This is a genomic window from Streptomyces sp. NBRC 110035, assembly GCF_000829695.1.
GTDB lineage: Bacteria > Actinomycetota > Actinomycetes > Streptomycetales > Streptomycetaceae > Streptomyces.
The window spans coordinates 325,175-381,393 of the sequence record NZ_BBNN01000017.1 but is presented as its reverse complement, the minus strand read 5'-3'; the positions used below and the strand labels follow the sequence as shown (position 1 = coordinate 381,393).

The following is a 56,219-nucleotide window of genomic DNA, read 5'->3' as shown; positions in this document are numbered from 1 at the left end:
CCGAGCTGCTGCGAGTCGGTCGCCCGGACGTAGATCGTGGTGACCTCGTCCTCGGCGTCGGCGAGGGTCTGGGCCTGCTTCAGCGGGAGGTAGAGGTCGGCGGCGGCGTCTCCGCTCTCGGCGGTGGCGATACCGATGATCTTGAACTTGGTGCTCTTGACGGTGACGGTGTCACCGGTCTCGAGCTCCTTCTCCTTGGCGTGGGCGGAGTCGACGACGGCCACCTTCGCGTCGGTCTCGCTCGCTTTGAAGGTCCGGCCGTCGGTGATCCCGGAGGAGGTCAGCGGGCCGAGCTCCGACTCGGTGACGTCGGTGCCGTAGACGGAGTAGCTGTTGACCTCGAAGTCGGCGCCGCCGCCCTGCACCCGGCCGCCGCCCTCCGACGGCGCGGCCCCGCCGGGGGCGCCCTCCCGGCCGCTCCCGCCGCTCCCGCCGCTCCCGTCGTCCTGCTGGACCTGGCCGCGGGTGAACTCGCCGCTGACCTTGACGACCTGGAGGCTCAGCCCGCCCACGGCGTCGGCGACACCGCTCTGCTCGCCTACCTTGTCCACGGTGGAGCCGGCCAGGCTCTGGAAGCCCTGCACCATGACGCGGTCGGTGCTCTGCTCCTCGCCGGAGTCCTCGTCCTGGGCGTCGAAGCTGAAGCTCGGCCGCTCCGGGCGCTCCGGGCGCTCCGCGCCCTCTTCGGGCACCTCCACGGCCTTGGTGACCGTCATGTCCGTGCCCAGTCCGTACAGCGACTGCAGGACCTTCTCCTGCGCCTTGCCCATCCCGGAGGACACGGAGCTGACGACGATGACCAGCGCGATACCGAGCGCGAGGCCGGAGGCGACGACGAGGGCCGCTTTTCTGCGGCGGCGCAGTTCGCGCCTCAGATAGGTGAAGAACATAGAGGGCAAGCTAGGGACGGCCCGTGATGAAGTGTTGAGCCCGGGATAAGAGCCGCATGAGAAGACAGCCCGGCCACGCGAACGAAGCGATGCCGCCGCCCGCCCTTTCGGGCGGACGGCGGCATCGGTCGGGCATCGGGCGGGTCGGGCAGTGGGTGCCGGGTGGGGCCGGCGGCCGGGTCAGACCGCCGAGCCCGCCTTCCACTGGGCCCAGTCCATGTTCCAGCCGTTGAGGCCGTTGTCCGGGGCGATCGTCTTGTCACCGGTGTTCTGCACGACGACGACGTCACCGACGATCGAGTTGTCGTAGAACCAGGAGCCCGGGGTGTTCGGGTCGTCCGCGCCCTTGACGTCGGCCAGGCCGACGCAGCCGTGGCTGGTGTTGACGCTGCCGAAGATGGACTTGGCGCCCCAGTAGTTGCCGTGGATGAAGGTGCCCGACGTGCTCAGGCGCATGGCGTGCGGCACGTCCTTGATGTCGTACTCGCCCTCGCCGTCGTCGTCGGTGAAGCCGACGGTCGCGCCGTTCATCCGGGTCTCCTTGAACTTCTCGGAGATCACCATCTTGCCTTCGTACGTCTTGTTCTCGGGCGACCCGGCGGAGATCGGGATCGTCCGGACGGTCTTGCCGTTCTGCGTGACCTTCATCTGCTTGGTGTCGGCGTCGACGATCGAGACCTGGTTGCGGCCGATCTTGAAGTTCACCGTCTTCTGCTGGACGCCGTAGACGCCCTCGGCACCCTCGACGCCGTCGAGCGCCAGCTTCAGGGTGACGGTGGAGTTCTCCTGCCAGTAGTCCTCGGGACGGCAGTCCATGCGGTTGGCGTTGAACCAGTGGCAGGCGACCTCCTGACCGCTGGTGGTGGAGACGGTGATGCCCTTCTGGACCTCGGCCTTGTTGCTGATCGCCTTGTCGAAGTTGATCGACACCGGCATGCCGACGCCCACGGTCGAGCCGTCGTCCGGGGTGAAGGTGCCGATGAAGCTGTTGGTCGGCGAGACCGTGGTGAACGACGCGTTCTCGTGGGCGGCGCGGCCCTCGGAGTCCTCGGCGGTGGCAGCCAGCTTGTAGGTGGTGGCGCGCTCCAGCTGGCCGCTGGGCTTCCAGCTCTTCTTGTCCGCGGATATCTCACCCTCGACGACGGTGCCGTCGGTGGTCGTCATCTTGACCTCGGTGAGCGTGCCCTTGGTCACGGCGACCGCGGCGGAGTTGTTGATGGAGGCGTTGTTGGAGCCGTCCTTCGGCGTGATCTCGATCTGGGCCTCGGAGGTCTTCTTGGCCGCCGCCTCGTCGACCTGGGCCTGCGACGTGCCCTTGCCGCTGTCCCCACCGGAGCCCGTGTCCTCACCGCCGCCGCCGGAACACGCCGAGAGCACCATCACTCCGCCGAGCAGAGCGGACGCAGCCGTCAGACCCCTGCGCCGCTTACCGTCCGTCATCACACGCTTCTCCATCGTCGCCGCTTGCCCGAACCGCACGGGCCCCGCACCCGAAGCCGAGAGTCCCCGTCGAACACTTCAACGCTACGACCGGCAGGTCCCGTTCCACACGGGCCGCGAATGTGGGGCTCACCACGTCCGTCACGGCCGGGCGGGGATGATCGGCCCGTGCGTCACCAGAGACGTCGGCCCCCGGGCAACGGTTGCCGCCCGGGGTCACGATTTCCCCAAACCGGGCCGGCCAGTCACGCCGGCCGCGGCAATTCACTTCATTCGCGCCCTACTTATAACATTTAAGCCCCATTCAAAACTTTGCACCTTTTTACTGTTTCGCGGACCATGCTCACATTGAGCTATTTGTCGCGTTCGCCTGGACCGCCCCCCGCTGCGCCGGCGCCTGACGCCTCGTCGGTTCCGTCACCGTCGAATCCGTCACCGTCGAATCCGTCATCACCGAACCCGTCATCACCGAACCCGTCGCCGTCGAACCCGTCCCCGTCGAGGTCCCACTGGGGCGAGTCCGGGTCGTAGTCGATCTCCTCGCTGCTCCACGAGGCCTGCTGGAGTTCCACGCCCGGCACGTCACCGACCAGCCCGAACGGGTCGACGAGATGCGCGAGCGCCTCGGCCGTGTCCCCGGTCACCGCACCCCGGGCCGGCTCCTGCTCCTCGGCCGACAGGTCGCCGTCGTCCGCGATCCTGGCCAGCGCCGCCCTGGCCACGGCGTCCTCGTCGCCGACCTCGAGAACAAGGTCGACCCGAAGCCGTACAAACCGTGATGTCTCTGGAGTGCTCATGCCCGGAGCGTACGGCTCCGGCTCCCGTGACTTTCCTGTGACCCGAGACTTTCACTACCATCAGCCCACACGGCCAATTCGCCAGCGCCACAAGGGGATCGATATTCCGTGTCATCCGCGCTCCGTCCGTTGCTGACCGCCACCGCCGCGGGCACTCTGCTGTGCGCCCTGTGGTTCGTCCCGTCCGCCAACGCGACCTCCGACGCCCCGGCGAGAGGAACCGTCCCGGCAAGCCCGTCTCCGCAGGTCACAGAGCAGGCAAGGGTCGCTTCCAGCATCTCGGCCGACACCTCGACCGCGTCGTACGACGGCACCGTCGGGGAGGTCCGGCTCGCCGACACCGGCAGCTTCAACAGCACGCCCTACATCGCCGGCGGCACCGCCTGCCTCACCCTCGGCGCGGGCTTCGTCGTCTACTCGGTCCGCCGGGAACGGCTCGACTTTTGACCTGCTCGACCTTCCCTTGGGCCGACTTTGACCGCGGCCTTCCCTGCGCCGCGGTTGCCGTCACCGCAGCGGGCCGGTGACCTGTTCCACAGCCGCCAGCAGCCGCCCGTCGCGTACGAACGCCTCCGCCGCGGCGAGGTCGGGCGCGAGATGGCGGTCCGGGCCGGGACCGCCCACACCGGCCCGTCGCGCGGCCTCGACCGCGGCCCGGGTGGCGGGCGCCGGAGTGAGACCCTCGCGCAACTCCACCGCCCGCGCGGCGGCGTACAGTTCGACGGCGATGACCCTGGTGAGGTTGTCGACCGAGGTACGCAGCTTGCGGGCGGCCGACCAGCCCATCGAGACGTGGTCCTCCTGCATCGCGGAGGACGGGATCGAGTCCGCGGACGCCGGGACGGCCAGCCGCTTGAGCTCGCTCACGAGCGCGGCCTGCGTGTACTGAGCGATCATCAGACCGGAGTCGACGCCCGGGTCGTCGGCGAGGAACGGCGGCAGCCCGTGGCTGCGGTTCTTGTCCAGCAGCCGGTCGGTACGGCGCTCGGCGATGGAGCCGAGGTCGGCGACGGCGATGGCGAGGAAGTCCAGCACGTAGGCCACCGGGGCACCGTGGAAGTTGCCGTTGGACTCCACCCGCCCGCCTCCGGGCCCGAGCGCCCCCGGACCGGTGCCGCCGGGCAGGACCACCGGATTGTCGATGGCGGCGGCGAGTTCGCGCTCGGCGACCAGCCGGGCGTGCGCGATCGTGTCCCGCCCGGCACCCGCGACCTGCGGGGCGCAGCGCACCGAGTAGGCGTCCTGGACCCGCGGGGCGTCGTCCTGATGATGCCCCGTCAGGCCCGAACCGGCCAGCACGGCCAGCATGTTGGCGGCGCTGGCGGCCTGGCCGGGGTGCGGGCGGACGGCATGCAGTTCGGGGGCGAGGACCTTGTCGGTGCCGAGCAGCGCCTCCAGGCTCATCGCGGCCGTGACGTCCGCGGACCGGTACAGGGTGTCGAGGTCGGCGAGGGCCATGACCAGCATGCCCAGCATGCCGTCGGTGCCGTTGAGGAGGGCGAGCCCCTCCTTCTCCCGCAGTTCGACGGGCCGGATCCCGTGCTCGGCGAGCAGGTCGCCGGCGGGGCGCAGGGTCCCGTCGGGCCCTTCGGCCTCCCCTTCACCCATCAGGGCCAGGGCGCAGTGGGACAGCGGGGCCAGGTCGCCCGAGCAGCCGAGGGAACCGTACTCGTGCACCACGGGGGTGATCCCGGCGTTCAGCACGTCGGCGATCGCCTGCGCGACCTCGGGGCGTACGCCGGTGTGCCCGGAGCAGAGGGTCTTCAGCCGCAGGAACATCAGGGCGCGGACGACCTCGCGCTCGACGCGGGGCCCCATGCCGGCGGCGTGCGAGCGGACGATGTTGCGCTGCAGCCGGTCCCGCAGCTCGGGGCCGATGTGCCGGGTCGCCAGGGCGCCGAAGCCGGTGCTCACCCCGTACACGGGGTCCGGCTCGGCGGCCAGGGCGTCCACGATCTCGCGGGAGGCGGCGAGGGCGGCCAGTGCCTCGCCGGAGAGCTCGATGCGGGCACCGCCGCGCGCCACGGCGAGCACGTCGGACGCGGTCACGCCGAACGCCCGCCCGTCACCCACCACCACCCTTCCGAGGCCGCGCTTCGCGCCTTCCCCGTCCACCACAGTGTGCATATCCATATTCAGGAGCGTACGCAGTGAATTCGTTGGCGTCACCACCGGGACCGGTGGTCACCCCTTACCGTCGTGCGCCCGCCCTCCGCCCTACGGCGAGTGCCGCCCCCGGAACCTGCGCCGCTCGCCGTCCGGCTCCCGTACCGGCTCGTCCGCCAGGCGTACGACCGGGTCACCCGGGCCCTCGCGCCCGGCGACGACGGGACGGCGTGCCCGCTCGGCCTTCGCGCGGTACTGCGCCGCGTCGGCCAGCCGGAAGAGCCGCCGGGCGGAGTGCACGGGGCCGATGGCGTCCCCGGTGGAGGCCACCCCGCAGGCCACCCCGTCCCCGATCCCCAACTCCACGGCGCGACGGCACACTTCGTCGGCCACCTTGACCGCCTCGTCGGCGGGCGGCCCCACCGCCAGCAGGCAGAACTCGTCCCCGCCGAGCCGCGCCGCGAGGGCGCCGGGAAGCATGGCCCCGCACAGGGACAGCACGGTCCCGAACCGCTCGAGCAGCCGGTCGCCGACGGCATGCCCCAGGGTGTCGTTGACCCGCTTGAGCCCGTTCAGGTCGCACACGACGAGGCTGACGACGGCACCGTCCCGGCGGTGCCGTTCGACCGCCTCGTCGAGCCGCACGTCCACGGCCCGGCGGTTGGCCAGCCCGGTGAGCGCGTCCGTGTACGCCAGCCGCCGCGCCTCCTCCAGCCGCTCGGTCTGCGCGATCCCGGCGGCGACGACAGCGGCCAGCACCGTCGCGAAGTCGGCGTCGCCCCAGCCGAAGACGGGCGCGCCGACCGGCCGGGCCACGTACAGCTCACCCCACGCCCGCCCGTGCAGCACGATCGGGGCGACCACGCAGCAGCCGCGTCCGCGCCGACGCAGGGCCGCCACCCGCTGGTGGGTACAGCCGGGCCGCCCCTCCGTCGGCCCCCGAGCGGTCTCCACCCAGGCGTCCGGCTCACCGCCACCGGCCGCCCACCGCTCGTGCAGGAACTCGGTGATCTCGGCGAACTGGTGCACGGGATAGGCCTCGCCGTCCGGGAACTCCTCCTCGCCCTCGGCCAGCTCGCCGACGTTGACCAGGACCCGCAGCCGCCCCAGCTCGCGCTCCCACACCGACAGCGCGGCAAAACTCCCGCCGAGCGCGCGGCGGGCCCCGTGGGCCGCGGCCCGCCAGACCTCCCGCGAGCTGTGCGCGGCGGCCATGCCCTGTGCCAGCTCCACCACCGCCGCCAGCCGGCTGTCCTCACCCATCCCTCCAGGCTAGGGACGATCGGGACGAATGGGCATATTTAGGGAGCGAACGGGGAGTGCGGCCATGCTCCCCGGGCGGCCGGATCCGCGCTACTCCCCCGGCCAGTCCGGCGTGCGCTTCTCGTTGAAGGCGGCGACGCCCTCCGCGCGGTCGCCCGAGAACGCGACCGACCGCCAGGCGGCGTCCTCCACCTCGAGGCCGGCCGGCAGATCCAGTCCCTGCCCGAGCCTCAGCGCCCGCTTGGCCGCCCGCAGCCCCACCGGCGAGTTGGCGGCGATCCCGGCGGCCAGGGCCAGTGCCTCCTCCCGGTCCCGCCCCGCCTCCACGAGTACGTCGACGAGCCCCAGCTCCCGCGCCTCGGCGGCCTCCACCCGGCGCGCCGTGAAGATCAGTTCGGCGGCCCGCGCGGCGCCCACCCGCCGGGGCAGCAACTGCGTACCGCCACCGCCCGGGATCACCCCGACGGACACCTCGGGCAGCCCCACCACGGCCGTCCCGTCGGCGACGATCACATCGCAGGACAGGGCCAGTTCGAATCCGCCGCCCAGCGCGAACCCGTGCACCGCCGCCACCGTGGGCACCGGCAGCTCCAGCACACCGGTGTACGCGCCGCGCGCCACCGGCCGCTGGCGCACCAGATCGGCGTCGCTGAAGGAATTGCGTTCCTTCAGATCGGCCCCGACACAGAAGGCCCGCTCGTGCGACGAGGTCAGCACCACCACCCGTACGGCCGAGTCCTCCCCCAGCGCCGCGCAGGCCCCGGCGAGGGACCGGGCCATCTCGGTCGAGACGGCGTTCATGGCCTTGGGCCGGTCGAGGACGAGCTCCGCGACACGCCCCTGCCCGTGCCGCCGCACCAGCACGAACTCCCCGAACCGTTCCTCGCTCATGACACCCTCCGGTTAACGCGGGTTAACATCCGTCGTCCCGATCATCGCAGCCGGTCGCCCTCCGGCAAAAGGGCGCGCGTCCCGTTCCTTCCTCGCCCCCCGTCCACCCGTTCGAGTGACATCCCGCCCACTCGGGCCCCGCCCCGTACGGGAAGACCTGGCGTGCGAGGCCCCGCGACGCGTGGGGGCGCGTACGCAGGAGGGGAGGAATCATCATGCCGACGAACACGCCGACCGGATCGCCCGGACCGCCCGTCTCGGCGGAGCCCGGTCCGCCGGAACAAAGGCGGCCGGCGCTCACGGCCTCTGGGGATCGTCCCGGCGCGTGAGCAGCCACGGCTCGACCACACCCAGGCCACGTACCGGCCGCTGCCACATCGGCTGCAGCCCGAAGCGGTACGTCGGCGGTTGCTCGCCCGCCTTCTCCGCCTCGGCCGCCGCCTCGGACGCGGGCGCGTCACCGGTGCGGATCAGTTCCTCGGCGAAGGCGGTGTCGACGAGCACGGCGTCCCGAGGAGCTATCGAGGTGAGCCGGGAGGCGAGGTTCACCGTCGTACCGAAGACATCGCCCATCCGGGTGGTGACGGTGCCGAACGCCATGCCGACCCGCAGTTCCGGCATCGTCTCGTCGTTCGCCATGGTCTCGATCAGCCGCAGGGCGATCTCCGCGGCCGTTCCCGCGTCGTCGGCGGCGTAGAGCACCTCGTCGCCGAGGGTCTTGATGAGCCGCCCGCCGCGCGCGGCCACCAGGTCGGCGGCGGTCGTCTCGAAGGCCTCGACGAGTTCGCCGAGCTCCTCCTCCTCCATGCGCCGGGTCAGCCGCGTGAACCCGACGAGGTCGGCGAACGCGACGGCGAGCCGCCGGTCCACCATCTCCTCGTCGTCGGCGGCCTGGAGCACCCGCCCGGCCGAGGCGGCGAGCTGCCGCCGCCAGACGTAGACGAGGAACTCCTCCAGCTCGGGCAGGAGCAGCTCGATGATGGGGTACGTGACCTCGGTGCGCGTCATGCCCAGCTCGGGCGGCTCGGTCAGCCCTTCCAGGAAGGAGTCGATCTGCCACTCGGCCAGTCGCGCGGTGGTCTGTCCCGTGGACCGCGCCACCTGCACGGCCATGGCCTCGCTCAGCAGCCCCGCCTCGACCAGGCCGGCCAGCCGGCGCAGCGCCAGGACGTCGGCCTCCGTGAACGCCTTGGCCTGACCGACGTCGGCGAACCCCATGGCCCGCCAGAACCGTGTGGCCAGCTCCACCGTGACACTGGCGCTGCGGGCCGCCTGAAAGGGGGTGTAACGGCGCTCGGCACCCAGAATGAGCTGCTCGAGGCGCAGAGCGAGCGGGTCCTCGCCGTTGTCGGGAGGACGGGAGCCGTCCCCCCGCTCGCGCGAGGCCGAGGGTGGCGGAGGCTCCGCGCGGCCCTGCGCTTCCGTTCCGGAGCCCGAGTCGTCGACGGTCACGCGTTGCTGCCCTTCCGATCTGCCACGGCCATGTCTCGACCGGCCTCAACTCTACGGCAGGTGTGCGCCAGCTCACTCCGTCCGGTGGTGCCCGCAGGTGGCACGACCGGCGCACCCGGCATCGGAGTACCCACCGTACGCACCCGTACCCGCACCCGTGCCCGCGTGCGCCCCTCGCCCGTCCCCGCACCCGCACCCGCGTGCGCCCCTCACCCGCCCCCGGCCTGCGGGGCCGGCGGGACCTGCAGGACCGACGAAGCACTACGGGCCGCGGGACCTGCAGGACGACGTGTCCTACGGGACGACGGGGCGTACGTGCACGATGTCGCCCGCTCCCACCGGTTCCTGCACCCCCTCCTCCGTGGCCAGCACCAGGCGCCCGTCCCCGTCGACGGCGACCGCCTCGCCCAGCAGTACCCGGTCCCCCGGCAGCTCGGCACGCACCACCCGCCCGAGGGTCGCGCACCCCGCCGCGTACGTCTCCTGCAGGCCGCTCGCGGACGGGTCGCCCCCCGCCTCCCGCCAGCGCCCGTACCACTCCTCGAGCGACCGCAGCACGCCCCGCAGCAGCGGGTCCCGGTCCGTGGTCACCGCGCCGGCCAGCGCCAGCGACCCGGCGGTGGGCACCGGCAGCTCGTCGGTGCGCAGGCTGACGTTGATCCCGACGCCGATCACCACCCCGTCGTCCCCGGCCCGCTCCGCGAGGATCCCGGCGGCCTTGCGCTCCTCGCCGCCGACGGTGACGAGGAGGTCGTTGGGCCACTTCAGGGCCGTGTCGACGCCGGCGGTCCGGGACAGTCCGGTGGCCACCGCGACGCCGGTGAGCAGCGGCAGCCAGCCCCAGCGGGCCACCGGCACCTCGGTGGGCCGCAGCAGTACGGAGAAAAAAAGACCGGAGCGGGCCGGCGCCGTCCACTGCCGGTCCAGGCGGCCCCGTGCGGCGGTCTGCTCCTCGGCGACGAGCACGGACCCCTCGTCGGCCGTCCCCTCGCCGGCGCGGGCCACGAGGTCGGAGTTGGTGGAGCCGGTGCGCTGCACCACGTCGAGCTGCCGCCACAGCCCGCCGTCGCGCACCAGGCCTCTGCGCAGGCCGGCGGCGTTCAACGGCGGGCGGTCGAGATCGGACCAGCGTCCCGCCCCGCCTTTCGGCCCGGGCGGGAGGTCCGGGCCACTCGCGCCTTCGTCATCCGGTGACTTCGTCATGCGGCCACCCTAGGTACGACCTCCCGCGCACCGCAGCGGGGACGGGCCGGGAGACCGGATCACGGGACCCGGGTGACCGGGGCGGAACCAGGGGGCCGGAGCAGGGCGGATCCCAGCCCGTTCCCCACTCTGTGAAGGGGGAAGCAGTGTGGGAAAGACCGCACTGCCGATCCCGGGGGCCCCCACTACGCTACGGATGAGTAACCGTCCCCCCTTTTGAGCAGGCAGGGAGCCGTATCCCGATGTCCGAGCCGGAAGTGCAGCAGCCCGACATTCATACGACCGCGGGCAAGCTCGCGGATCTGCGGCGTCGCATTCACGAGGCGACGCACGCCGGTTCGGAACGTGCCGTGGAGAAGCAGCACGCCAAGGGCAAGCTGACGGCCCGGGAGCGGATCGGTCTGCTGCTCGACGAGGGGTCGTTCGTCGAACTGGACGAGTTCGCCCGGCACCGTTCCACCAGCTTCGGGCTGGACGCCAACCGCCCCTACGGCGACGGTGTGGTGACCGGGTACGGCACCGTCGACGGCCGCCCGGTCGCCGTGTTCTCGCAGGACTTCACGGTCTTCGGCGGGGCGCTGGGCGAGGTGTACGGGCAGAAGATCGTCAAGGTCATGGACTTCGCCCTGAAGACCGGCTGCCCGGTCGTCGGGATCAACGACTCCGGCGGCGCCCGGATCCAGGAGGGCGTGGCCTCGCTGGGCGCCTACGGCGAGATCTTCCGCCGCAACACCCACGCCTCCGGGGTGATCCCGCAGATCAGCCTGGTCGTCGGCCCGTGCGCGGGCGGCGCGGTCTACTCCCCGGCGATCACCGACTTCACGGTCATGGTCGACCGGACCTCGCACATGTTCATCACCGGCCCGGACGTCATCAAGACGGTCACCGGCGAGGACGTCGGCTTCGAGGAGCTGGGCGGCGCCCGCACCCACAACTCCGCCTCGGGCGTGGCCCACCACATGGCCGGGGACGAGAAGGACGCCATCGAGTACGTCAAGCAGCTGCTGTCGTACCTGCCGTCGAACAACCTCGCCGAGCCCCCGGCGTACCCGGAGGAGGCGGACCTCACCGTCACCGACGAGGACCGCGAGCTGGACACGGTCGTCCCGGACAGCGCGAACCAGCCGTACGACATGCACACGGTGCTCGAGCACGTCCTGGACGACGGGGAGTTCTTCGAGACGCAGGCGCTGTTCGCGCCGAACATCATCACCGGGTACGGGCGGGTGGAGGGCCGTCCGGTCGGCGTCGTCGCCAACCAGCCGATGCAGTTCGCCGGGTGCCTGGACATCACCGCCTCCGAGAAGGCGGCCCGTTTCGTGCGCACCTGCGACGCCTTCAACGTGCCGGTCCTGACCTTCGTCGACGTGCCCGGCTTCCTGCCCGGGGTCGACCAGGAGCACGACGGCATCATCCGGCGCGGCGCCAAGCTGATCTTCGCGTACGCGGAGGCGACCGTCCCACTGATCACCGTCATCACCCGCAAGGCCTTCGGCGGCGCCTACGACGTCATGGGCTCCAAGCACCTGGGCGCCGACCTCAACCTGGCGTGGCCCACCGCGCAGATCGCGGTGATGGGCGCGCAGGGCGCCGTCAACATCCTGCACCGCCGCGCCATCGCCGAATCGGAGTCCGCCGGGGAGGGAGAAGGAGCGGCCACCCGTGCCCGGCTGATGCAGGAGTACGAGGACGCGCTGCTCAACCCGTACGTGGCGGCCGAGCGCGGCTACGTCGACGCGGTGATCATGCCCTCGGACACCCGCCGGCACATCGTCCGCGGGCTGCGTCAACTGCGGACGAAGCGGAGCTCCCTGCCTCCGAAGAAGCACGGCAACATCCCTCTCTAGGCCTGTTGGAGCCACCATGACGATCAAGGTCGTACGGGGCAACCCGACCCCGGAGGAGCTGGCCGCCGCACTGGCGGTGGTCCGGGTGCGCGCCGCGGCGGCGTCCGCCGTGCCGTCCGGCGCGCCCGCCCCCCGTGACTCCTGGTCCGACCCGTCCCGCATCGCCGGCCGGCGCCTGCCCCAGCCGGGGCCTGCGGCCTGGGCGCGGACGTACTGGCCGGGCTGAGCCGCAGCCGGCCCCGGGGGGCGCGGGGCTGTCCCGATGTGCGGCTCCGCCGCACGGGCGCGCAGCACCGGCTCCCGGCTCCCGGCTCCCGGCTCCCGGCTCCCGGCTCCCGGACATGAGTACCCGTACTCAGGCGCCCTCCCCCGGCGCGGCCGCACGCTGGTGGCATGCTGTGGTCCGACCCCGAGAACGAGCCGCCGAAGGAACTGCGGGACACGCAGGAGATGGTGCGGCGGCTGGGCGTTCTCGTGGCGCTGGCCATGGTCCTCGCGATGATCGTGATCGGCGTGCGGTGAGACGCGCCGCGAGAGGTCCGGCAGGACTTCCGGGGCATCCGGACACGCCGGTGGGCGGATGCGCCGATACGCTGATCGCATGACAGATCAGCCCCGCCGTCGGCTCGTGCTCGCCTCCCAGTCCCCCGCCCGGCTCGGGCTGCTCCGCCAGGCCGGACTCACCCCCGAGGTGATCGTCAGCGGAGTCGACGAGGACGCCGTCACCGCGCCCACCCCGGCCGAACTGGCCCTCGCCCTCGCCGAGGCGAAGGCCTCCGTCGTCGCGGCGAAGCCGGAGGTCCTCGGCGCCCTGGTGATCGGCTGCGACTCGGTGCTCGAGCTGGACGGCCAGGCCCTCGGCAAGCCCGCGGACGCCGAGGAGGCCACCGCCCGCTGGAAGACGATGCGGGGCCGCGCGGGCGTCCTGCAGACCGGCCACTGCATCTACGACACCGCCACGGACGGCAGCCGGTACGCCTCCGCCACCGCGTCCACCGTCGTCCGCTTCGGGGAACCCTCGGACGAGGAGATCGCCGCCTACGTCGCCTCCGGCGAACCCCTCCATGTCGCGGGGGCCTTCACCCTGGACGGCCGCTCGGCCCCGTTCATCGAGGGCATCGACGGCGACCACGGGAACGTCATCGGCATCAGCCTGCCGCTGGTGCGGCGCCTGCTGGCCCGGCTGGACGTGGGCATCACCCAGCTGTGGGCGCCGCGGGAGAGGTGACCGGGGAGCTGCCGGCGCCGTCGGGGTCGTACGTCACCAGCAGCACGATGAGGGCGAACACCAGCCTCATGGAGAGGAAGACGGACGCGCCGACCGGCCCCCACGCGAAGGCGCCCGGCAGCGCGTGCACCACGGCGGCGCCGATCAGCAGGTCCCGGCCCGGCCCGAGGGGGCGCGGTCGTGCAGGGCGACCAGCAGCGCGACGCGACCGCACCCGGCGAAGTACCGCCCGAAGACGATGCCGCCGGCCTTCGAGGAGACCGGCACCGTGTGCGGGTCGGGGCCGGCCGGCGACATGGCCCGCCGGTCGACGACGGTCCCGGGGAACCGGTTCGGGGCACCGGTGCCGACTCCTTCGGCGAAGAGCACGAGTGCCACGGTTCACACCACCGGTCCGCGGACCACGGGTCCTCATCCACTGTCGAGCACGACTGCGGTTACCCCGAGTACGCGGTTGACCCGAGCGCACGGTTACCTCGAGTACGTTCGGGACGGCGCGAACGTTACCGACAAGTAAAGCCAGGGGCGAGGGTTCCGCGGACAGCAAAGAAGCATTGGGCCATTCGTAGGGACTCGACAAAAAAACGGAGTGGGCCGCAGCACGCTCTCACAGAGACCTTGACCACGTGGGAGGGCTAGGGTTTCCCGGAAGAGTCTTGCGTACCAAGGTGCGACATGGGATTTCGCGGGTCGAGCGAGCCTCGAATCACGCTCCGTGTGGGCAAGCTCACCATGGGGGACGGGTCGTGGTGCCGTGTCGGCAGTCCCTAAACTCGGCTTGTTTCAAGGAGGGAGCCTCAATCGTGCGCAAGGTGCTCATCGCCAACCGTGGCGAAATCGCTGTCCGCGTGGCCCGAGCCTGCCGGGATGCCGGTATCTCGAGCGTGGCCGTCTACGCGGACCCGGACCGGGACGCTCTGCATGTCCGCGCCGCGGACGAGGCGTTCGCCCTGGGCGGTGACACTCCCGCGACCAGCTACCTCGACATCGACAAAGTCCTGAAGGCCGCCCGCGAGTCGGGGGCCGACGCCATCCACCCCGGCTACGGTTTCCTCTCCGAGAACGCCGACTTCGCCCAGGCGGTCCTCGACGCCGGACTCGTGTGGATCGGCCCGCCGCCGCAGGCCATCCGCGACCTCGGCGACAAGGTCGCCGCCCGCCACATCGCCCAGCGCGCCGGCGCCCCCCTGGTGGCCGGTACGCCCGACCCGGTGTCCGGCGCCGACGAGGTCGTCGCCTTCGCGAAGGAGCACGGCCTGCCGATCGCGATCAAGGCCGCGTTCGGTGGTGGCGGCCGCGGCCTGAAGGTCGCCCGCACCCTCGAGGAGGTCCCGGAGCTGTACGAGTCCGCGGTCCGCGAGGCGGTGGCCGCCTTCGGCCGCGGCGAGTGCTTCGTCGAGCGCTACCTGGACAAGCCACGGCACGTGGAGACGCAGTGCCTGGCCGACCGGCACGGCAACGTGGTCGTCGTCTCCACCCGTGACTGCTCGCTGCAGCGCCGCCACCAGAAGCTGGTCGAGGAGGCTCCGGCGCCGTTCCTGTCCGACGAGCAGGTCGCCCAGCTGTACTCGTCCTCGAAGGCCATCCTGAAGGAGGCCGGCTACGTCGGTGCCGGGACGGTGGAGTTCCTGGTCGGCCTCGACGGCACGATCTCCTTCCTGGAGGTCAACACCCGTCTCCAGGTGGAGCACCCGGTCACCGAGGAGGTCGCCGGCATCGACCTGGTGCGCGAGATGTTCCGCATCGCCGACGGCGAGGTCCTCGGCTACGACGACCCGCCGCTGCGCGGCCACTCCTTCGAGTTCCGGATCAACGGCGAGGACCCGGGCCGCGGCTTCCTTCCCGCCCCCGGCACGGTCACCGCGTTCGCCCCGCCGTCCGGCCCGGGCGTGCGCCTGGACGCGGGCGTCGAGTCCGGATCGGTCATCGGACCGGCCTGGGACTCGCTGCTGGCCAAACTGATCGTCACCGGCCGCACCCGCGAGGAAGCGCTCCGGCGGGCCGCCCGCGCCCTGGACGAGTTCCAGGTCGAGGGCATGGCCACCGCCATCCCGTTCCACCGCGCCGTGGTCAGGGACCCCGCGTTCGCCCCCGAACTCACCGGCTCCGAAGACCCGTTCACGGTCCACACCCGCTGGATCGAGACCGAGTACGTCAACGAGACCAAGCCCTTCACCGCCGGCGCGGGCACCGAGGCCGATGAGGAGGCCGACCGGGAGACCGTCGTCGTCGAGGTCGGCGGCAAGCGTCTCGAGGTCTCCCTGCCCGCCTCGCTCGGCATGTCGCTGGCCCGCACGGGGCTCGCGGCCGGGGCCAAGCCCAAGCGCCGGGCGGCGAAGAAGTCCGGCCCCACGGCCTCGGGCGACGCCCTCGCCTCCCCGATGCAGGGCACCATCGTGAAGATCGCGGTGGAGGAGGGCCAGGAGGTCAAGGAGGGCGACCTCGTCGTCGTCCTGGAGGCCATGAAGATGGAGCAGCCCCTCAACGCCCACCGCTCCGGCACCGTCAAGGGCCTGAGCGCGGAGGTCGGCGCGTCCGTCACGTCCGGCGCGGTCATCTGCGAGATCAAGGACTGACCCGTACCACGCATCAGGCGCCCGGCGGACCTGCCTGGTCCGCCGGGCGCCTCGTGGTGACGGGCCTGCCCCCGCTCACCGCCTGCGCAGGTCCGCGACCCGTGCCCGCTCCGCGCTCTGGGCCTGTTCGGCCGCCCCCAGGCCCACCGCCGACCGCAGCCCCGGCCCCTGTCGGCGCGGCCCCGGCAGCGGCACGTCCCGGCGCTGCTGCTGCCGTGCCGGGGCCCCGTCACCCCCCGGGCCCGCGGTACCTCCCGGCGCTCCGGCCACGGCGATCTGGACGCCCTGGTCGGCGAGGGCCTGCAACTCGGTGCCCGCGCGGTCGTCGTGCGCGGGCGGCTCGTCCGTCACCAGGCGGGTGATGAGGTCCGTGGGCACGGTCTGGAACATGGTGTCCGTGCCGAGCTTGCCGTGGTCGGCGAGGACCACCACCTCCGCGGCGGCCTGCACCAGCGCCCGGTCGACGGAGGCCGACAGCATGTTGGACGTGGACAGCCCGCGCTCGGCGGTCAGCCCGCTCCCGGAGAGGAACGCCCTGGACACCCGCAGCCCCTGGAGGGACTGTTCGGCACCGCTGCCGACCAGGGCGTAGTTCGAACCGCGCAGCGTACCGCCGGTCATCACCACCTCGACCCGGTTGGCGTGCGCCAACGCCTGGGCCACGAGCAGGGAGTTGGTGACGACGGTCAGCCCGGACACCCGGGCCAGCCGGCGCGCCAGCTCCTGCGTGGTGGTGCCCGCACCGACCACGACGGCCTCGCCCTCCTCCACGAAGCTCGCGGCGAGGTCGGCGATGGCGGTCTTCTCGGCGGTCGCGAGATGGGACTTCTGCGGGAAGCCGGACTCCCGCGTGAAACCACCCGGCAGTACCGCACCGCCGTGCCGGCGGTCGAGGAGCCCTTCTGCCTCCAGCGCGCGCACGTCCCGCCGTACGGTCACTTCGGAGGTCTGGACGACGCGGGCGAGCTCACGGAGCGACACGGCCCCGTTCGCTCGCACCATTTCGAGGATCAATTGGCGACGTTCTGCAGCGAACACGAAACTGACAGTAACTCCAGCGACCGTCTGCTTTCAGCGCTTTGCGCTGAATAGCAGAAGTTGTTCGCACGCCCGACCGTCAAGTGGTATAAGCGCCACGTGATGGCCTGGTTGCATCGCCCGCACGCTCGGGTGCCCCGCAACTCCCTTTGAAGAAAAGGGAGTTGAGGTAGACCGGTGGAGCGTCGGCCGGTAGCCGGTGCCGCGCTGTTACGCCTCCCCGGTCACCTTCCGCGTGTGCAACTGCCGTGCCACCTCGGCGATCGATCCCGACAGCGAGGGGTACACGGTGAAGGCGTTCGCGATCTGCTCGACCGTCAGGTTGTTGTCGACCGCGAGCGAGATGGGGTGGATCAGTTCCGAGGCGCGCGGCGCGACCACGACGCCGCCCACCACGATCTCGGTGCCCGGCCTGCAGAAGATCTTGACGAATCCGTCGCGGATGCCCTGCATCTTCGCGCGGGGGTTGCGCAGCAGCGGCAGCTTCACGACCCGCGCGTCGATCTTGCCCGCCTCGACGTCGGCCTGGGTGTGGCCGACGGTGGCGATCTCGGGGTCGGTGAACACGTTCGACGAGACGGTCTTCAGGTTCAGCGGAGCGACCGCGTCGCCCAGGAAGTGGTACATGGCGATGCGCCCCTGCATCGCCGCCACCGACGCCAGCGCGAAGACCCCGGTGACGTCCCCGGCCGCGTACACGCCCGGGGCGCTGGTGCGGGAGACCCGGTCGGTCCGGATGTGCCCCGACTCGCGCAGCCTGACCCCGGCCTCCTCGAGTCCCATGCCCGCGGAGTTCGGGACGGCGCCGACGGCCATCAGGCAGTGCGACCCGGTGATGACCCGACCGTCCGCGAGAGTCACCTCCACCCGGTCCCCGACCCGCTTGGCGGACTGCGCGCGCGAGCGCGCCATGACGTTCATGCCGCGTCGGCGGAAGACGTCCTCCAGCACCACGGCGGCGTCCGGGTCCTCGCCCGGCAGCACCCGGTCGCGCGACGACACGAGCGTCACCTTCGAGCCCAGCGCCTGGTAGGCGCCGGCGAACTCGGCGCCGGTCACCCCGGATCCGACCACGATGAGCTCCTCGGGGAGCTCGTTCAGGTCGTACACCTGGGTCCAGTTCAGGATGCGCTCGCCGTCCGGCAGCGCGTCGGACAGCTCGCGCGGCTTGCCGCCGGTGGCGATGAGCACCGCGTCGGCGGTCAGCGTCTCCTCGGTCCCGTCGGCGGCCCGGACGACGACCTTGCGCGAGCCGTCCAGGGCCTGCATGCCCTCGAGCCGCCCGCGGCCGCGCAGCACCCGCGCGCCGGCCCGCGTCACGGACGCCGTGATGTCGTGCGACTGGGCCAGCGCCAGCCGCTTCACCCGGCGGTTCACCTTCCCCAGGTCCACGCCCACCACCCGGGCGGCCTGCTCCTCGGGCGGGGTGTCGTCGGCGACGATGATGCCCAGTTCCTCGTAGGAGGAGTCGAAGGTGGTCATCACCTCGGCCGTGGCGATCAGGGTCTTCGACGGCACGCAGTCGGTGAGGACCGACGCGCCGCCCAGGCCGTCGCTGTCGACGACGGTCACCTCCGCGCCGAGCTGAGCGGCGACCAGCGCCGCTTCGTATCCGCCGGGTCCGCCACCGATGATCACGATCCGAGTCACGTACTCCATTGTCCCGCACACCTCACCGGGCGACCGCCCCGGGGGTCCGGCCGTGGCCCCCCTGTTACCGGACCTGTTGCCCGAGTGACCCGCGGTGCGGCTGCCGTACGCTCTCCAGCATGTCGCTCTACGCCGCCTACGCCGGCAACCTCGACGCGCGGCTGATGTCCCGCCGCGCCCCGCACTCGCCGCTGCGCGCCACCGGCTGGCTGAACGGGTGGCGGCTGACCTTCGGGGGCGAGAACTGGGGACCGCCCTGGTCGGGCGGTCCCGGCGGCGGCCTCCCGGCCGGGGCCGCGAGCGGGGCCGGGGCCGACATCCCGCAGGGGGGCGGGAACGGGGCCCTCGCGACCATCGTCGAGGACCACTTCGCGCAGGTCTTCGTCGCGCTGTACGACATCACCCCCGTGGACGAGGAGTCCCTCGACCGCTGGGAGGGCACGGGCCTGGACATATACCGGCGCACCCGCGTCCGCGTGCACACCCTGGACGGTGAGGAATCCGCCTGGACGTACGTCCTGAACACCTACGAGGGCGGCCTGCCCTCGGCCCGTTACCTGGGCGAGGTCGCCGACGCGGCGGAATCCGCGGGCGCGCCCCACGACTACGTGATGGAACTGCGCAAGCGCCCCTGCTGAGTCCGGCCGCACACCCCCTCGCGGCCTCTCGCGCCCCCTCGTACGAACCCCCTCGTACGAACCCGCTCGCACGAAGCTGCGCGCCGGAGTCGCGCACGTTCCCGCCGGAAACGACAGGACAACGATCGCGCGCCCGTGAGCTTCGACATCTACGCGCGTAGGCGAACACCGGCTACTCTCGTCCGCGTGAACGCTTCTCTTCTTCCGGACGACATCCAGGGCGACCCCCACGCCGCGGCCGACGCGGCAGCCGCGCGCCTGCGCGAGCTCACGGGCGCCGAGACCCACGACGTCGCCCTCGTGATGGGCTCCGGCTGGGCACCGGCCGTGGACGCCCTCGGCACCCCCGAGGCCGAGTTCCCGGTCACCGAGCTGCCCGGTTTCCCGCCGCCCGCGGTGGAGGGCCACGGAGGCACGGTCCGGTCCTACCGCCTCGGCACCAAGCGCGCCCTGGTCTTCCTGGGCCGCACCCACTACTACGAGGGCCGCGGCGTGGCCTCCGTCGCGCACGGCGTCCGCACCGCCGTCGCCGCCGGCGCCAAGACGGTCGTCCTGACCAACGGCTGCGGCGGTCTGCGCGAGGGCATGCGCCCCGGCCAGCCGATCCTGATCAGCGACCACATCAACCTCACGGCCACGTCCCCCATCGTCGGTGCCCACTTCGTCGACCTCACCGACCTGTACTCGCCGCGTCTGCGGGCGCTGTGCAAGGAGATCGACGCGAGCCTGGAGGAGGGCGTCTACGCCCAGTTCCCCGGCCCGCACTACGAGACCCCGGCGGAGATCCGCATGGTACGGGTGATCGGGGCGGACCTGGTGGGCATGTCGACGGTGCTCGAGGCCATCGCGGCACGGGAGGCGGGCGCGGAGGTGCTCGGCATCTCCCTGGTCACCAACCTCGCCGCCGGCATGACCGGTGAGCCCCTCAACCACGAGGAGGTCCTCCAGGCGGGCCGCGACTCGGCCGCCCGGATGGGCACCCTCCTGACCCAGGTCCTGGGCCGCCTGTAAGGGGAAAACCCCTCCAGGGACCCTCCACGGGACCTGTGGGCCCCGTCCCGGGCCGCCTTCGCGGGGCGGGGCGACGACGCAACGAATTCTCCGAGAGGCTGACCGACACGTGCACGACGACCTGACCACTCGCGCCCGCACCTGGCTCGCCGAGGACCCCGATCCCGAGACCCGCGCGGAACTCGCGGCGCTCCTCGACGCCGGCGACGTCACCGGACTCACCGCCCGTTTCAGCGGCACCCTCCAGTTCGGCACCGCGGGCCTCCGCGGCGAGCTGGGGGCCGGCCCCCAGCGGATGAACCGGGCCGTCGTCATCCGCGCCGCCGCCGGCCTCGCCGCGTACCTGAAGCGGCACGGGCACGCCGGCGGCCTCGTCGTGATCGGCTACGACGCCCGTCACAAGTCGGCGGACTTCGCCCGCGACACCGCCGCCGTCATGACGGGCGCCGGCCTGCGGGCCGCCGTCCTGCCCCGGCCCCTGCCCACGCCGGTGCTCGCCTTCGCCGTACGGCACCTCGGCGCGGTCGCCGGGGTCGAGGTCACCGCCAGCCACAACCCGCCCCGCGACAACGGCTACAAGGTGTACCTCGGCGACGGCTCCCAGATCGTCCCCCCGGCGGACGCGGAGATCGCCGACCGGATCGCGGCCGTCGGCTCCCTGGACGACGTGCCCCGTCCCGACTCCGGCTGGGAGATCCTGGACGACTCCGTCCTGGACGCCTACCTCGCCCGCACGGACGCGGTCCTGGCCGAGGGTTCCCCCCGGACCGCCCGCACGGTCTACACGGCGATGCACGGCGTCGGCAAGGACGTCCTGCTCGCCGCCTTCGCGCGGGCCGGTTTCCCCGAGCCGGTCCTGGTCGCCGAGCAGGCCGAACCCGACCCGGACTTCCCCACCGTCGCGTTCCCCAACCCGGAGGAGCCCGGCGCGATGGACCTGGCCTTCGCGACGGCCCGCGCGGCCGGGCCCGACCTGGTCATCGCCAACGACCCGGACGCCGACCGCTGCGCCGCGGCCGTCAAGGACACCGCCGCCGGGGGCGGCGACGGGGAGTGGCGCATGCTGCGCGGCGACGAGGTGGGGGCGCTGCTCGCCGCCCATCTGGTCCGCCGCGGGGTGAGGGGCACGTTCGCCGAGTCGATCGTCTCGTCGTCCCTGCTCGCCCGCATCGCGGAGCAGGCGGGCCTGCCGCACGAGGAGACGCTGACCGGCTTCAAGTGGATCGCCAGGGTCGAGGGGCTGCGCTACGGCTACGAGGAGGCGCTGGGTTACTGCGTCGATCCGGACGGCGTACGCGACAAGGACGGCATCACGGCCGCCCTGCTCCTTGCCGAGCTGGCCTCCGAACTGAAGGAGGAGGGCCGCACCCTCCCGGACCTCCTCGACGACCTCGCCGTGGCCCACGGCCTGCACGCCACCGACCAGCTCTCCGCCCGCGTCGAGGACCTGTCCCTCATCGCGGACGCGATGCGCCGGCTGCGCGGGAACCCCCCGGCCGAACTGGCCGGCCTGCCGGTCACCGAGGCCGAGGACCTGACCCGGGGCACGGACACCCTGCCGCCCACCGACGGCCTGCGCTACACCCTCCGGGGCGCCCGCGTCATCGTCCGCCCGAGCGGTACGGAACCCAAGCTGAAGTGCTACCTGGAGGTCGTCGTCCCGGTCGCCGCGCGGGACGGCCTTCCCGCGGCCCGCACCGAGGCGGCGGCCCTGCTGACCGCGATCAAGCGGGACCTGAAGGCGGCGGCCGGCATCTGAGCGGCAGCCTCCGGCAGGCCTCGGGGACACACGCGGGAACGGGAAAGCGTCAGGAGGGGCCGCCGACACGGCGGCCCCTCCTTCGTGCCGCCCCGGGCCTGCCCGGCGGAGCGGGGTGCGGGGCGGCCGCCGGCACCCGCCCGGCCGGAGCGCGGGGGCCGGTGCGGCCGGCCACGGGGCGAGGCGGGTGACGGCAACGCGGCCCGGGTGACTCCGCCTCGAAGGGCCCGCCGGAGGGCGGGCCGCCCCGGCGACACCCGCACGCACTTCCCCGGGCTCTGCGAGCGGGAGGGGTCCGGCCGCGTCGCCGGAGCGCCATGCGCTCGCACGCACCGGACGGCCACGGACCCGCTCTTCGTACGAACGACGGAAACCGTCAGCCGGGCCCGAGCCGCTCGCGGTCCCTCAGTCGAGCGTCAGCAGGACCGCCAGCAGCACGGCGCCGGCCAGGGACGGGGCGATGATCTCGTAGGCCCACCGCACGCTCGCCTCGCCCTGGGCGTGCGCCTCGCCCGCGTTCCTCTCGTGCAGCTCGCGCAGCTCGTCCATCGAACCGTCGGTCCCCGCCCGCCCGCCTCCGCCGAGGGAGGCCCCGGCGCCCGGCGCGGCACGGTCCGAGGCCTGCGGGAGCCGTCGTGCCGCCCTCTTGCGGGCCCGCAGCGACACGGGCAGGGCCCACAGCTGGTACTTGGCGCCGGCCTCGGAGAAGACCTCGTTGGTGTAGCCGGAGCGCAGCGAGGAGACCTGCCCCCAGGGCAGCACGATCGTGCGGAACGGGTTGCGGACGCGCAGCCGGTCCTCGTTGGCGTACACCGCGGGGACCAGGGTGTAGGCCGCCACCAGGGGCACGACGAACAGCAGCGCGGCGAGCGCGAGCCACGGGGCGTCGCCCTCGCCGACGAGCAGGGCGTCGACGCCGAGCCAGCAGGCGAGGCCGAGGATCAGCGCACCGCCGACGAACCCCGAGGTCGACCGGTACACCCGGTCGGCGTACCTGGGCTCCGGGCCCGCCGCCGCCTCCGGGCCCGCCGGGCTTTCCGAGCCCGCCGAAGCCGTGGCCGGGGAGCCCGCGGCGGGTGCGGACTGCGACGCCGCCGAGGACTCCGGTCCCGCCGAGGACTCCGCGGAGTCGGAGGCAGCGGCGGACCCGGTGGAGGCGGTGCCGTCCTCCGTCCCGTCGGCGGGCTCGGTGGACGGGGCGGGCTCGGCGGGCTCCCGGTCGGACGGCTGAGGCTCGGGGGTCGTCATGCCCCCGATTCTGCCCGACGCCCGCAGCCGCACCGGCAGGCGGTGGGCGGGGGCGGGCGGAAGCCGGGCGGGGCCCGCTCCTGTCGCCGGACGGCCGGAGGGCTGTACAGCCGCTACGCGCGTAGATATGCTCGTCTGGTGACCATGTCCTCCACTGCACCCTCCTCCCCCCAGCCCTCGCCGGCGCCCGAGCGGGTCGGTGCCCCCGCCGCGCTGGGCGACGTCACCGCGTCCGACAGCACGCTGCGCCGCTTCCTGCACGGACTGCCCGGCGTCGACGCGGTCGGCCTGGAGGCGCGTGCCGCCTCGCTCGGCACCCGCTCGATCAAGACGACCGCGAAGGCGTACGCCATCGACCTCGCCCTCTCGATGGTCGACCTGACGACGCTGGAAGGCGCGGACACCCCGGGCAAGGTCCGGGCGCTCGGCGCGAAGGCGGTCCGCCCCGACCCCTCCGACCGCACGGCCCCCGCCGCGGCCGCGGTCTGCGTCTACCCCGACATGGTGGCGACGGCCAGGGAGGCCGTCGCCGGCTCCACGGTCAAGGTCGCCTCCGTCGCCACCGCCTTCCCGGCCGGCCGCGCCCCGCTCGCCGTCAAGCTGGCCGACGTCCGGGAGGCCGTCGCCGCCGGTGCCGACGAGATCGACATGGTCATCGACCGCGGCGCGTTCCTCGCGGGGAACTACCGGAAGGTGTTCGACGAGATCACCGCCGTGAAGGAGACCTGCGGGGCGAGCGCCCGGCTGAAGGTCATCTTCGAGACGGGCGAGCTGTCGACGTACGACAACATCCGCCGGGCGAGCTGGCTCGGCATGCTGGCCGGCGCGGACTTCATCAAGACCTCGACCGGCAAGGTGGCGGTGAACGCCACGCCCGCCAACACGCTCCTGATGCTGGAGGCGGTCCGCGACTTCCGTGCGCAGACCGGGGTCCAGGTCGGTGTGAAGCCGGCCGGCGGCATCCGCACCACCAAGGACGCGATCAAGTTCCTCGTGCTGGTCAACGAGACCGTCGGCGAGGACTGGCTGGACAACCACTGGTTCCGCTTCGGTGCCTCCTCGCTTCTGAACGATCTGCTGATGCAGCGCCAGAAGCTGGCCACCGGCCGCTACTCCGGCCCCGACTACGTGACGGTGGACTGATCACCATGACCAAGAAGAACAAGAAGGCCAAGAAGAGCAGGACCGCGGTCGCGCAGGCCGCCGGGGCCGGCGGGACCACCCCGGCGACCGCCCCGGCGGCCACCGTCCGGGCCACTGTCCGGACCGCCCCCGCCCAGGCCGCCCCCGCACGCTCGTCCGCGTTCGAGTACGCCCCGGCGCCGGAGTCCCGCGCGGTCGTCGACATCGCCCCGTCCTACGGCCTGTTCATCGACGGCGAGTTCGCCGAGGCCGCCGACGGCCGGGCCTTCAAGACCGTCAGCCCCGCCACCGAGGAGCTTCTCTCCGAGGTCGCGCAGGCCGGTGAGGCGGATGTGGACCGCGCGGTGAAGGCGGCCGGGAAGGCCTTCGCGACCTGGTCGGCGCTGCCCGGCGCGGAGCGGGCGAAGTACCTGTTCCGCATCGCCCGGATCATCCAGGAGCGCAGCCGCGAACTGGCCGTCCTGGAGACGCTGGACAACGGCAAGCCGATCAGGGAGACGCGCGACGCCGACCTGCCCCTGGTCGCCGCGCACTTCTTCTACTACGCGGGCTGGGCCGACAAGCTCGAGCACGCCGGCTACGGAGCGAACCCGCGCCCCCTGGGCGTCGCCGGCCAGGTCATCCCCTGGAACTTCCCGCTGCTGATGCTCGCGTGGAAGATCGCGCCGGCGCTCGCGACCGGCAACACGGTCGTGCTGAAGCCGGCCGAGACCACCCCCCTCTCCGCCCTGTTCTTCGCGGACGTCTGCCGCCAGGCGGGCCTGCCCCGGGGTGTCGTCAACATCCTTCCCGGATACGGCGACGCGGGCGCCGCGCTGGTCGCCCACCCGGACGTGCGCAAGGTCGCCTTCACCGGCTCCACGGCGGTCGGCAAGCAGATCGCGCGGACCGTCGCCGGGACCCGCAAGAAGCTCACGCTCGAACTCGGCGGCAAGGGCGCCAACATCGTCTTCGACGACGCCCCGGTCGACCAGGCCGTCGAGGGCATCGTGAACGGCATCTTCTTCAACCAGGGCCAGGTCTGCTGCGCGGGCTCCCGCCTGCTGGTCCAGGAGTCGATCCAGGACGAACTGCTGGACTCCCTCAAGCGCAGGCTCGCCACGCTGCGGCTGGGCGACCCGCTGGACAAGAACACCGACATCGGGGCGATCAACTCCTCCGAGCAGCTCGCGCGGATCACCTCGCTCGTCGAGCAGGGCGAGGCCGAGGGCGCCGAACGCTGGTCCCCTGCCTGCGAACTCCCGGAGAACGGCTACTGGTTCGCGCCGACGCTGTTCACCGGCGTCACCCAGGCACACACGGTCGCGCGGGACGAGATCTTCGGCCCGGTGCTGTCGGTGCTCAGCTTCCGGACCCCGGACGAGGCCGTCGCCAAGGCCAACAACACGCCGTACGGCCTGTCGGCGGGCATCTGGACGGAGAAGGGCTCCCGCATCCTGGCCGTCGCGAACAAGCTCCGCGCGGGTGTCGTCTGGTCCAACACGTTCAACAAGTTCGATCCCACCTCGCCGTTCGGCGGCTACAAGGAGTCGGGATTCGGCCGCGAGGGCGGCCGCCACGGCCTGGAGGCGTACCTCGATGTCCGATAAGACCGACAAGAACGTGCAGGCCGGCGGGGCCGGAACGGCCGAACAGCCGCGGCTGAGCGTCTTCAAGACCTACAAGCTGTACGTCGGCGGGAAGTTCCCGCGTTCGGAGAGCGGCCGGGTGTACGAGGTGACGGACCCCCAGGGCACATGGCTCGCCAACGCCCCGCTGGCGTCCCGCAAGGACGCCCGTGACGCGGTGGTCGCCGCCCGCAAGGCGTTCGGCGGCTGGTCGGGGGCGACCGCGTACAACCGCGGTCAGGTCCTCTACCGCGTCGCGGAGATGCTGGAGGGCCGCCGGGAGCAGTTCGTGCGGGAGGTCGCCGACGCGGAGGGCCTGTCGCGGGCGAAGGCCGCGGCACAGGTGGACGCGGCGGTGGACCGCTGGGTCTGGTACGCGGGCTGGACGGACAAGATCGCCCAGATCGTCGGCGGCGGGAACCCGGTCGCGGGCCCGTTCTTCAACCTGTCGTCCCCCGAACCGACCGGTGTGGTCGCCGTCCTGGCGCCCCGGGAGTCGTCGTTCCTGGGCCTGGTCTCGGTTCTCGCCCCGGTGATCGCGACCGGCAACACCGCGGTCGTCGTCGCCTCGGAGAAGGCCCCGCTCCCGGCGCTCTCGCTCGGCGAGGTCCTGGCCACCTCCGACGTGCCCGGCGGCGTGGTCAACCTCCTGTCCGGCCGTACGGCGGAGATCGCCGCGCCGCTGGCCGCGCACCAGGACGTCAACGCGATCGACCTCGCGGGCGCCGACGAGGCACTCGCGAAGGAACTGGAGACCGCCGCGGCCGACAACCTCAAGCGCGTCCTGCGTCCACAGCCTGTGGACGACTGGTCGGCCACGCCGGGGACGGACCGCATGACGGCGTTCCTGGAGACCAAGACGGTCTGGCACCCGACGGGTTCCCTGGGCGCCTCGGGCTCCGCGTACTGACCGAGGAGCCACCGCGGGCCGGAGAGCCGTGCCCCCGTCCGGACGGGGGCACGGCTCTCCGTACGTCCGGCGGGCACCCCGGCGGTCAGGCTCCCAGCAGACCCGTCGCCCGTCCGGCGACCGGAAGGGCGTCGACCGACTCCGCCTGGGCCACCGGGCCGGTCAGGTCCCGGGAGCCCACCGGCTTGAAGTCGGCGACCTGGGTGCCGACGCCGTTGTCGAGCGGGTCGACGCCCGTACCGGCCAGCGGATTGGGCTTCAGGCCGGAGACCGGGCCCGCGACCTGGCCGACCGTGCCGGTCAGGGGCCGCACACCGGCCTGCGGGTCGACGGCTCCGAGCGACGCGGACTGCGGGCCCGGGGGCACCTGGGAGTCCGCCGCTGCCGCCGTCGTCGCGCCCGCCCCCAGGGCCACTCCCGCGGTCGCCAGGGCGACCAGGGCGTGCCGGGCGGCCGGCTTCTTGGGTGCTGCGTGTCGGGCCATCACTGCTGCCACCTCTTGCCTCCACCGGCCACTCCCGTTGAGTGACCGGACCGACGCGCAGCGTAGTGGAGGTGTGGTGCGCGCCTCAAAGCGGACCCGCACGGTCGTGCGACACCCGGGGGATGCCGCACACTGGTGTCCCGTGAGTTCCCAGTCGCCCTTCTCCGCGCGTGTCGTGCTGCTCTGCGGCCCCTCCGGCTCCGGCAAGTCCCTCCTCTCGGCCCGCTCCGGCCTGCCGGTGCTGCGCCTCGACGACTTCTACAAGGAGGGCGACGACCCGTCGCTGCCCCTCGTGACGGGCAGTTCCGACATCGACTGGGACCACCCCGGCTCCTGGGACGCGGACGCCGCCGTCGCCGCGATCGACCGGCTGTGCCGTACGGGCCGTACGGACGTGCCCGTCTACGACATCGGCCTGAGCGCCCGTACGGGTGCGTCGCACGTGGACTTCGGCACGGCCCCGCTGTTCATAGCGGAGGGCATCTTCGCCGCGGAGATCGTCACGCGCTGCGGCGAACTCGGCCTCCTGGCCGACGCGTTGTGCCTGAGCCGGGGCCCGGTGAAGACCTTCCGCCGCAGGTTCCTGCGGGACCTCAGGGAGGGCCGCAAGTCCGTGCCGTTCCTGCTGCGCCGTGGCTGGCGGCTGATGCGGCTGGAGCGGTCGATCGTCAGCCGTCAGACCGCGCTCGGCGCGCACGCCTGCGACCGCGACGAGGCACTGACCCGCCTCGCGGCCGCGCGGCGCGACAGCGGCAGCGGACGGGTCGGGGCCGACACGGACACGGGCACGGCGCGTACGCCTGCCCGGCCCGGGTAGCCGGCACGTAACCGGCGCCGCGCCGGCGCGGACCTGCGCACGCGCAGAAGCGGGACCGGAAGGCCCCCGGCCCTCCGGTCCCGCTTCCTCGTGGCTCCCCCGCTCCGTGGTGACGTCCCCCGACGTCCCCGCGTCCCCCGTTACTTGCTCCCCCCGGTTCCCCCGGGATCCCCCGATCCCTCGGTCCCCGTTTTCCCCGTGGTCCCCCCCCGGTCCCCCGTGCTCCCCCCCCGTACCTTCAGGCGACCAGCTCCCCGAAGGCGCTCTCCTCGTCACGGCCGAAGCTCAGGGCCTCGTCGTCGCGCAGCCGGCGGAGCGACCGCCAGATGCTCGACTTCACCGTGCCGACACTGATGCCGAGGATGTCCGCGATCTCCGGGTCCGTGCGGCCCTCGTAGTAGCGCAGGACCAGCATGGTGCGCTGGAGCTCTGGCAGCCGCGCCAGCGCCTGCCAGAGGACCGCGCGCAGCTCGGTGCCGCGCATCGCGTCCGTGTCGCCCACCGTCTCCGGCAGTTCCTCGGTCGGGTACTCGTTCAGCTTGCGGCGGCGCCACGCGCTGATGTGCAGGTTGGTCATGGTGCGGCGGAGGTATCCGCCGACCGCGGCCTTGTCACTGATCCGCTCCCATGCCCGGTAGGTCGAGAACAGGGCGCTCTGCAGCAGGTCCTCGGCCTCGAAGCGGTCGCCGGTCAGGTGGTAGGCGGTCGCGTACAGGGAGGCGCGTCGCTCCTGGACGTAGGCGGTGAACTCCGCCTCCGACAGTGAACGGCGCTCCCCCGTCCCCTCCCCGTACCCGCTTCCCCCGCGTGTTTCCCCCGTGCCCCCCGTGGGCGCGTCGATCACCGTCATGAAGCCGGTGTGACGCCCGGTGCCGCGACCGCACCCCCGTTTGGTCGCGGCACCGGCCTTCTCACCACCCCGGTGCACGTCGTGCAGACGCGTGACAACCGCGCTGTAGCTGGTGCCGTGCAGCGTGCTCATCTCGCGCCCCCCGTCGTGGACTTCCGGTGTGTTCGCCTTGCTGTACCGCTGTCCTGCTGATGACGGAAAGCCTGCCCGGGTGACTTCATCGCCGTGTCCGCCGACTGTCACAGGCCTGTCACAGAGGGCGGCCTCGGTCCGGAGCCGTCGTCGCCCGCGCCTTCCCCCAGACGTCGGCACACGTGGCTGCCTTCGTGCGATCCCCACGGGTATCTGCCCCCGCGGGTCGAACGGGGAGCCTCCATGGGCCAGAATGAGCCTGTGCCTTCCCTGTTGCTGATCGAGGACGACGACGCCATCCGCACGGCCCTGGAGCTCTCACTGACGCGCCAGGGTCATCGCGTGGCGACCGCTGCCAGCGGTGAGGACGGTCTGAAGCTGCTGCGTGAGCAGCGGCCGGATCTGATCGTGCTGGACGTGAACCTGCCCGGCATCGACGGATTCGAGGTCTGCCGGCGTATCCGGCGCACCGACCAGCTGCCGATCATCCTGCTGACCGCGCGCAACGACGACATCGACGTCGTGGTCGGGCTGGAGTCCGGCGCCGACGACTACGTGGTCAAACCCGTGCAGGGCAGGGTGCTGGACGCCCGGATCCGGGCGGTGCTGCGCCGCGGTGAACGGGAGTCCACCGACTCGGCGAGCTTCGGCAGTCTGGTCATCGACCGCGCGGCGATGACCGTGACGAAGAACGGCGAGGACCTCCAGCTGACGCCGACCGAGCTGCGCCTGCTGCTCGAACTGAGCCGCCGTCCGGGCCAGGCGCTGTCCCGGCAGCAGCTGCTGCGGCTGGTGTGGGAACACGACTACCTGGGCGACTCGCGCCTCGTGGACGCCTGCGTCCAGCGGCTGCGCGCCAAGATCGAGGACGTGCCGTCGTCCCCGACGCTGATCCGTACGGTGCGGGGTGTCGGCTACCGGCTGGACCCGCCTCAGTGACACACGAGCAACAAGGGAACCAGCAGCACCAGGAGCACCAGGAGCACCAGGAGCACCAGGAAGACCGCAGCGGGCCCCGCGGCTGGTCCGCGGCGCGCAAGGGCCTCTGGTCACGGCTGCGGTTCACCAGCCTGCGGCTGCGGCTCGTCGTCGTGTTCGGGCTGGTCGCGCTCACCGCCGCGGTGTCCGCGTCGGGCATCGCGTACTGGCTCAACCGCGAGGCGGTGCTCACCCGTGCCCAGGACGCGGTCCTGGGCGACTTCGAGCAGGGGATGCAGAACCGGGCGGGCGCGCTGCCCGAGCACCCGACGCAGGACGAACTGCAGCACGCGGCGGGCCAGATGGCCGACAGCAGCCAGCGGTTCTCGGTGCTGCTGATCGCCGAGGACCCCCGGGGCCGTACCGTGTACGGCAGTTCGGGCGGGCTGAGCGGCTTCTCGGTGCAGGACGTGCCGGTCTCGCTGCGCGAGGCGGTGAACGAGCGGCAGAAGATCACCTCGGCCAACCCGTACGCGTACCACCTGTACTGGCAGCGGATCGTCCAGGGCGACACCCCCTACCTGGTGGCGGGCACCCGGACGATCGGCGGCGGCCCGACCGGTTACATGCTCAAGTCGCTGGAGCCGGAGGCCAAGGACCTCAACTCGCTCGCCTGGTCGCTGGGGATCGCCACCGGGCTCGCACTGATCGGCTCCGCGCTGCTGGCGCAGGCCCTGGCGACGACCGTGCTGAAGCCGGTGCAGCGGCTCGGGGTGGCAGCCCGGCGGCTCGGCGAGGGCAGGCTGGACACCCGGCTGCGGGTGTCGGGCACGGACGAACTGGCCGATCTGTCGAGAACGTTCAACAAGGCCGCCGAGGCGCTGGAGAAACGGGTGGCCGACATGGCCGCCCGGGACGACGCGTCCCGCCGGTTCGTCGCGGACATGAGCCACGAACTGCGCACCCCGCTGACCGCGATCACGGCGGTGACGGAAGTCCTCGAGGAGGAGTTGGAGTTCGAGGGCGGTGGCATCGACCCGATGATCGAGCCCGCCGTACGGATCGTGATCAGTGAGACGCGGCGGCTGGGCGACCTGGTCGAGAACCTGATGGAGGTCACCCGTTTCGACGCGGGCACCGCCCGTCTCGTCCTCGACGACGTCGACATCGCCGACCAGATCACCGCCTGCATCGACGCCCGTGCCTGGCTGGACGCGGTCGAACTGGACGCGGAGCGCGGCATCCACGCCCGGATCGACCCGCGCCGGCTGGACGTGGTCCTCGCCAACCTCATCGGCAACGCCCTCAAGCACGGCGGCTCGCCGGTACGGGTGTCGGTGCGCGAGGAACGCGAGGCCGGGAGCGGAAGCGGTGGCGACCGCCCGGGCGCCGCGGGGGCAGGCACGGTCGGCGGCAGGGAAACGGCCGACGAGCCGGGTTCCACCGCCGGCACCGGGGGCGTGGGCACGGTGGTCATCGAGGTGCGGGACCAGGGACCGGGCATTCCCGAGGACGTCCTGCCGCACGTCTTCGACCGCTTCTACAAGGCCAGCGCGTCCCGGCCGCGTTCCGAGGGCAGCGGGCTCGGGCTGTCCATCGCGATGGAGAACGCCCATGCCCACGGCGGCGAGATCACCGCGGCCAACGCCCCCGGCGGCGGCGCGGTGTTCACGCTGCGGCTGCCGCGCGACGTCTCCGCACTGATGGAACGGGACGCCGAGGACCCGCGGGAGAGCACGGGCGGCGTCTCCGGGAAGGCCGGCGGCGGTACGGGCGGCGCCTCCGGGAAGGCGGCCGGCGGTGGCAAGGGCGGCGCCCGGCATGAGCGCGCCGAGGGGGACGCGTGATGACCGTACGTCCGACGAAGGCGAGCCCGGTGCGGATACGACGCTTCCCCGGGCTGCTCACCGTCACCGCGCTCGGCGTGCTGCTCGCCGGGTGCGGGATCCGGGCCACCGAGGTGCCGACCGACTTCGGTCCGGCACCCTCCCGGGTGCGCTGTGCGCAGACCGAGGCGGACGGGGCCTCACCGCCCGCACGGGGCCTGCCGGCGCAGGTGTTCCTGCTCTGCGGCTCGTCCCTGGTGGCCGTCGACCGGACGGTGCGGGTGCCAAAGGGCGCGGCGGACTCCGGGCAGCGGCGCGCCGAGGTGGCTCAGGGACTGCTGGACCAGCTCTCCGCGCCGCCGACGCCCGCCGAGAAGGAGACCGGGTACACCACGAACGTACGGGGCGGGATGACCGTGAGCGGTCCGCGTTCCGGCGATCCCAAGGACACGCTGCGTCTGAGCATCCCGCCGGGGAGCCTGACGTCCTACGCGCTCGCGCAGATCGTCTGCACGTTCTCCGACTCGGCGGCGGCCGAGGGCGACGGCTCGGTGGTCCTGGGCGGCCAGGACGACGAACGACCGCGCCGCTACCGGTGCACCGACGAGGTCCGGGCCCGTCCCGGCAGCACGGAGCCGCCGTCCACGGCGGTCGCCGACGGGTGACGCCGGGCGCGGCCGGTGTGCCGCGCTGTGGCGCATGCCTCACCCGACTGACGGGGTCCCGCGCGGAACCGATCCTGCCGGGGGCCGCGTCTAGGGGTTCGTGCAGCGTCAAGGCCCCGTCGGCGGCACCGCCGCGTTCCGTATCCGTGTGGCAGGAGGTCTCCTCCTGGCCGGGTATCTCGTGTTCGTCGCCTGGTGCACGCTGCGCCCTCTGCAGGTCCCCTGGGTGATGCCCGCCAATCTGCGCCCCTTCGACGGCCTCCGGGCGGATTTCGCGCTGGGCTGGGCGACGGGGGTCCGCCGGGTCGCCGAGGGGCTGGTGCTGTTCGCGCCGCTCGGTGTGCTGCTGCCGATGACGGGGGGCCGGCTGGCCGTCTCGCCGGTGGGTTCACTGATCCGCACCATGACCGCTGCGGCACTGCTGTCGCTGGGCATCGAGATGCTGCAGACCGGGGTGCCGGGACGGGTCGTGGACGTCGACGCGCTGATGCTGAACACCCTGGGCGCGGCCCTCGCCCATGCCGCCCTGGTGCCGGCGGGGCGTGCATGGCTGCGCCGCCGGGCCCTGCGCCGGGCCGGGACGAGGATCCGCGGGGAGGAGCCTGCTCAGGGTCGGACCCCGACGATTACCAGGGTGGGGATCGCCCCGTGGAGTGACGCTTTTCCCCCTTCGTCTCCGTAACGTGGGTACACGGGAAGAACAACCCGGCAGCACGACCACGAAGGAGTTCACGATGTCCCGCCTCGCCCGCCCCACCGACAACCGCGTGATCGGCGGCGTGTGTGCCGCGCTGGCCCGCCGCTTCGGCACCTCCCCGACCACGATGCGGGTCGTCTTCGTGGCCTCGTGCCTGCTCCCCGGCCCGCAGTTCCTGCTCTACATAGCGCTGTGGATCCTGTTCCCGTCCGAGGGCAGGGTTCGGACGAGCGCCTGGTGAGGCCTGCGGCCCCCGCGCCGCCCTCCCCGTGAGCACACCGATGGGGCGCCCCCCGGGTCCGGGGGGCGCCCCATCGGTCACGGGCCTGCCGGGGGCGGGCCCTGTGCGGAATGCTCCTGTGGACGTCAGCCGACGGGGAAGCCGTTGACGGAGCCCTGCAGCGGCAGGCCGCCGAGCAGACCGGCGACCGGCTGCGTCGGACCGTCGGCGAGCCGCTGCTCGACGACCGGCTGTGCGGCCGTCACGCCCGCACCTGCCGCCTGCAGACCGGTCTCCGCCGCCTGCTCCGTGCCCGGCAGCGCGGAGAGGTTCTCGGCCGGGAGGGCCTGGGTGGCGGTGTCCAGCGCGGGGAGGGCGTCCGGGACGGACGGGGCCGCGGTGGCGGCACCCGCACCGGCGGCGGCGAAGGCGGCACCGAGCGCGGCGACGCCGAGGGTCTTGGCAGCAGACTGCTTCATGAAGATGTGTCCTCGAAATGGAATACGGGGATGTGAGCGGTCCGGTGACCGTAATCAGACGGGGCCACCGGCCGCAAACAGCGGAATGCGGACGCAGGGTGAACACCGCCCGCGTGTCCGCTGTCCGAAAATTCCCCCGATCACTCTTCCGAGGTGGCAGAACGGCTGGTGGAGGCGGTCTGACGGAACAGCCATTCGGATTTCAGCTCGGCATAACCGGGCTTGATGACGTCATTGATCATGGCGAGTCGTTCGTCGAAAGGAATGAATGCCGATTTCATCGCATTGACGGAGAACCACTGCATGTCGTCGAGCGTGTAGCCGAACGCGTCGACCAGGTGCTCGAATTCCTGGCTCATGCTCGTGTGCGACATGAGCCTGTTGTCGGTGTTCACCGTGGCACGGAAATGCAGCCGGCGCAGCAGGCCGACGGGGTGCTCGGCGTACGAGGTCGCCGCCCCCGTCTGCAGGTTGGAGCTGGGGCACAGCTCCAACGGGATGCGCTTGTCCCGGACGTAGGAGGCGAGCCGGCCGAGCTCGACCGTGCCGTCGTCGCGCACCTGGATGTCGTCGATGATGCGCACCCCGTGCCCGAGCCGGTCGGCACCGCACCACTGCAGGGCCTGCCAGATGGACGGGAGCCCGAAGGCCTCTCCGGCGTGGATCGTGAAGTGGTTGTTCTCGCGCTTGAGGTACTCGAAGGCGTCGAGGTGCCGGGTGGGAGGGTAACCGGCCTCGGCGCCCGCGATGTCGAAGCCGACGACACCCAGGTCCCGGTAGCGGTTGGCGAGTTCGGCGATCTCCAGGGAGCGGGCCGCGTGCCGCATGGCGGTGAGCAGTGCGCCGACGCGGATGCGCCGGCCGTCCTGCCGGGCCCGCCGCTCCCCTTGCCGGAAGCCCTCGTTGACCGCTTCGACGACCTCCTCGAGGGCCAGCCCGCCCTCGAGGTGCTGCTCGGGCGCGTAGCGCACCTCGGCGTAGACGACGCCGTCCGCGGCCAGGTCCTCGGCGCACTCGGCGGCGACCCGTACCAGGGCGTCCCGGGTCTGCAGGACGCCGACGGTGTGCGAGAACGTCTCCAGGTACCGCTCCAGGGAACCGGAGTCGGCGGCCTCCCGGAACCAGAGGGCGAGCTTGTCCGGCTCGGTCTCGGGGAGTTGGGTGTAGCCCCCCTCGCGGGCCAGGTCGACGACGGTGCCGGGGCGCAGTCCGCCGTCGAGATGGTCGTGCAGCAGAACCTTGGGCGCCCGGCGGATCTGGTCCGCGACCGGGGTGTTCGCGGTGCTCTGGCTCGTCATCTCGGCACTCTAACGCCTACGCGCGTAGATCGCCCGGCGTGCGCATATGCCGATACCCAACGGTGACCGCACGGCAGGGTCCCGTACACCGTTGCTTCTGACACTGTTCTGTCATGGCACAGCAAGCGACGCCGGTTCGCGGGGCACGGCTGGGGAAGGCGCTCGGCCCGGAGCCGAAGGCGGTGAGCGGCGTGGTGCTGCTGCTGCCCGGCGGCGATCCGGTCTCCAGCCGCAGACCGTCCCCCCTGGTGGCGACCGCCTCCGTACGCGCTCTGGGACGCCGTCTCGGCCGCGCGGGCCGGGCCGATCAACTCGCCGTCCACGTCGTCCACTACCGCTACCGGGGCTGGAACGGCAGCGAGGCGCATCTCGCGCGGGACGCCATCTGGGCCGCCGGCGAGGCCGTGCGGCGCTACGGGGACGTTCCCGTGTGCCTGGCCGGCCTCGGCATGGGCGGCAGGGCGGCCCTGCGCGCGGGCGGGCACGAGGCCGTCGGCTCCGTGCTGGCGCTGGCCCCCTGGCTGCCCGAGGAGGATGTGGCCGCACCACCCGAACCGGTGAGGCAACTGGCCGGACGGCAGGTGCTGATCGTGCACGGCACGCACGACACCCGGACCGACCCCGAGCTGTCCTTCCGGCTGGCGGCGCGGGCGAAGAAGGCGAACCGGGACGTGTGCCGCTTCGAAGTGCACGCCGACGGGCACGGGTTGCACCAGTACCGGGACGAAGTGCTGGCGCTGTGCGAGGACTTCGTGATGGGGACGTTGTTCGGGCGGGCGCTGTCGCGTCCGGTGCGGGACGCGCTGGCGGCGCCTCCGCCACTGGGGCTGCGGATGCCGCTGGCCTCGGGGTTCGGTACGTCGTTACGGCGGTAGGCGGCCTCGGCCGTACGCACCGGCATGACGAGTGCCGGGCGGCCAGTGGTAGGCGGCAGACGCCGGGCACCGGGGGCAGACAGCAGGCACCAAGGGGCGGGCGGCAGACGCCGGGCGCCGGGCAGCAGACGGCAGACGCCGAGCGGCGGGCGGCAGGCGGCGGGGGGCGGTCAGTCCGGGAGCAGGTGGCCGCGCCGCGACAGCAGGAACTTCTTGAACGCCGACACCGGCAGGGTGTCCGGCCGCCCCGCCAGCCAGGCGACGCCGATCTCACGGGCCGCCCGCGGCGAGGTGACGGTCAGTTCCACCACACCGGGGCGGGGCACGGCCGGCGGGGGCAGCAGGGCGACGCCGAGCCCGGCCGCTACCAGGCCCCGCAGGGTCTCCGCCTCCTCGCCCTCGAAGGCGACCCGGGGCCGGAACCCGGCCTGGGCGCAGAGGTCGTCGGTGATGCGGCGCAGGCCGTAACCGGGTTCCAGGGTCACGAAGTTCTCGTCGGCGGCCTCGGAGAGGCGGATCCGGCGGCGGCCGGCGAGCCGGTGGTCGGCGGGGACGACCAGGCGCAGCTTCTGCTCGTCCAGGCGGCGGGCGACGAGGTCGGGGGCGTCCGGGACCGGTGAGGTCAGGCACAGGTCGAGCTCGCCCGCTCGGAGGCCTTCCAGCATGGCCTCGCCGTAGTTCTGGACGAGGCTGAAGCGGATGCGCGGATGGTCGGCGCGGAAGGCGTGCAGCAGGCCGGGCACGGTCTCGGCGCCCATGGTGTGCAGGAACCCGAAGGCGACCTTGCCGGTGGCCGGGTCCGCGTCGGCGCGCACCTCGTCGGCGGCCCGCCCGATCTCGGCGAGGGCCCGTTCCACGGAGGCGAGGAAGGTGCGGCCGGCGGGGGTGAGGGAGAGGGTCCGGCCGTGCCGGGCGAACAGGTCGACGCCCAGGTCCTGTTCGAGACGGGCGACGGACCGGGAGAGCGTGGACTGCGGTACCTGCAGCTCCTGCGCGGCACGGGTGACATGTTCCGTGCGGGCGACGCCGGCGAAGTGGACGAGGCGCGGCGCGAGCAGCGCGACGATGTCTTCTGTGTCACCGGACGGCGACAGCCGACCCGGTGACCTCTGCTGATGCCGCATGGGAACGATTATGACGATTCCGTGCATTGGACGGATGAGTGGGGCCGTCCATAGGTTCGACGCATGTCTCCCGCCAGTACCGGGGCGTCCGCCACCGTGGACGCCCGCACCTCCGTCACGTCCTCCGTCTCTCCCTCCGTCCTCCCCTCCTCCCCTCCCCCGAGCCCGCCGACCGCTCCGAGCCCGCCGACCGCGCCGGTTGCTCCGGGCGCGCCGGGCGGTGCCGACGCGCGTCTGTCCCCGGGCGGCCCCGGTTTCCGCCGGATGAGCTTCGCCCTGTTCCTGGCGGGTGTGGCGGCCTTCGCCCTGCTGTACTCCACGCAGGCCCTGCTGCCGCTGGTCTCCGGCGGCCTCGGGGTGAGCGCGGGCGAGGCGAGCTGGACGGTGGCGGCGGCCACCGGTGGTCTCGCGGTGTTCGTGCTGCCGATGAGCGCGCTGTCGGAGCGCTACGGACGCCGTACGGTCATGACGGCCTCGCTGGCCGTCGCGGTGACCGTCGGGCTGCTGGTCCCCTTCGCCCCGTCGCTGGGCTCCCTGGTGGCCCTGCGGGCGCTGCAGGGGGCGGCCCTGGCCGGGGTGCCCGCGTCGGCGGCCGCGTACCTGGCGGAGGAGGTCCGGCCGAAGGCCCTGGTGACCGCGATCGGGCTGTTCGTCGCGGGCAACAGCGTCGGCGGGATGAGCGGCCGGGTCATCACCGGCTGGGTGGCCCAGGAGTGGGGCTGGCGGGTCGCCGTCGGTGTGATCGGGGTGCTCTCGGTGGCGTGCGCGGTGGCGTTCCGGCTGCTGCTGCCGGCGCCGAAGCACTTCCGTCCGGGCTCGCTGCGCCCGCGCGTCCTGCTCGGCACGGTCCGCGACCATCTCGCGAACCCGCTGCTGCGGCGCCTGTACGCCATCGGCGCCCTGTTCATGACCGTGTTCGGCGGGGTCTACACCGTGATCGGCTACCGGCTGGCCGAGGCACCCTTCTCCCTCCCCCAGGGCATCGTCGGCTCGGTCTTCCTGGTGTACCTGGTCGGCACGGTGGCGGCGTCGGCGGCGGGCCGGCTGGTGGGCCGGCTCGGCCGCCGGGGCGCGCTGTACGCGGCGGGCGGCACCACGGCGGCGGGTCTGCTGCTGTCCCTGGCCGGCTCCCTGCCCCTGATCCTGCTGGGCCTGGTGCTGATCACCGGCGGTTTCTTCGCGGGTCACGCGGTCGCGTCCGCGGCGGTCGGGCGGACGGCCACCCAGGGCCGCGCCCAGGCGTCGGCGCTGTACCAGTCCGCCTACTACGTCGGCTCCAGCGCGGGCAGCACGGTCGGTGCGCTCGCCTTCCACTCGGGCGGCTGGGCCGGGACGGTGGGGGTCGGCCTGGTGGCGGTGGCCGGCGTCGTGACCATCACGGTGCTGGGCACCCGCGCGGCCCGGGTGGAGCGGCGCCGGCCCGCCCCGGCGCAGGGCGGGCCCGACGGGTTCGGAGCGGTTCCGCGGGCCGGTGGGCGGACGTAGCGGTTCCCCACCGGACCCGCCCCCGCCTGCACGTTCGTCGTCCCGGAGGGCCGTTGTCAGTGGGCTGCGGTAGCTTCCGAAGTGCTGGGTGCGAAGGCGCGCCACAGACAAGCCGCAGGGGTGGACGGACGATGACGAACGGCACGGCGACGACGACCGGTCTCGACGCCAGGCTCGAGGCGCACCGCGTCGAGCTGACCGGGTACTGCTACCGCATGCTCGGCTCCTCCTTCGACGCGGAGGACGCGGTGCAGGACACGATGGTCCGTGCCTGGCGCAGCTTCGACAGGTTCGAAGGCCGTTCCAGTCTGCGTTCCTGGCTGTACCGCATCGCGACCAACGTCTGCCTGGACATGCTGACGGCGGGCAACAAGCGGGCCCGCCCGATGGACCTGACGGAGTCGACGCCACTGGCCCGCGCGGCCCTCTCGCCCCGGCCGGACCACACCTGGCTGGAGCCGATGCCGGATTCCCGGATGCTGCCCGAGACCGCCGACCCGGCGGAGGCGGCGGTCGCCAAGGAGTCCGTGCGGCTCGCCTTCATGGCCGCCCTCCAACAGCTGCCGCCCAAGCAGCGGGCAGTGCTGGTGCTGCGCGAGGTGCTGGCCTGGAGGGCGAGCGAGGTGGCCGAGCTGCTCGGCACCTCGGTCGCGTCCGTCAACAGCGCGCTGCAGCGGGCGCGGGCGACGCTCGCGGAGAGCCGGCAGCCGGGCGCCGAGGCGTCCGTCTCGGACCCGTTGGACGAGCAGCAGCAGAAGCTCCTGGAGCGCTATGTGGCGGCGTTCGAGGGGTACGACATGTCGGCGCTGACGGCGTTGCTGCACGAGGACGCCATCATGACGATGCCGCCGTTCGACCTGTGGCTCACCGGCACCGGCGACATCACGGGCTTCATGACGACGCTGGGCGCCGCCTGTGCGGGCTCACGGCTGCTGCCGGTCCGGGTGAACGGCCTGCCCGGGTTCGCCCAGTACAAGCCGGACCCGGAGGCCGGCGGGTTCACGCCGTGGGCGGTCCAGGTGCTGGAGATCTCAGACGGCCGGATCACCGGGTTCCACTGCTTCCTCGACACCCGGCGCTGGTTCCCGCTCCTCGGGCTGCCCCTCCACCTCGAAGCCGAGGCCGACGAGGTCGAGCAGGGAGCACAGGGAGGGGTCGGGGTCGCGCAGCCGTATCCGGCCGCCGGTCCGGCGGGCCAGGAGCTGGAGGCGCGCCAGCAGGTTCACGGCGGCGAGCCCCGGCGGCCCCAGCCCTCCCACGTCGCAGACGACCACCCCGTCGGCCCCGCCGCCGTCCAGGAGCGCCCGCAGCGCGTCGCTCGGCCCGCTCACCCCGTCCGGGGTGACGGGGCCGCGCAGGACGAGTACCCGGGGTGTCATCGCATCCACGAGCGGTAGACCGGGCACGGGCGCGCAACTCATCGCGGTGGCCCTTCGTGGGACACCGCGCCGCGTCCCCGCTTCGTGATGCGGCGCAGTGGAGATCACATTGACCCGGGCGCGACCCGCCCCCGAGGGTTACCTGTATGCGCCACAGACCTTCCCCGCCCGCGGTCCCCGGTACCCGCAGTGCCCGCCACCCCGGCGAGGAGCCGTCGTGCAGGGGGTGCTGAGCGGCTTCGCGGTGATCGCGGTCGTCATCGGCGCCGGTTACCTGATCGGCCGTCGGGGGTACCTCGGCCGGCAGGGCCACGAGGTGCTGACGAAGCTCGCGTTCCACGTGGCGTCCCCGGCGCTGCTGTTCACGATCCTCGCCGAGGCCGACCTGTCGCTGGTCTTCTCCGGCCGGCTCCTGGTCACCGCGCTGAGCACGGCCGCGGTGGCCGGCGTCTTCGTGGCGGTGGGTGCCGCACACGGCTGGGGCGTGGGCCGCACCACCATCGGTGCCCTGTGCTCCAGTTACGTCAACTCCGGCAACCTGGGCATCCCGATCGCCGTGTACGTCCTCGGTGACGCCTCGCTCGTGGCACCGGTGCTGCTGTTCCAGCTCGTCGGGGTCACACCGGTCGCGCTGACGATCCTGGACCTGGCGACCGCCGGGGAGAAACAGCCCCTGGGGCGGCGGCTGCTCACACCACTGCGGAATCCGGTCGCGCTGGGCTCGCTGGCGGGGGTGGTGGTGTCGGCGAGCGGCATCGGGATCCCCGGCCCGGTCATGGACCCACTGACGTTGATCGGCAACATGGCCGTCCCGGCGGTCCTGCTCGCGTTCGGCATCTCGCTGCGCGGCAGCTCCCTGCCCCTGCGGGGCGGTGAACGCGGGACGGTGCTGCTCGCCGTGGCCCTGAAGTCGGTGGGCCAGCCGGCGGTCGCCTGGGTACTGGCGGTGACGGTCTTCGGCCTGCGCGGTGCCCAGCTGCTCGACGTGGTGGTGACGTCGGCGCTCCCGGCGGCGCAGAACATCTTCACCTACGCGAGCCGCTACCGCGTGGGCGAGACCCTGGCCCGCGAGGCGATCCTGCTGTCGGTCCCGGTGCTCGTGGTGGTGGCCGCGCTGCTGGGGTGAGTCAGTCGTCGGGGAACTCGCCGGTGTCGAGCGCGAGACCAAAGGGTTCCGGCAACTGGATCCGGTCACCGGACCTCCCCGCGTCCAGAACCCGACAGACATTCCTGTGCGGCTCGCCGTACAGCGTGATCGTGGGCCCTCCGGGAGCCCAGCCGTCGATGAGCAGGCAGAGCGGGACACCGGCCTGGGCATAGCCGGCAGCCTTCTTGATCCGGTCGTTGGCCGCGTTGGACTTGGAGGTGATCTCGACGACGGGTTCGGCGGCGGCCGCGGGGATGTGGTGGCCCGGCTCGGCCCGCAGAACCTGCCTGGGCGCGACCGCGAGGTCGGGGATGTAGAGGCCGATACGCGACGGAACCGCTGTTCCCAGGGTCTGGTAGATGCCCCGGTTCTCGGGAATGACCTCGTACAGGCTGCGGTGGACGAGGTCGGCGATGTCGTTGTGGGCGTTGGACGACGGCGGGGCCACGGCGACGATCCCTTCGATGATCTCCACCGTGCAGCCCTCGGGAGCGTCCGTCTCCTCCCAGATCCGGACGAGGCCGTCCCACTCGTGGCCGCTGGCCATGGAGTGGTCGACGGTGGGTGCGCTCGTGGCGGTTCTCCCATCGGTGCGTCACCGATCCCAGCATGCCGAACGGGGCCGGTGGCGGTCCACCGGCCCCGTTCACCCGATCGGGGCGTGTCCGACAGCGGCCTGCGGTCCGGGCCCGGGTCAGGCGATGCGTTCCCGTACCACCGGCGTCGCCGTGAACGGCGTGCCCGACGCCGCGATGTCGTAGGAGCCGGACACCGCGTCGAGGGCGTAGGCGAAGCGGTCCGGGGTGTCCGTGTGGAGGGTGAGCAGGGGCTGGCCCGCGGTGACGGTGTCGCCGGGCCTGGCGTGCAGTTCGACGCCCGCGCCCGCCTGCACCGGGTCCTCCTTGCGGGCCCGGCCCGCGCCGAGGCGCCAGGCGGCGACGCCGATGTCGTAGGCGTCCAGGCGGGTCAGGACGCCGGAGGCGGCCGCCGTCACCACGTGCTGTTCGCGCGCGGTCGGCAGGGGCGCGTCCGGGTCGCCGCCCTGGGCCGCGATCATGCGGCGCCAGACGTCCATCGCGGTGCCGTCGGCCAGGGCCTTCGCCGGGTCGGCGTCCTTGACGCCGGCGGCGTCGAGCATCTCGCGGGCCAGGGCGAGGGTCAGTTCCACGACGTCGGCGGGGCCGCCGCCCGCCAGGACCTCCACCGACTCGCGGACCTCGAGGGCGTTGCCGGCGGTCAGGCCGAGCGGGGTCGACATGTCGGTGAGCAGGGCGACCGTCTTCACGCCGTGGTCGGTGCCGAGGCCGACCATGGTGGACGCCAGTTCGCGGGCGTCCTCGATCGTCTTCATGAAGGCGCCGCTGCCGACCTTGACGTCCAGGACGAGCGAGCCGGTGCCCTCGGCGATCTTCTTCGACATGATCGAGGAGGCGATCAGCGGGATCGCCTCGACGGTGCCGGTCACGTCGCGCAGGGCGTAGAGCTTCTTGTCGGCGGGGGCGAGGCCGTCGCCGGCCGCGCAGATCACGGCGCCGACGCCGTCCAGGACGGACAGCATCTCCTCGTTGGACAGCAGCGCGCGCCAGCCGGGGATCGACTCCAGCTTGTCCAGGGTGCCTCCGGTGTGGCCGAGGCCCCTGCCGGACAGCTGCGGGACGGCCGCGCCGCAGGCGGCGACCAGCGGGGCGAGCGGCAGGGTGATCTTGTCGCCGACGCCGCCCGTGGAGTGCTTGTCGGCGGTGGGCCGGGACAGCGAGGAGAAGTCCATGCGCTCGCCGGAGGCGATCATCGCGGCGGTCCAGCGGGCGATCTCGCTCCGGTTCATGCCGTTGAGGAGGATCGCCATCGCGAGGGCCGACATCTGTTCGTCGGCGACCTCCCCGCGGGTGTACGCGTCGATCACCCAGTCGATCTGCTCGTCGCTGAGTTCGCCGCGGTCCCGCTTGGTGCGGATGACGGAGATGACGTCCATGGCCATGACTGGCGTTCCTTCCGGAGTGCGAAGGCCGCGGCCCCCCGGGACGCGGCCCCTCCGGTCGGGAGTGAGCCGCGGGGAGGGGCCGCTGCCGAGGTGCGGTGGGGCTGGGGCCCGGGGCGGAGGTGGCGTCGTCGCCCGGAGGGCGGCCGCGCGGCGCCATGGGGGGGGGAGCACGCACCGGGCGCCGCGCGGCAGGCGCCACGTCCACCACCGGCCCCGGGGGTGGCGAGGTTCCGCGGGTCCACCGGGCCCCGCGGAGCTACTGGGCGAGGTGCTCCGGGCCGAAGGCCTGGGGCAGCATCTCCGAGAGCGGCAGGACACCCGCCGGGGTGTCCAGGAGCAGTCCCGGGCCGCCGAACTCGTACAGCAGCTGCCGGCAGCGGCCGCACGGGACGAGGACGGCGCCCGTGCCGTCCACGCAGGTGAAGTGCGTGAGGCGGCCGCCGCCGGTGCGCTGCAGTTCCGAGACCAGTCCGCACTCGGCGCACAGGCTGAGCCCGTAGCTGGCGTTCTCGACGTTGCAGCCGGAGACCGTGCGCCCGTCGTCGACCAGGGCGGCGACACCGACCGGGTAGCCCGAGTAGGGGGCGTACGCGTGGGACATGGCCTCCCGCGCCACCGCGCGCAGCGCCTCCCAGTCGGTGTCCGCCGCGGCGGCCGGGGCCGGGGTCATCCGCCCTGGCCCTTCCGGTACGGCAGTCCGTTCGCCCTGGGCATGCGCAGCCGCTGCGCGGACAGGGCCAGGACCACGAGGGTGATGACGTACGGCGTGGCGGCGACGACCTGGTTGGGGACCTCGTTGGTGCCGGCGTACCAGGCGTAGACGAGGGCGCCGACGACCAGGGTGACGACCGCGGACACGTACTTCTTGCGGATCGCCAGCCAGATCGCGCCGATGACCAGCAGCAGCGCGCCGAGCAGCAGCAGGGCGTGCACGTTGGTGGAGCCGCCGCGCAGGTTGAGGCTGTCGGTGTAGCCGAAGAGTCCGGCGCCGATGGCGAGGCCGCCCGGCATCCAGTTGCCGAAGATCATCGCGGCGAGGCCGATGTAGCCGCGTCCGCTGACCTGGCCCTCCAGGTAGAAGGGGTTGGCGACGATGGAGAGGAAGGCGCCGCCGAGGCCGGCCAGACCGCCGGAGATGATCACGGCCAGGTACTTGTACTTGTAGACGTTGACGCCGAGGGACTCGGCGGCGACGGGGTTCTCGCCGCAGGAGCGCAGGCGCAGGCCGAAGGCGGTGCGCCAGAGGATCCACCAGGTGGCGGGGATGAGCGCGACGGCGATGAGGGTCAGCCAGGAGACGTTGGTGACCAGGCCGCCGAGCAGGCCGGCGACGTCGGAGACGAAGAACCAGCCCTTGGCGTTGAGGTCCCGCAGCGCGTCGGACAGCCCCGGCACGGTGAAGTGGCCGAGCGGTTCGATCGCCGGGGACTGCTTGGCCGAGCCGCCCTGGTGGCCTTCGAAGGCCAGCGGGGCGAGGTAGCGGGTGGCGCCGAGGGCGAGGATGTTGATGGCCACACCGGAGACGATGTGGTTGACGCGGAAGGTGACGGTGACGACGGCGTGCAGCAGTCCGCCGAGGCAGCCGCCGATGATGCCGACGAGGACGCCGGTCCACGGGCCCCACTGGAACCCGGCCCAGGCACCGAACCAGGTGCCGAGGATCAGCATGCCCTCGAGGCCGATGTTGACGACGCCCGCACGCTCGGCCCACAGGCCGCCGAGTCCGGCGAGGCCGATGGGAACGGCGAGCTGGAGGGCGGTGGACATCTGGCTGACGTTGGTGATGCCGTCCGCGCCGGTGACGAGGCGGACGAGCGAGACCAGGGCCAGGGCGCCGGCGATGACCAGCAGCAGCACGGGCCACGACATGCGGCGGCCGGTGGGCGCCGCATGTTGCAGCGAGGGCTGGTTGACGTCGGTCGCTGTGGTCGGAGCGGTCATCGGCCGGCCACCTCCTTCGTGGTGTTGTTGTCGGCGCCGAGGACGTGGCCCGCGGCGAGTTCCGCGCCGACCTGGCGCTGCTGGCGGCGCAGACCCCACTCACGGACGGCCTCGTAGGAGACGACGACCGAGAGGACGATCAGGCCCTGCATGATGACCGCGATCTCCTTGTCGTAGCCGTGGAAGTCCAGCTCGGGCGAGGCCTTGTCGAGCCAGGCCCACAGGAGGGCGGCGAAGGCGATGCCCACGGGGCTGTTGCGGCCCAGGAGGGCGATGCCGATGCCGAGGAAGCCGATACCGGTGGGGAAGTTCAGGTTGTACGTGTGGGAGTCGCCGAGCAGGATCGGCAGGCCCGCGAGGCCGGCGAGGCCGCCGGAGATCAGCATGGCGCTGAGGACCATGCGCCTGGGGTCGACCCCGCTGGCCGCGGCGGCGGTCGTGGAGGCGCCGGAGGCGCGCAGGTCGAAGCCGAAGCGGGTGCGGTTGAGAACGACCCAGTAGCCGATGCCGAGCAGCGCGGCGAGGACGATCAGACCGTAGATCTCCCCGGCCTCGCCCAGGTCGATGCCGGGGACCCAGCCGGACTCGTGCATCTCGCCGGTGGTGCTGTTGTTGCCGACCTTGACGCCGAAGACGTCCGGCTTCCACATGTAGACGATGAGCGACGTCGCGATCGCGTTGAGCATGATCGTGGCGACGACCTCGCTGACCCCGCGGGTGACCTTGAGGACACCGGCGATGCCGGACCAGAAGGCGCCGGTGAACACGGCGGTGAGGAGCAGCAGCGGGATCTGCAGCACGGCCGGCAGGTTCATGTGGGTGCCGACGACGGCGGCCATGAAGGCACCGAGCTGGTACTGGCCGTCGACCCCGATGTTGAAGAGGTTCATCCGGAAGCCGATGGCCACCGCGAGGGCGGCGATGTAGTACATCGACGCCTGGTTGACGATCAGGACCTGGATGTCGGAGAACGTCGCCTGCTCGAACATCAGGGCGAACGGCTCGACGGGGTTCTTGCCCGAGGCGAGCAGCACGATCGCGCTGAGCGCGAAGGCCACGGCGAGCGCGATGACCGGTCCGGCCACCGCGAGGAGCACGCGCTCCTTGTCGAACTTCTTCATCAGCGGGCCTCGTCTTCCGGAGACTCGGGGGCACCGGCCGCGGTGCCGGGGGTGTCCGCCCCGGTCTTTCGGGCGTCGGCCGGGGTCTCGGGGGTCTCTTCGTGTTCGAGGTGTCCGGCGGCGGCACCGGTCATGGCGGTACCGAGCTCCTCGGGGGTGATGGTGGCGGGGTCGGCGTCCGCGACGAGCCTGCCGTCGTAGATCACCCGCAGGGTGTCGGAGAGGCCGATCAGCTCGTCCAGGTCGGCGGAGATCAGCAGGACGGCGAGGCCCTCGTGGCGCGCCTGACGGATGTGGTCCCAGATCGCGGCCTGCGCGCCGACGTCCACACCGCGGGTGGGATGGGAGGCGATCAGGAGGCGGGGCCGGTGGCTCATCTCGCGGCCGACGATCAGCTTCTGCTGGTTGCCGCCGGACAGGGACGCGGCGGTGACGTCGATGCCGGGGGTGCGCACGTCGTACTTCTCGACGATGCGGCGGGTGTCCTCCTGGGCCGCCTTCGGGTCCAGCCACACACCCTTGGCGTTGGGCTTCTCGGTGACGTGGCCGAGGATGCGGTTCTCCCAGAGGGGGGCCTCCAGGAGCAGGCCGTGGCGGTGGCGGTCCTCGGGGATGTACCCGATGCCCTCCTCGCGGCGCCTGCGGGTGGCCCAGCCGGTGATCTCCTCGTCGGCCAGCCGGATGGTGCCGGAGTCGGCGTGCCGCAGGCCGATGAGCGCGTCGACCAGTTCGGTCTGGCCGTTGCCCTCGACGCCGGCGATGCCGAGGACCTCGCCCGCGTGGATGGTGAAGCTGATGTCGTCGAGCAGGGCCTTGCCGCCGGGGGCCGCCAGGCGGAGCTTGTCGACGGTGAGCACCGCGCGGTCGGTGACCGTGGACTCGGCGGTCTCGGGCGTGGGCAGTTCGCTGCCGACCATCATCTCGGCGAGCCGGCGCGGGGTGGTCTCGGCGGGAACGGCGGTGCCCACGGTGGTGCCCCGGCGGATGACGGTGATGTCGTCGGCGACCGAGAGGACCTCGCCCAGCTTGTGGGAGATGAAGATGACCGACAGGCCCTCCGCCTTGAGCTCGCGCAGGTTGTCGAAGAGCGCGTCGACCTCCTGCGGGACGAGGACGGCGGTGGGCTCGTCGAGGATCAGCGTGGTCGCGCCGCGGTAGAGGACCTTGAGGATCTCCACGCGCTGGCGGGCGGCGACACCGAGCTCCTCGACCAGCAGGTCGGGGCGCACGCCGAGGCCGTAGCGCTCGGAGATCTCCTTGATCCTGCGGCGGGCCTTCGCGCCGATGCCGTGGAGCCTCTCGCTGCCGAGCACCACGTTCTCGAGGACCGTGAGGTTGTCGGCGAGCATGAAGTGCTGGTGGACCATGCCGATGCCGCGGGCGATGGCGTCGGCCGGCGAGGAGAAGGAGACCGTCTCGCCGTGGATCGCGATGGTTCCCTCGTCCGGCTTCTGCATGCCGTAGAGGATCTTCATCAGCGTCGACTTGCCGGCCCCGTTCTCGCCGACGAGGGCGTGCACGGTGCCCCTGCGGACCGTGAGGCGGATGTCGTGGTTGGCCACGACACCCGGGAATCGCTTCGTGATCCCGGCGAGTTCGACGGCGGTCACCGATTCGTTGACCGCCGCTCCGGCCGGAGGGCTGCTGGACGCGTTGATGGCGCACTCCTGGGGACGGGGGTCGTCTACGCGCGTAGCGCCCCTACGGCATCGAACGGGGTCGCGCACCCCGCTCGACGGGGTGCGGGGAGCCTACTCCCCGCACCCCGTCGAGCGGTCACAACCCCACGGTTTACACGCTGTTCGGGTCCTGCGTGATCAGCTGGACTCGACCTCGATCTCGCCGCTGATGATCTTCTTCTTGGCCGTCTCGATGACGTCCTGGAGCTCGTCGTTGTCCGCGAACACGGGGTTCGAGTTCGACAGGCTCACCTCACCCGACGCCAGATCGCCCCTGAGGATACCGGTGCTCGGAGACTTGTCCTCGACCGACTGCGCCAGCTTGTAGACCGACTTGGCGACGTCCTTCATCGCCGAGGTGAGGATCGAGTCCTTGTACTTCGCCAGCGCCTCCTGCGCGTACTGGTCGGAGTCCACGCCGATCGCCCAGACCTTGTTGGCGGCCGCGGCCTCGATGGCACCCTGGCCGGACAGACCGGCCGCCGTGTAGACGACGTCGGCCTTCTTCTCGATCTGGCCCTCGGCGGCGGCCTTGCCCTTGTCGGGGCTGGAGAAGCCACCCTCCTCCGCCGTCTGCGTCAGGAACTGCGAGATGACCTTGACGTCCGGGTCGGTGTCCTTGACGCCCTGCTCGAAGCCGGCCCGGAACTTGTGGATCAGCGGGATGTCCACGCCGCCGATGAAGCCCACGACGTCGGTCTTGGTGGTCTCCGCGGCGGCGACACCGGCCAGGTAGGAGGCCTGCTCCTCGGAGAAGACCAGGTCGGCCACGTTGTCCATCTCGACCGTGGCGTCGTCGACGATGCCGAAGGTCGTGTCCGGGTACTTCTCGGCGGCGCCCTTCACGGCGGCGGCGTAGGCGTAGCCGACACCGATGACGGGGTCGTAGCCCTGCTTGGCCAGCGAGGCCAGCCGCTGCTCCTTGTCCGCGTCGGTCTCACCGTCGGTGGGCTCGACGTCGGCGGTCTTGTAGCCGTACTCCTTCTCCGCCCGCTGCAGGCCGGCGAAGGCGGCGTCGTTGAAGGACTGGTCACCCCTGCCGCCGACGTCGTACGCGATGGCCAGCCCCTTGTCCTCGGCGGACTCGGACGAGCTGGAGGAGGAGGTAGAGGTGCCACCGCAGGCGGCGAGCGCGAGTGCCAGAGAGGCGGTCGCCGCGCCTGCGGCCGTGATCCGGGAAATCCGGCGCATGTGTGGTGCTCCTTCGTACAAGCGCCGGAGGTTCGGGGGACGGCGCTGGCTTCGCCGCAGATTAACGCGCGTAGACAGTCCCGGAAAACCCTTCTGTCCACCTTGTTATGCGGCCGTGGCCTACCCGGGCCCTACCGCGAGCAGGCCGTCGCCGATCGCGAACGGATCGTGGCACTGGGTGACATTCGGGCGATGTGCGGGCGAGGTACGGCGTGAGGTGACAAGCACCGTGACATCCGACACGTGCCCGATGCCCGGCGTACGCCGGGCATCGGAGCGGGTTGCCGGGCCCGCTGCGGGCGGAGGGGTTCAGCGCAGCCGGCGCACGCGCAGCACCAGGTCGTCGGTGTGGTGCGCGCCGGCACCGCCGTCGGGTGCCACGCGGGGCCGCTGCTCGTCCACCTCCACCTCCCAGTCCTCGCCGAGCAGGGCGGCGACCATCGAGGGCCAGACGTAGTCGGCCGGGTCGAAGCCGATTTCGCCCTCCTGCCGGGTGTCCACCCCCGCGTGGTGGACGAGCAGCAGCACGCCGCCGGGTGCGACGGCCGCGAGCAGCGCTCGCTCGGCTGCGGCGCCGGGGGTGCGCAGCAGGGCGGGGTACTGGGCGGAGACCAGGTCGAAGGAGGCCGGCGGGAGGGCCGCCTCCGTCAGTGAGGCGTGAACCCATCGAACGGCGAGGCCGGCGTCCCGCGCGTGCCCGGCCGCCCGTTCCAGCGCCACGCCCGAGACCTCGAGCGCGGTCACGTCCCAGCCGCGGCGCGCGAGCCAGAGGGCGTCCGCTCCCTCCCCGCAGCCGACGTCGAGCACCCGCCCGGGGGTGAGCCCGGCGGCCTCGGCCACCAGCGCGCCGTTGGGCCGGCCGCTCCACAGCTGCTGCCGGTCGGCGTACCGGCTGTCCCACTCCGCCCTGACCGCGGGGTCTCCGGCGTATCCGTCGGCGGGGAAGGACGTGTCGAACGCGGGCGGGCCTGCTGCGATGTCGTCGTTCATCGGCCCACCGTCGCCCCACACGTGCCGGACACGCCACTTCTGTTGCCGGTCCGGCAAAACGGCGCCCGAGAGGAACGGACCACGGGCGGGCACCCGCTCGGGTGCCCGCCCGTGGTCGTCACCGCGGCGGCGCGGTACCGCGCCGCTCCCCTGCCGCGCTACTCCGTCCTGACAGTGATGGAGCCGTCGACGATGCCTTCCTCGGCCTCGGCCACGGCGTCCGTCAGACCCTCGATCTCGGCCATCTTCGGGTTGCTGTCGGAGAGGCCGACCCCGTCCACCTTCAGGTCGAAGACCTGGGTGCCGGTCAGCGGCTCGCCGTCCTGGACGGACTTGGCCAGCGTGTACACCGCACCGCCGACGTCCTTGAGGGCGGAGGTGAGGATGAAGTCCTTGTAGCCGGCGAGGGCTTCCTGCTGGTACTGGTCGGAGTCGACGCCGATCGCCCAGACCTTCGCCTTGGCGGCGGCCTCGATCACGCCCTGACCGGAGAGACCGGCCGCCTGGTAGACGACGTCGGCCTTCTTCTCGATCTGGCCCTCGGCGGCGGCCTTGCCCTTGTCGGGGCTGGAGAAGCCGCCCTCCTCCGCCGTCTGCGTCAGGTACTGGGAGACGACCTTGACCTTCGGGTCGGTCGCCTGCACGCCCTGCTCGAAGCCGGCCTCGAACTTGTGGATCAGCGGGATGTCGACACCGCCCACGAAGCCGACCGTGTTCGTCTCGGTCGCCTTGGCGGCGGCGACACCGGCGAGGTAGGACGCCTGCTCCTCGGCGAAGACGAGGGAGGCGACGTTCTCGCCCTCGACCACGGAGTCGACGATGCCGAAGGTGGTGTCCGGGTACTTCTCGGCCACGGCCGTCATCGCCGGGCCGTAGGCGAAGCCGACACCGATCACGGGGTTGTAGCCCTGCTTGGCGAGCGACGAGAGGCGCTGTTCCTTGTCCGCATCGGTCTCGCCCTCGGTGGGCTCGATGTCGGCGGTCTTGTAGTCGAACTCCTTCTGCGCCTTCTGCAGACCCGCGTACGCGGCGTCGTTGAAGGACTGGTCGCCCTTGCCGCCGATGTCGTAGGCGATGGCGAGACCGAGGTCGTCCTTCGCGGAGCTCTCTGAACTGTCACCGCTCTCGCTGCTGGTACCGCCGCAGGCCGTGGCGGCGAGTGCGAGCGACGCGACCCCCACCGCGGCGCGAGTCAGTCTGGACATCCGACGCATCTGACGCTCCCCATTCTCCAAGGCCCCGCAGCGGGCGCTCGGTTCGGCGCACATTAACGCGCGTAGACACTCCTGGGAACGGGGTACTGCCGTGCCGTTATCCATTCGTGCCGATGGCCGGTTACACCCTGGTGAAGCAGAGGGCCGTAGGGGATCGAAGGGGGCGGAAACGGTCGGCCGGAGCGGCGCGCGGCGGGACGCCACGCGCACCACGCTCCCCCTCCTCCGCCCGCGACGCAAGTGGAACGGCGGAGCGGGAACAGAGGGGGGCCGGAGGGGCGGGAGAGGCCCGGCAGCCGGCGGGAGCCGACCGAGGCCGGCTCCCCCGCACCGCCGGTGCTCTCAGCGCAGGTCGTCCAGCAGGGCGGCGGCGGTGAAGAGCTCGACGCCCACGGTGATGGCGTGCTCGTCGACGTCGAAGTCGCCCTGGTGCAGGTCGCGGATGGTGCGCTCGCCCGGGGGCCGGACCCCGAGGCGGGCCATGGCTCCGGGAACGTGCTCCAGGTACCAGGAGAAGTCCTCGCCGCCGAGGCTCTGTTCGGTGTTCTCCACGGACTCCGGGCCGCGCCGGGCGATCATGGCGTCCCGCAGGAGCTCGATGGCACCGGCCTCGTTGACGACCGGCGGGACTCCGCGCACGTAGTTGATCTCCGACTTGGCGCGGTGCAGATTGGCCACCTCGTCGATGGCGGCGACCACGACGTCCGGGGCCAGCCGCCAGGTCTCCAGGTCGAGACAGCGCACGGTGCCGGAGATCTCGGCGTGCTGCGGGATGACGTTGGGCGCGTGGCCGGACTCGATCCTGCCCCAGGTGATGGCGAGACCGCTACGGCTGTCGACCCGCCGGCCCACCAGCGCGGGCACGTCGGTGACGACCCGGGCGGCGGCGGTGACCAGGTCCGTGGTCAGGTGCGGCCGGGCGGTGTGGCCGCCGGGTCCGTCGAGGGCGATCTCCAGCCGGTCGCAGGCGGAGGTGATGGGACCCTCGCGCAGCCCGATCCTCCCGGCGTCGACCCGGGGATCGCAGTGCACGGCGACGATCCGCCCGATCCCGTCCAGCGCGCCGTCCAGGATGGCGTCGGCGGCACCGCCGGGCAGCACCTCCTCGGCGGGCTGGAAGATCAGCCGCACCGGCCGGGGCAGCAGGCCCTGGCGGTGCAGCTCGGCGAGGACGAGTCCGGTGCCGAGCACGACGGTGGTGTGCACGTCGTGGCCGCAGGCGTGCGCGCGGTCGGGCACGGTGGAGCGGTACGGGCACCCGGTCTTCATGTCGGGGATGGGCAGCCCGTCGATGTCGGCCCGCAGCGCGAGCATGCCGGCGCCGGGGACGGCACCGGTGCCGGTGCTCGCGATGCCGCTGCCGCCGTCCCTCACCCCGATGTCACAGATGAGGCCGGTTCCGCCGGAGAGCACGCGCGGCGCGAGACCGGCCCGCTCCAGCCGCTCCTTGATCGCGGCGGTTGTACGGAACTCCTGGTTGCCCAGCTCGGGGTGCATGTGCAGGTCGCGACGGAAGGCGACGAGCTCGGCGCGCAGGGCCTCGGGGAGCGTGCCCGGAAGCACGGCCCCTCCGGGCAGATCGATCTCGGACTCCAGTGACATCAGTTGCTTCACCCTTTGAAGGGTAGGCCGCCGGGCCCTCCGACCGACCCCTGATCAAGAAAATTCAGCCCGTCAGTGGAAGAAAAACGGCGATGCCACGCTTAGCCGCACTCCGCGGTGGGTAGACTCCCCGCCCTCATACGCGGGGGAGCCTCCACGGACCACCGGAACGTACCGTCGCTCGAACGGCCGTTTCCGGCACCCGCACCGCACTCCACCTCTCCTCGGTGTACCACGCATCGCCCGGGTCACGCGGACCGGTTCACCTGCCGGACACGGCACCCCGCCGTCCACGGGTCCACACCCGCCACCCACGCACCCGGGTGAAAACCCCTCCGGCGCCCCGGGTTGCGCCGAAGGGGTGCGGGGCCGTGCGCGCCGAACCGCCGGAGTCCCTCCGGGCCCGCCCGTGCCCCGTACGCCGCCCTCCTCAGAAGGCCGGCGCCACCGAAACCGCTGCCAGGCGGTGGGCGTCCCGGGCCGTGCCCGTCACGTTGGAGAGGAAGCCCTGGGCCCGGGGGGAGGCGTGGTCGGTCAGCCAGGCCGGGTTGATGTCGCAGACCGCGACACGGACCTCCGTACCGGAGAGGGCCAGGGGGAGGGTGTGGACGACGGTCGACGGGAAGCTGAGGACCGTACGGCCGATGGGGCCCCGGCGGGCGATCAGTTCGAGGGGGAGTTCGGGCCGGACGATCTCCAGGCCCGTCTCGACCGCGAGGCGGTGGAGTTTTTCGGCGCTCTCGCGGCGGTGGGCGAAGTAGCGGGTCGCGCCGTGGGCCCTGGTGAGGGAGCGGACGGCGTCGAGGTAGGCGTCGGCGTCCACCACACCGGTTTCCACGAGGGACGTGCCGACCATGTCGGCGGTCCTGGTGATGGTGGGCGGGCCGAACCGTTCCCGGGTCCAGACGAAGGAGTTGGCGCTGACGGTGACACCGGCCGGGATGTCGTCGACCGGCATCGAGGAGAAGACCTCCACCCGGCGTCCGCCGCCCGGGGTGAGCCTGCGGCGGGCGATGCCGGAGACCGGGGCGAGGAGCAGGTCGCGGGGGCCGCGACGGCCGCCCTTGCGGTGCCAGCGGACCAGGCGTTCGCCGCGCGCGAGCTGGCCGACGAACTCCATGGTCGCCGTGCCGTCGTCGACGACGACGAGGTCGCGGGCGCTGGTGATCGCCAGCATGAGCTGTACGTACCGCGAGAAGGGGTCGCCGAGGACGACCCGGGTGGCGTGGCGCAGCGGGCCCGCCAGGCCGCCTACGGTCTGGAAGGGCGCGCCCGCTCCGCCGCGCGCCTCCTCCCAGCGGACCTCGTGGCCCTCCTGGCGGGCGAGTTCGGACATGCGGCGCAACTGGCCGCGGGTCATGGGGTCGACGGGGGACAGCACCACGAGGGTGAGCCCCACGCCGGGTGCGTGCGCGTGCGCCCACTCCAGCACGTTCAGCAGTTGTACCGGGCTCTCGACGAAGGCGAGAGTGTGGGAGCCGGCGTTCCCGGCGCGAGGGCTCATCGACGTACGACCGTTCCCGTCGTCAGGGGATGGTGAGAGGGAGAGGGAGAGGGAGGAGGGTCAGACGGTCAGCGGCTCGCCGGCCGCGTCGGCGATCTCCGCCTCGGCGACGACACCGGGCACCCGGCGCAGCTTCTTCATCGGGCCCAGCTCGGACTCGTAGACCTTCTTGACGCCGTCACCGAGGGACTCCTCGATGGTGCGGATGTCGCGGACCAGGCGGGTGAGGCCCTGCGGCTCGACCGACGCGGCCTGGTCGGAGCCCCACATGGCGCGGTCCAGGGTGATGTGGCGCTCGACGAAGGTGGCGCCGAGGGCGACGGCGGCCAGCGTGGTCTGCAGGCCGGTCTCGTGGCCGGAGTAGCCGATCGGGACGTTCGGGTACTCCTGCTGGAGGGTGTTGATCACGCGGAGGTTCAGCTCCTCGGCCTTGGCCGGGTAGGTGGACGTCGCGTGGCAGAGCAGGATGTTGTCGCTGCCCAGGACCTCGACCGCGTGGCGGATCTGCTTCGGGGTGGACATGCCGGTGGAGAGGATGACCGTGCGGCCGGTGGCGCGCAGGGCGCGCAGCAGCTCGTCGTCGGTGAGGGAGGCGGAGGCGACCTTGTGGGCGGGGACGTCGAACTTCTCCAGGAAGGCGACGGCCTCGGTGTCCCACGGGGAGGCGAACCAGGCGATGTTCTTGGACGTGCAGTACTCGTCGATCCGGCGGTACTCGTCCTCACCGAACTCCACGCGGTGGCGGTAGTCGATGTAGGTCATGCGGCCCCAGGGGGTGTCGCGCTCGATGTCCCACTGGTCGCGCGGGGTGCAGATCTCGGGCGTGCGCTTCTGGAACTTGACGGCGTCGCAGCCGGCCTCGGCGGCGGCGTCGATCAGCTTGAACGCGTTCTCGAGCTCGCCGTTGTGGTTGATGCCGATCTCGCCGGTGATGTACACCGGGCGGCCGGGGCCGGCTTCGCGGGTACCGAAGGTGCGGATGCGGGAGTTGACGCTCATGACCTGGGGTTTCCTTACTTGGGGAGGGAATCGAGAGAGGGGCCGAGGATCCAGCTGGCGATCTCCCGGATCGCGCCGTCGCCACCGGGGACGGTGGTGACCGCGCGTGCGGCGCCGCGTACGACGTCGTGGGCGCTCGCGACCGCCACGGGCCAGCCCACGAGGGCGAAGCACGGGAGGTCATTGACGTCGTTGCCGACGTAGAGCACGCGCTCGGGCGCGATGCCCTGTTCCCCGCACCACTGCTTCAGTGCGAGGTCCTTGCGGTCGATGCCGTGCAGCACGGGGATCTTGAGCTTGTGTGCGCGGGCGGCGACGACCGTGTTCTTCTCCGTGGACAGGACGAGCATCTTCAGTCCGCTCCTGCGCAGAGCGGCGATGCCGAGTCCGTCGCCGCGGTGCACGGAGACGAATTCCTGTCCGCCGGCGTCGATCAGCACCCTGTCGTCGGTCTGGGTGCCGTCGAAGTCGAGGACGACCGCGTCGATGTCGTCGGCGGTCGGGAGGGCGCCGGGGCGGTCCGCGTCGAAGAGCGGGGCCAGGGCGCGGGCGCGGGCGAGGTCGTGCGGGTCGTCGATCTCCAGGACCCGCGCGGGGTCGGTGCGGACGAGTTCGGTCCGGCCGAAGAAGCGGTGCCGGTGCTCGCGGAAGCCGGCCGCGTCCATCGCGTAGGCGGCGCCGGTCTCCAGGAGGTCCTGGGGGCGGTCCTGGCGGCGGGGGCGGAAGGACTTGTCGTGGTTGACGCCGTAGCCGCCGCTGGGGGCGTCCGCCCGGGGGGCCGCCTGGCTGTCCGTCGGCGCCGCGTCCGGAGGTGCCCCGCCCGTCGTTACCGCGCCCGTCGACGCCGCGTCGGTCGTTGCCGCGCCCGCCGGCTCCGCGCCCGCCGGTGCCACGCCCGTCGGCT

53 protein-coding genes and 1 pseudogene (1 of these 54 cut by a window edge) are annotated in these 56,219 nt (G+C 72.4%); 22 read left to right on the top strand and 32 right to left on the bottom strand.

Features of this window, described 5'->3' with window-relative positions:
- The 3 genes from TU30_RS06260 to TU30_RS33735 all read right to left on the bottom strand — a co-directional run.
- Nucleotides 1-890, bottom strand: the 5' portion of a protein-coding gene (locus TU30_RS06260; protein ID WP_042165513.1) for an ABC transporter permease. 607 nt of this gene lie to the left of the window's left edge; the window shows 890 of its 1,497 coding nt (coding positions 1-890); it begins with the start codon at nt 888-890; the stop codon falls past the left edge of the window.
- Between the two features lie 180 nt (nt 891-1,070).
- Nucleotides 1,071-2,330 (bottom strand): Ig-like domain-containing protein, encoded by a 1,260-nt coding sequence (locus TU30_RS06255; RefSeq protein ID WP_042165511.1) that lies wholly within the window; start codon nt 2,328-2,330, stop codon nt 1,071-1,073.
- Nucleotides 2,331-2,683: 353 nt separating this feature from the next.
- Nucleotides 2,684-3,127 carry a hypothetical protein gene (locus tag TU30_RS33735; RefSeq protein ID WP_078878140.1) on the bottom strand — a complete coding sequence of 148 codons (444 nt, stop codon included), beginning with the start codon at nt 3,125-3,127 and terminating at the stop codon, nt 2,684-2,686.
- A gap of 108 nt (nt 3,128-3,235) precedes the next feature.
- Between TU30_RS33735 and TU30_RS06245 the strand changes: the two genes are divergently transcribed.
- A complete protein-coding gene (locus TU30_RS06245) occupies nt 3,236-3,574 on the top strand; it encodes an LAETG motif-containing sortase-dependent surface protein (RefSeq protein WP_176726243.1) in 339 nt (112 codons plus the stop codon).
- A 60-nt stretch (nt 3,575-3,634) separates the two neighbouring features.
- On the opposite strand, the gene hutH is transcribed toward TU30_RS06245, so the two are convergent.
- The 5 genes from hutH to TU30_RS06220 form a co-directional block, all read right to left on the bottom strand.
- Nucleotides 3,635-5,260, bottom strand: coding sequence for a histidine ammonia-lyase (hutH, locus tag TU30_RS06240; RefSeq protein WP_234307796.1), 1,626 nt, complete (start codon nt 5,258-5,260; stop codon nt 3,635-3,637).
- A gap of 84 nt (nt 5,261-5,344) precedes the next feature.
- The gene (locus TU30_RS06235; protein ID WP_042165503.1) at nt 5,345-6,496 is read right to left on the bottom strand and encodes a GGDEF domain-containing protein; all 1,152 of its coding nucleotides are present in this window, start codon (nt 6,494-6,496) and stop codon (nt 5,345-5,347) included.
- Between the two features lie 90 nt (nt 6,497-6,586).
- Nucleotides 6,587-7,387 (bottom strand): enoyl-CoA hydratase/isomerase family protein, encoded by an 801-nt coding sequence (locus TU30_RS06230; protein ID WP_042165500.1) that lies wholly within the window; start codon nt 7,385-7,387, stop codon nt 6,587-6,589.
- A 297-nt stretch (nt 7,388-7,684) separates the two neighbouring features.
- Nucleotides 7,685-8,839, bottom strand: coding sequence for an adenylate/guanylate cyclase domain-containing protein (locus tag TU30_RS06225; RefSeq protein ID WP_042165498.1), 1,155 nt, complete (start codon nt 8,837-8,839; stop codon nt 7,685-7,687).
- A gap of 294 nt (nt 8,840-9,133) precedes the next feature.
- Nucleotides 9,134-10,042, bottom strand: coding sequence for a biotin--[acetyl-CoA-carboxylase] ligase (locus TU30_RS06220; RefSeq protein WP_078878139.1), 909 nt, complete (start codon nt 10,040-10,042; stop codon nt 9,134-9,136).
- Nucleotides 10,043-10,284: 242 nt separating this feature from the next.
- Between TU30_RS06220 and TU30_RS06215 the strand changes: the two genes are divergently transcribed.
- From TU30_RS06215 to TU30_RS06205, 4 genes are all read left to right on the top strand, one after another.
- Nucleotides 10,285-11,889: an acyl-CoA carboxylase subunit beta gene (locus TU30_RS06215; RefSeq protein ID WP_042165492.1), complete on the top strand. Its 1,605-nt coding sequence runs from the start codon at nt 10,285-10,287 to the stop codon at nt 11,887-11,889.
- 16 nt (nt 11,890-11,905) lie between these two features.
- A complete protein-coding gene (locus TU30_RS06210; RefSeq protein WP_042165490.1) occupies nt 11,906-12,115 on the top strand; it encodes an acyl-CoA carboxylase epsilon subunit in 210 nt (69 codons plus the stop codon).
- A 167-nt stretch (nt 12,116-12,282) separates the two neighbouring features.
- Nucleotides 12,283-12,411 (top strand): morphogenic membrane protein MmpB, encoded by a 129-nt coding sequence (mmpB, locus tag TU30_RS37945; RefSeq protein WP_107068374.1) that lies wholly within the window; start codon nt 12,283-12,285, stop codon nt 12,409-12,411.
- Between the two features lie 79 nt (nt 12,412-12,490).
- Nucleotides 12,491-13,117 (top strand): nucleoside triphosphate pyrophosphatase, encoded by a 627-nt coding sequence (locus TU30_RS06205; RefSeq protein ID WP_042165487.1) that lies wholly within the window; start codon nt 12,491-12,493, stop codon nt 13,115-13,117.
- Here the strand turns inward: TU30_RS06205 and TU30_RS38235 are convergent.
- Together TU30_RS38235 and TU30_RS38230 are read right to left on the bottom strand one after the other, a co-directional pair.
- Nucleotides 13,086-13,250: a hypothetical protein gene (locus TU30_RS38235; protein ID WP_370626565.1), complete on the bottom strand. Its 165-nt coding sequence runs from the start codon at nt 13,248-13,250 to the stop codon at nt 13,086-13,088. The genes TU30_RS06205 and TU30_RS38235 overlap by 32 nt on opposite strands.
- Before the next feature lie 11 nt (nt 13,251-13,261).
- The gene (locus TU30_RS38230) at nt 13,262-13,495 is read right to left on the bottom strand and encodes a hypothetical protein (RefSeq protein ID WP_370626564.1); all 234 of its coding nucleotides are present in this window, start codon (nt 13,493-13,495) and stop codon (nt 13,262-13,264) included.
- Nucleotides 13,496-13,920: 425 nt separating this feature from the next.
- Between TU30_RS38230 and TU30_RS06195 the strand changes: the two genes are divergently transcribed.
- On the top strand, nt 13,921-15,693 hold the full coding sequence (locus TU30_RS06195) for a biotin carboxylase N-terminal domain-containing protein (protein ID WP_042165484.1): 1,773 nt from the start codon (nt 13,921-13,923) through the stop codon (nt 15,691-15,693).
- Between the two features lie 75 nt (nt 15,694-15,768).
- Here TU30_RS06195 and TU30_RS06190 read toward each other — a convergent pair whose 3' ends face one another.
- Nucleotides 15,769-16,731, bottom strand: coding sequence for a DeoR/GlpR family DNA-binding transcription regulator (locus TU30_RS06190; protein ID WP_078878138.1), 963 nt, complete (start codon nt 16,729-16,731; stop codon nt 15,769-15,771).
- Nucleotides 16,732-16,941: 210 nt separating this feature from the next.
- A complete protein-coding gene (locus tag TU30_RS06185) occupies nt 16,942-18,390 on the bottom strand; it encodes an NAD(P)H-quinone dehydrogenase (RefSeq protein ID WP_042165480.1) in 1,449 nt (482 codons plus the stop codon).
- Between the two features lie 110 nt (nt 18,391-18,500).
- Between TU30_RS06185 and TU30_RS06180 the strand changes: the two genes are divergently transcribed.
- The 3 genes from TU30_RS06180 (at nt 18,501) to TU30_RS06170 (ending at nt 21,789) form a co-directional block, all read left to right on the top strand.
- Nucleotides 18,501-19,019: a gamma-glutamylcyclotransferase gene (locus tag TU30_RS06180; protein ID WP_042165478.1), complete on the top strand. Its 519-nt coding sequence runs from the start codon at nt 18,501-18,503 to the stop codon at nt 19,017-19,019.
- A gap of 186 nt (nt 19,020-19,205) precedes the next feature.
- Nucleotides 19,206-20,030 carry a purine-nucleoside phosphorylase gene (locus TU30_RS06175; protein ID WP_042165476.1) on the top strand — a complete coding sequence of 275 codons (825 nt, stop codon included), beginning with the start codon at nt 19,206-19,208 and terminating at the stop codon, nt 20,028-20,030.
- A 109-nt stretch (nt 20,031-20,139) separates the two neighbouring features.
- Entirely contained in the window at nt 20,140-21,789 is a 1,650-nt protein-coding gene (locus TU30_RS06170) for a phospho-sugar mutase (RefSeq protein ID WP_042165475.1), read from the top strand.
- A 405-nt stretch (nt 21,790-22,194) separates the two neighbouring features.
- Here TU30_RS06170 and TU30_RS06165 read toward each other — a convergent pair whose 3' ends face one another.
- Complete coding sequence (locus TU30_RS06165; RefSeq protein ID WP_078878137.1) at nt 22,195-23,037, bottom strand: PH domain-containing protein; 843 nt, start codon at nt 23,035-23,037, stop codon at nt 22,195-22,197.
- 144 nt (nt 23,038-23,181) lie between these two features.
- Here TU30_RS06165 and deoC point away from each other — a divergent pair, with 144 nt between their 5' ends.
- Genes deoC through TU30_RS06150 form a run of 3 tightly spaced genes read left to right on the top strand, consistent with a single transcriptional unit; the run spans nt 23,182 to nt 26,697 of the window.
- Entirely contained in the window at nt 23,182-24,180 is a 999-nt protein-coding gene (deoC, locus tag TU30_RS06160) for a deoxyribose-phosphate aldolase (protein WP_042165473.1), read from the top strand.
- A 5-nt stretch (nt 24,181-24,185) separates the two neighbouring features.
- On the top strand, nt 24,186-25,769 hold the full coding sequence (locus TU30_RS06155; RefSeq protein WP_234307795.1) for an aldehyde dehydrogenase family protein: 1,584 nt from the start codon (nt 24,186-24,188) through the stop codon (nt 25,767-25,769).
- Nucleotides 25,759-26,697 (top strand): aldehyde dehydrogenase family protein, encoded by a 939-nt coding sequence (locus tag TU30_RS06150; protein WP_042165471.1) that lies wholly within the window; start codon nt 25,759-25,761, stop codon nt 26,695-26,697. Before TU30_RS06155 ends, TU30_RS06150 begins: the two co-directional genes overlap by 11 nt.
- An 85-nt stretch (nt 26,698-26,782) precedes the next feature.
- Here the strand turns inward: TU30_RS06150 and TU30_RS06145 are convergent, their stop codons facing one another.
- On the bottom strand, nt 26,783-27,181 hold the full coding sequence (locus tag TU30_RS06145) for a hypothetical protein (protein ID WP_042165468.1): 399 nt from the start codon (nt 27,179-27,181) through the stop codon (nt 26,783-26,785).
- Between the two features lie 142 nt (nt 27,182-27,323).
- Between TU30_RS06145 and TU30_RS06140 the strand changes: the two genes are divergently transcribed.
- Nucleotides 27,324-27,998: a uridine kinase gene (locus TU30_RS06140; RefSeq protein WP_042165465.1), complete on the top strand. Its 675-nt coding sequence runs from the start codon at nt 27,324-27,326 to the stop codon at nt 27,996-27,998.
- 238 nt (nt 27,999-28,236) lie between these two features.
- Here TU30_RS06140 and TU30_RS06135 read toward each other — a convergent pair whose 3' ends face one another.
- On the bottom strand, nt 28,237-28,980 hold the full coding sequence (locus tag TU30_RS06135; RefSeq protein ID WP_042165462.1) for a SigE family RNA polymerase sigma factor: 744 nt from the start codon (nt 28,978-28,980) through the stop codon (nt 28,237-28,239).
- A gap of 261 nt (nt 28,981-29,241) precedes the next feature.
- On the opposite strand from TU30_RS06135, the gene afsQ1 reads away from it, so the two are divergent.
- The 5 genes from afsQ1 to TU30_RS06110 all read left to right on the top strand — a co-directional run bounded on the left by afsQ1 (nt 29,242) and on the right by TU30_RS06110 (nt 33,327).
- The gene (afsQ1, locus tag TU30_RS06130) at nt 29,242-29,919 is read left to right on the top strand and encodes a two-component system response regulator AfsQ1 (protein ID WP_042165460.1); all 678 of its coding nucleotides are present in this window, start codon (nt 29,242-29,244) and stop codon (nt 29,917-29,919) included.
- A 116-nt stretch (nt 29,920-30,035) separates the two neighbouring features.
- Nucleotides 30,036-31,745: a HAMP domain-containing sensor histidine kinase gene (locus tag TU30_RS06125; protein ID WP_234307802.1), complete on the top strand. Its 1,710-nt coding sequence runs from the start codon at nt 30,036-30,038 to the stop codon at nt 31,743-31,745.
- Entirely contained in the window at nt 31,745-32,389 is a 645-nt protein-coding gene (locus tag TU30_RS06120) for a hypothetical protein (protein WP_234307794.1), read from the top strand. The genes TU30_RS06125 and TU30_RS06120 overlap by 1 nt, the downstream gene beginning before the upstream one ends.
- Before the next feature lie 100 nt (nt 32,390-32,489).
- On the top strand, nt 32,490-33,071 hold the full coding sequence (locus TU30_RS06115; protein WP_042165456.1) for a VanZ family protein: 582 nt from the start codon (nt 32,490-32,492) through the stop codon (nt 33,069-33,071).
- Nucleotides 33,072-33,123: 52 nt separating this feature from the next.
- Nucleotides 33,124-33,327 (top strand): PspC domain-containing protein, encoded by a 204-nt coding sequence (locus TU30_RS06110; RefSeq protein WP_042165679.1) that lies wholly within the window; start codon nt 33,124-33,126, stop codon nt 33,325-33,327.
- 125 nt (nt 33,328-33,452) lie between these two features.
- Here TU30_RS06110 and TU30_RS06105 read toward each other — a convergent pair whose 3' ends face one another.
- Entirely contained in the window at nt 33,453-33,785 is a 333-nt protein-coding gene (locus TU30_RS06105) for a hypothetical protein (RefSeq protein ID WP_042165453.1), read from the bottom strand.
- Nucleotides 33,786-33,925: 140 nt separating this feature from the next.
- Entirely contained in the window at nt 33,926-35,083 is a 1,158-nt protein-coding gene (locus tag TU30_RS06100; protein WP_042165450.1) for an adenosine deaminase, read from the bottom strand.
- A 113-nt stretch (nt 35,084-35,196) separates the two neighbouring features.
- On the opposite strand from TU30_RS06100, the gene TU30_RS06095 reads away from it, so the two are divergent.
- Entirely contained in the window at nt 35,197-35,958 is a 762-nt protein-coding gene (locus TU30_RS06095) for a dienelactone hydrolase (RefSeq protein ID WP_042165447.1), read from the top strand.
- 170 nt (nt 35,959-36,128) lie between these two features.
- On the opposite strand, the gene TU30_RS06090 is transcribed toward TU30_RS06095, so the two are convergent.
- Complete coding sequence (locus tag TU30_RS06090) at nt 36,129-37,082, bottom strand: LysR family transcriptional regulator (protein ID WP_042165445.1); 954 nt, start codon at nt 37,080-37,082, stop codon at nt 36,129-36,131.
- A 63-nt stretch (nt 37,083-37,145) separates the two neighbouring features.
- On the opposite strand from TU30_RS06090, the gene TU30_RS06085 reads away from it, so the two are divergent.
- Both TU30_RS06085 and TU30_RS06080 read left to right on the top strand, forming a co-directional pair.
- Nucleotides 37,146-38,567, top strand: coding sequence for an MFS transporter (locus tag TU30_RS06085; RefSeq protein ID WP_069086983.1), 1,422 nt, complete (start codon nt 37,146-37,148; stop codon nt 38,565-38,567).
- Between the two features lie 131 nt (nt 38,568-38,698).
- Nucleotides 38,699-39,712: pseudogene (locus TU30_RS06080) on the top strand (sigma-70 family RNA polymerase sigma factor); the annotation flags it as partial.
- Here the strand turns inward: TU30_RS06080 and TU30_RS33730 are convergent.
- Entirely contained in the window at nt 39,599-39,988 is a 390-nt protein-coding gene (locus tag TU30_RS33730; RefSeq protein WP_078878147.1) for an STAS domain-containing protein, read from the bottom strand. The pseudogene TU30_RS06080 and the gene TU30_RS33730 overlap by 114 nt on opposite strands.
- Before the next feature lie 175 nt (nt 39,989-40,163).
- On the opposite strand from TU30_RS33730, the gene TU30_RS06075 reads away from it, so the two are divergent.
- Nucleotides 40,164-41,072 (top strand): AEC family transporter, encoded by a 909-nt coding sequence (locus TU30_RS06075; protein WP_042165441.1) that lies wholly within the window; start codon nt 40,164-40,166, stop codon nt 41,070-41,072.
- 1 nt (nt 41,073) lies between these two features.
- Here the strand turns inward: TU30_RS06075 and TU30_RS06070 are convergent, their stop codons facing one another.
- The 13 genes from TU30_RS06070 to TU30_RS06010 form a co-directional block, all read right to left on the bottom strand.
- Nucleotides 41,074-41,640, bottom strand: a complete 567-nt coding sequence (locus TU30_RS06070; protein WP_042165438.1) for a Uma2 family endonuclease — start codon at nt 41,638-41,640, stop codon at nt 41,074-41,076.
- 147 nt (nt 41,641-41,787) lie between these two features.
- A complete protein-coding gene (locus TU30_RS06065) occupies nt 41,788-43,065 on the bottom strand; it encodes a thymidine phosphorylase (RefSeq protein WP_176726245.1) in 1,278 nt (425 codons plus the stop codon).
- A 265-nt stretch (nt 43,066-43,330) separates the two neighbouring features.
- Nucleotides 43,331-43,744, bottom strand: a complete 414-nt coding sequence (locus TU30_RS06060; RefSeq protein ID WP_042165434.1) for a cytidine deaminase — start codon at nt 43,742-43,744, stop codon at nt 43,331-43,333.
- A complete protein-coding gene (locus TU30_RS06055; protein ID WP_042165432.1) occupies nt 43,741-45,015 on the bottom strand; it encodes an ABC transporter permease in 1,275 nt (424 codons plus the stop codon). Before TU30_RS06055 ends, TU30_RS06060 begins: the two co-directional genes overlap by 4 nt.
- Nucleotides 45,012-46,136 carry an ABC transporter permease gene (locus tag TU30_RS06050; protein WP_042165428.1) on the bottom strand — a complete coding sequence of 375 codons (1,125 nt, stop codon included), beginning with the start codon at nt 46,134-46,136 and terminating at the stop codon, nt 45,012-45,014. Before TU30_RS06050 ends, TU30_RS06055 begins: the two co-directional genes overlap by 4 nt.
- Nucleotides 46,136-47,746, bottom strand: a complete 1,611-nt coding sequence (locus tag TU30_RS06045) for an ABC transporter ATP-binding protein (RefSeq protein WP_042165427.1) — start codon at nt 47,744-47,746, stop codon at nt 46,136-46,138. The genes TU30_RS06050 and TU30_RS06045 overlap by 1 nt, the downstream gene beginning before the upstream one ends.
- Nucleotides 47,747-47,953: 207 nt before the next feature.
- Nucleotides 47,954-49,006, bottom strand: coding sequence for a BMP family protein (locus tag TU30_RS06040; protein ID WP_042165425.1), 1,053 nt, complete (start codon nt 49,004-49,006; stop codon nt 47,954-47,956).
- A 309-nt stretch (nt 49,007-49,315) separates the two neighbouring features.
- Nucleotides 49,316-49,996: a class I SAM-dependent methyltransferase gene (locus TU30_RS06035; RefSeq protein WP_042165423.1), complete on the bottom strand. Its 681-nt coding sequence runs from the start codon at nt 49,994-49,996 to the stop codon at nt 49,316-49,318.
- Nucleotides 49,997-50,154: 158 nt separating this feature from the next.
- Nucleotides 50,155-51,210, bottom strand: coding sequence for a BMP family protein (locus TU30_RS06030; RefSeq protein ID WP_042165421.1), 1,056 nt, complete (start codon nt 51,208-51,210; stop codon nt 50,155-50,157).
- Nucleotides 51,211-51,552: 342 nt separating this feature from the next.
- On the bottom strand, nt 51,553-52,812 hold the full coding sequence (locus TU30_RS06025) for a M20 family metallopeptidase (protein ID WP_042165419.1): 1,260 nt from the start codon (nt 52,810-52,812) through the stop codon (nt 51,553-51,555).
- Nucleotides 52,813-53,242: 430 nt separating this feature from the next.
- A complete protein-coding gene (locus TU30_RS06020) occupies nt 53,243-54,316 on the bottom strand; it encodes a hypothetical protein (RefSeq protein WP_042165416.1) in 1,074 nt (357 codons plus the stop codon).
- A 60-nt stretch (nt 54,317-54,376) separates the two neighbouring features.
- A complete protein-coding gene (locus tag TU30_RS06015) occupies nt 54,377-55,315 on the bottom strand; it encodes an N-acetylneuraminate synthase family protein (protein WP_042165413.1) in 939 nt (312 codons plus the stop codon).
- 14 nt (nt 55,316-55,329) lie between these two features.
- The coding region (locus tag TU30_RS06010; RefSeq protein ID WP_234307793.1) for an HAD hydrolase family protein at nt 55,330-56,219 on the bottom strand (890 nt) is incomplete at its 5' end.

What these genes read in the sequence shown, in the direction of transcription:
- TU30_RS06085 (WP_069086983.1), top strand. Translation starts at nt 37,146, where the DNA reads ATGTCTCCCGCCAGTACCGGGGCGTCCGCCACCGTGGACGCCCGCACC.
- TU30_RS06035 (WP_042165423.1), bottom strand. Translation starts at nt 49,996, where the DNA reads ATGAACGACGACATCGCAGCAGGCCCGCCCGCGTTCGACACGTCCTTC.
- TU30_RS06100 (WP_042165450.1), bottom strand. Translation starts at nt 35,083, where the DNA reads ATGACGAGCCAGAGCACCGCGAACACCCCGGTCGCGGACCAGATCCGC.
- TU30_RS06255 (WP_042165511.1), bottom strand. Translation starts at nt 2,330, where the DNA reads ATGACGGACGGTAAGCGGCGCAGGGGTCTGACGGCTGCGTCCGCTCTG.
- TU30_RS06025 (WP_042165419.1), bottom strand. Translation starts at nt 52,812, where the DNA reads ATGTCACTGGAGTCCGAGATCGATCTGCCCGGAGGGGCCGTGCTTCCG.
- TU30_RS06095 (WP_042165447.1), top strand. Translation starts at nt 35,197, where the DNA reads ATGGCACAGCAAGCGACGCCGGTTCGCGGGGCACGGCTGGGGAAGGCG.
- TU30_RS06020 (WP_042165416.1), bottom strand. Translation starts at nt 54,316, where the DNA reads ATGAGCCCTCGCGCCGGGAACGCCGGCTCCCACACTCTCGCCTTCGTC.
- TU30_RS06150 (WP_042165471.1), top strand. Translation starts at nt 25,759, where the DNA reads ATGTCCGATAAGACCGACAAGAACGTGCAGGCCGGCGGGGCCGGAACG.
- TU30_RS06055 (WP_042165432.1), bottom strand. Translation starts at nt 45,015, where the DNA reads ATGACCGCTCCGACCACAGCGACCGACGTCAACCAGCCCTCGCTGCAA.
- TU30_RS06065 (WP_176726245.1), bottom strand. Translation starts at nt 43,065, where the DNA reads ATGGACGTCATCTCCGTCATCCGCACCAAGCGGGACCGCGGCGAACTC.
- TU30_RS06155 (WP_234307795.1), top strand. Translation starts at nt 24,186, where the DNA reads ATGACCAAGAAGAACAAGAAGGCCAAGAAGAGCAGGACCGCGGTCGCG.
- TU30_RS06210 (WP_042165490.1), top strand. Translation starts at nt 11,906, where the DNA reads ATGACGATCAAGGTCGTACGGGGCAACCCGACCCCGGAGGAGCTGGCC.
- TU30_RS06060 (WP_042165434.1), bottom strand. Translation starts at nt 43,744, where the DNA reads ATGACCCCGGCCCCGGCCGCCGCGGCGGACACCGACTGGGAGGCGCTG.
- TU30_RS33730 (WP_078878147.1), bottom strand. Translation starts at nt 39,988, where the DNA reads ATGAGTTGCGCGCCCGTGCCCGGTCTACCGCTCGTGGATGCGATGACA.
- TU30_RS06105 (WP_042165453.1), bottom strand. Translation starts at nt 33,785, where the DNA reads ATGAAGCAGTCTGCTGCCAAGACCCTCGGCGTCGCCGCGCTCGGTGCC.
- mmpB (WP_107068374.1), top strand. Translation starts at nt 12,283, where the DNA reads ATGCTGTGGTCCGACCCCGAGAACGAGCCGCCGAAGGAACTGCGGGAC.
- TU30_RS06135 (WP_042165462.1), bottom strand. Translation starts at nt 28,980, where the DNA reads ATGAGCACGCTGCACGGCACCAGCTACAGCGCGGTTGTCACGCGTCTG.
- TU30_RS06070 (WP_042165438.1), bottom strand. Translation starts at nt 41,640, where the DNA reads ATGGCCAGCGGCCACGAGTGGGACGGCCTCGTCCGGATCTGGGAGGAG.
- TU30_RS06220 (WP_078878139.1), bottom strand. Translation starts at nt 10,042, where the DNA reads ATGACGAAGTCACCGGATGACGAAGGCGCGAGTGGCCCGGACCTCCCG.
- TU30_RS06040 (WP_042165425.1), bottom strand. Translation starts at nt 49,006, where the DNA reads ATGCGCCGGATTTCCCGGATCACGGCCGCAGGCGCGGCGACCGCCTCT.
- TU30_RS06050 (WP_042165428.1), bottom strand. Translation starts at nt 46,136, where the DNA reads ATGAAGAAGTTCGACAAGGAGCGCGTGCTCCTCGCGGTGGCCGGACCG.
- TU30_RS06120 (WP_234307794.1), top strand. Translation starts at nt 31,745, where the DNA reads ATGACCGTACGTCCGACGAAGGCGAGCCCGGTGCGGATACGACGCTTC.
- TU30_RS06185 (WP_042165480.1), bottom strand. Translation starts at nt 18,390, where the DNA reads ATGGAGTACGTGACTCGGATCGTGATCATCGGTGGCGGACCCGGCGGA.
- TU30_RS06090 (WP_042165445.1), bottom strand. Translation starts at nt 37,082, where the DNA reads ATGCGGCATCAGCAGAGGTCACCGGGTCGGCTGTCGCCGTCCGGTGAC.
- TU30_RS06215 (WP_042165492.1), top strand. Translation starts at nt 10,285, where the DNA reads ATGTCCGAGCCGGAAGTGCAGCAGCCCGACATTCATACGACCGCGGGC.
- hutH (WP_234307796.1), bottom strand. Translation starts at nt 5,260, where the DNA reads ATGGATATGCACACTGTGGTGGACGGGGAAGGCGCGAAGCGCGGCCTC.
- TU30_RS06145 (WP_042165468.1), bottom strand. Translation starts at nt 27,181, where the DNA reads ATGGCCCGACACGCAGCACCCAAGAAGCCGGCCGCCCGGCACGCCCTG.
- TU30_RS06235 (WP_042165503.1), bottom strand. Translation starts at nt 6,496, where the DNA reads ATGGGTGAGGACAGCCGGCTGGCGGCGGTGGTGGAGCTGGCACAGGGC.
- TU30_RS33735 (WP_078878140.1), bottom strand. Translation starts at nt 3,127, where the DNA reads ATGAGCACTCCAGAGACATCACGGTTTGTACGGCTTCGGGTCGACCTT.
- TU30_RS06015 (WP_042165413.1), bottom strand. Translation starts at nt 55,315, where the DNA reads ATGAGCGTCAACTCCCGCATCCGCACCTTCGGTACCCGCGAAGCCGGC.
- TU30_RS06180 (WP_042165478.1), top strand. Translation starts at nt 18,501, where the DNA reads ATGTCGCTCTACGCCGCCTACGCCGGCAACCTCGACGCGCGGCTGATG.
- TU30_RS06030 (WP_042165421.1), bottom strand. Translation starts at nt 51,210, where the DNA reads ATGCGTCGGATGTCCAGACTGACTCGCGCCGCGGTGGGGGTCGCGTCG.
- deoC (WP_042165473.1), top strand. Translation starts at nt 23,182, where the DNA reads ATGTCCTCCACTGCACCCTCCTCCCCCCAGCCCTCGCCGGCGCCCGAG.
- TU30_RS06230 (WP_042165500.1), bottom strand. Translation starts at nt 7,387, where the DNA reads ATGAGCGAGGAACGGTTCGGGGAGTTCGTGCTGGTGCGGCGGCACGGG.
- TU30_RS06205 (WP_042165487.1), top strand. Translation starts at nt 12,491, where the DNA reads ATGACAGATCAGCCCCGCCGTCGGCTCGTGCTCGCCTCCCAGTCCCCC.
- TU30_RS06165 (WP_078878137.1), bottom strand. Translation starts at nt 23,037, where the DNA reads ATGACGACCCCCGAGCCTCAGCCGTCCGACCGGGAGCCCGCCGAGCCC.
- TU30_RS06110 (WP_042165679.1), top strand. Translation starts at nt 33,124, where the DNA reads ATGTCCCGCCTCGCCCGCCCCACCGACAACCGCGTGATCGGCGGCGTG.